This window comes from Desulfosoma sp., assembly GCA_037481875.1.
GTDB lineage: Bacteria > Desulfobacterota > Syntrophobacteria > Syntrophobacterales > DSM-9756 > Desulfosoma.
Genome location: JBBFKY010000002.1, coordinates 224,935 through 282,605, shown reverse-complemented (window position 1 = coordinate 282,605; position 57,671 = coordinate 224,935). Strand labels below are relative to the sequence as shown.

The 57,671-nt window shown below is 53.7% G+C and carries 43 protein-coding genes (2 of these 43 only partly in view); 14 read left to right on the top strand and 29 right to left on the bottom strand.

The features are described from left to right. On the bottom strand, positions 1 to 882 hold the 5' portion of the coding sequence (gene epmA, locus WHS46_04055) for an EF-P lysine aminoacylase EpmA (GenBank protein MEJ5347847.1). It extends 48 nt beyond the left edge of the window; the window shows 882 of its 930 coding nt (coding positions 1-882); its start codon is at positions 880 to 882; its stop codon lies off the left edge, out of view. Then, positions 882 to 1,460 carry an elongation factor P gene (gene efp / locus WHS46_04050; protein MEJ5347846.1) on the bottom strand — a complete coding sequence of 193 codons (579 nt, stop codon included), beginning with the start codon at positions 1,458 to 1,460 and terminating at the stop codon, positions 882 to 884. The genes epmA and efp overlap by 1 nt, the downstream gene beginning before the upstream one ends. A gap of 100 nt (positions 1,461 to 1,560) precedes the next feature. Here efp and WHS46_04045 point away from each other — a divergent pair, with 100 nt between their 5' ends. Then, the gene (locus WHS46_04045; protein ID MEJ5347845.1) at positions 1,561 to 2,367 is read left to right on the top strand and encodes an MBL fold metallo-hydrolase; all 807 of its coding nucleotides are present in this window, start codon (positions 1,561 to 1,563) and stop codon (positions 2,365 to 2,367) included. 183 nt (positions 2,368 to 2,550) lie between these two features. On the opposite strand, the gene cobO is transcribed toward WHS46_04045, so the two are convergent. The 5 genes from cobO to clpS form a co-directional block, all read right to left on the bottom strand. Continuing rightward, on the bottom strand, positions 2,551 to 3,075 hold the full coding sequence (cobO, locus tag WHS46_04040; GenBank protein MEJ5347844.1) for a cob(I)yrinic acid a,c-diamide adenosyltransferase: 525 nt from the start codon (positions 3,073 to 3,075) through the stop codon (positions 2,551 to 2,553). A 15-nt stretch (positions 3,076 to 3,090) separates the two neighbouring features. After that, positions 3,091 to 4,344: an aspartate kinase gene (locus WHS46_04035; protein MEJ5347843.1), complete on the bottom strand. Its 1,254-nt coding sequence runs from the start codon at positions 4,342 to 4,344 to the stop codon at positions 3,091 to 3,093. Positions 4,345 to 4,449: 105 nt separating this feature from the next. Next, on the bottom strand, positions 4,450 to 5,139 hold the full coding sequence (gene aat / locus WHS46_04030; protein ID MEJ5347842.1) for a leucyl/phenylalanyl-tRNA--protein transferase: 690 nt from the start codon (positions 5,137 to 5,139) through the stop codon (positions 4,450 to 4,452). A 40-nt stretch (positions 5,140 to 5,179) separates the two neighbouring features. Then, entirely contained in the window at positions 5,180 to 7,468 is a 2,289-nt protein-coding gene (gene clpA / locus WHS46_04025; GenBank protein ID MEJ5347841.1) for an ATP-dependent Clp protease ATP-binding subunit ClpA, read from the bottom strand. Between the two features lie 20 nt (positions 7,469 to 7,488). After that, positions 7,489 to 7,803, bottom strand: coding sequence for an ATP-dependent Clp protease adapter ClpS (clpS, locus tag WHS46_04020; protein MEJ5347840.1), 315 nt, complete (start codon positions 7,801 to 7,803; stop codon positions 7,489 to 7,491). Positions 7,804 to 7,945: 142 nt separating this feature from the next. Between clpS and aroC the strand changes: the two genes are divergently transcribed. Next, the gene (gene aroC, locus WHS46_04015; GenBank protein MEJ5347839.1) at positions 7,946 to 9,013 is read left to right on the top strand and encodes a chorismate synthase; all 1,068 of its coding nucleotides are present in this window, start codon (positions 7,946 to 7,948) and stop codon (positions 9,011 to 9,013) included. On the opposite strand, the gene WHS46_04010 is transcribed toward aroC, so the two are convergent. The 3 genes from WHS46_04010 to WHS46_04000 all read right to left on the bottom strand — a co-directional run bounded on the left by WHS46_04010 (position 8,967) and on the right by WHS46_04000 (position 16,799). After that, complete coding sequence (locus tag WHS46_04010) at positions 8,967 to 11,966, bottom strand: PAS domain S-box protein (GenBank protein MEJ5347838.1); 3,000 nt, start codon at positions 11,964 to 11,966, stop codon at positions 8,967 to 8,969. The genes aroC and WHS46_04010 overlap by 47 nt on opposite strands. Further along, entirely contained in the window at positions 11,963 to 13,093 is a 1,131-nt protein-coding gene (locus WHS46_04005) for an ABC transporter substrate-binding protein (protein MEJ5347837.1), read from the bottom strand. The genes WHS46_04010 and WHS46_04005 overlap by 4 nt, the downstream gene beginning before the upstream one ends. Before the next feature lie 328 nt (positions 13,094 to 13,421). Further along, entirely contained in the window at positions 13,422 to 16,799 is a 3,378-nt protein-coding gene (locus tag WHS46_04000; protein ID MEJ5347836.1) for a bacteriohemerythrin, read from the bottom strand. A gap of 249 nt (positions 16,800 to 17,048) precedes the next feature. Here WHS46_04000 and WHS46_03995 point away from each other — a divergent pair, with 249 nt between their 5' ends. The 5 genes from WHS46_03995 to WHS46_03975 all read left to right on the top strand — a co-directional run bounded on the left by WHS46_03995 (position 17,049) and on the right by WHS46_03975 (position 22,079). Then, on the top strand, positions 17,049 to 17,870 hold the full coding sequence (locus WHS46_03995; protein ID MEJ5347835.1) for a HEAT repeat domain-containing protein: 822 nt from the start codon (positions 17,049 to 17,051) through the stop codon (positions 17,868 to 17,870). A gap of 51 nt (positions 17,871 to 17,921) precedes the next feature. Next, complete coding sequence (locus tag WHS46_03990; protein ID MEJ5347834.1) at positions 17,922 to 18,242, top strand: hypothetical protein; 321 nt, start codon at positions 17,922 to 17,924, stop codon at positions 18,240 to 18,242. A 97-nt stretch (positions 18,243 to 18,339) separates the two neighbouring features. After that, positions 18,340 to 19,092: an ABC transporter substrate-binding protein gene (locus WHS46_03985; GenBank protein ID MEJ5347833.1), complete on the top strand. Its 753-nt coding sequence runs from the start codon at positions 18,340 to 18,342 to the stop codon at positions 19,090 to 19,092. A gap of 371 nt (positions 19,093 to 19,463) precedes the next feature. Next, entirely contained in the window at positions 19,464 to 20,855 is a 1,392-nt protein-coding gene (locus WHS46_03980) for an FAD-linked oxidase C-terminal domain-containing protein (GenBank protein ID MEJ5347832.1), read from the top strand. A 3-nt stretch (positions 20,856 to 20,858) separates the two neighbouring features. Continuing rightward, complete coding sequence (locus tag WHS46_03975) at positions 20,859 to 22,079, top strand: pyridoxal phosphate-dependent aminotransferase (protein ID MEJ5347831.1); 1,221 nt, start codon at positions 20,859 to 20,861, stop codon at positions 22,077 to 22,079. A gap of 62 nt (positions 22,080 to 22,141) precedes the next feature. On the opposite strand, the gene WHS46_03970 is transcribed toward WHS46_03975, so the two are convergent. Then, a complete protein-coding gene (locus tag WHS46_03970; protein ID MEJ5347830.1) occupies positions 22,142 to 22,414 on the bottom strand; it encodes an RNA-binding protein in 273 nt (90 codons plus the stop codon). A gap of 271 nt (positions 22,415 to 22,685) precedes the next feature. Beyond that, positions 22,686 to 23,369, bottom strand: coding sequence for a metal-dependent hydrolase (locus WHS46_03965; GenBank protein ID MEJ5347829.1), 684 nt, complete (start codon positions 23,367 to 23,369; stop codon positions 22,686 to 22,688). 176 nt (positions 23,370 to 23,545) lie between these two features. On the opposite strand from WHS46_03965, the gene WHS46_03960 reads away from it, so the two are divergent. Beyond that, a complete protein-coding gene (locus WHS46_03960) occupies positions 23,546 to 24,427 on the top strand; it encodes a hypothetical protein (protein MEJ5347828.1) in 882 nt (293 codons plus the stop codon). A gap of 1 nt (position 24,428) precedes the next feature. Here WHS46_03960 and WHS46_03955 read toward each other — a convergent pair whose 3' ends face one another. After that, a complete protein-coding gene (locus WHS46_03955) occupies positions 24,429 to 24,851 on the bottom strand; it encodes a Crp/Fnr family transcriptional regulator (GenBank protein ID MEJ5347827.1) in 423 nt (140 codons plus the stop codon). A 472-nt stretch (positions 24,852 to 25,323) separates the two neighbouring features. Between WHS46_03955 and sat the strand changes: the two genes are divergently transcribed. Together sat and WHS46_03945 are read left to right on the top strand one after the other, a co-directional pair. Further along, a complete protein-coding gene (sat, locus tag WHS46_03950) occupies positions 25,324 to 26,583 on the top strand; it encodes a sulfate adenylyltransferase (protein MEJ5347826.1) in 1,260 nt (419 codons plus the stop codon). Between the two features lie 14 nt (positions 26,584 to 26,597). After that, a complete protein-coding gene (locus WHS46_03945; GenBank protein ID MEJ5347825.1) occupies positions 26,598 to 26,897 on the top strand; it encodes a hypothetical protein in 300 nt (99 codons plus the stop codon). A gap of 183 nt (positions 26,898 to 27,080) precedes the next feature. Here the strand turns inward: WHS46_03945 and WHS46_03940 are convergent, their stop codons facing one another. The 3 genes from WHS46_03940 to WHS46_03930 all read right to left on the bottom strand — a co-directional run bounded on the left by WHS46_03940 (position 27,081) and on the right by WHS46_03930 (position 31,052). Next, positions 27,081 to 27,572 carry an Rrf2 family transcriptional regulator gene (locus tag WHS46_03940; GenBank protein ID MEJ5347824.1) on the bottom strand — a complete coding sequence of 164 codons (492 nt, stop codon included), beginning with the start codon at positions 27,570 to 27,572 and terminating at the stop codon, positions 27,081 to 27,083. Between the two features lie 191 nt (positions 27,573 to 27,763). Then, positions 27,764 to 29,164: a sigma-54 dependent transcriptional regulator gene (locus tag WHS46_03935; GenBank protein ID MEJ5347823.1), complete on the bottom strand. Its 1,401-nt coding sequence runs from the start codon at positions 29,162 to 29,164 to the stop codon at positions 27,764 to 27,766. 58 nt (positions 29,165 to 29,222) lie between these two features. Then, positions 29,223 to 31,052 carry an ATP-binding protein gene (locus WHS46_03930; GenBank protein ID MEJ5347822.1) on the bottom strand — a complete coding sequence of 610 codons (1,830 nt, stop codon included), beginning with the start codon at positions 31,050 to 31,052 and terminating at the stop codon, positions 29,223 to 29,225. Positions 31,053 to 31,613: 561 nt separating this feature from the next. Here WHS46_03930 and WHS46_03925 point away from each other — a divergent pair. After that, a complete protein-coding gene (locus WHS46_03925; protein MEJ5347821.1) occupies positions 31,614 to 35,081 on the top strand; it encodes an HDOD domain-containing protein in 3,468 nt (1,155 codons plus the stop codon). A gap of 189 nt (positions 35,082 to 35,270) precedes the next feature. Here the strand turns inward: WHS46_03925 and WHS46_03920 are convergent, their stop codons facing one another. After that, positions 35,271 to 36,881 carry an FAD-dependent oxidoreductase gene (locus WHS46_03920; protein MEJ5347820.1) on the bottom strand — a complete coding sequence of 537 codons (1,611 nt, stop codon included), beginning with the start codon at positions 36,879 to 36,881 and terminating at the stop codon, positions 35,271 to 35,273. Positions 36,882 to 37,605: 724 nt separating this feature from the next. Here WHS46_03920 and WHS46_03915 point away from each other — a divergent pair. Both WHS46_03915 and WHS46_03910 read left to right on the top strand, forming a co-directional pair. Next, positions 37,606 to 38,475 carry a DMT family transporter gene (locus WHS46_03915; GenBank protein ID MEJ5347819.1) on the top strand — a complete coding sequence of 290 codons (870 nt, stop codon included), beginning with the start codon at positions 37,606 to 37,608 and terminating at the stop codon, positions 38,473 to 38,475. A 245-nt stretch (positions 38,476 to 38,720) separates the two neighbouring features. Further along, positions 38,721 to 40,223 carry a response regulator gene (locus tag WHS46_03910; protein ID MEJ5347818.1) on the top strand — a complete coding sequence of 501 codons (1,503 nt, stop codon included), beginning with the start codon at positions 38,721 to 38,723 and terminating at the stop codon, positions 40,221 to 40,223. A gap of 11 nt (positions 40,224 to 40,234) precedes the next feature. Here WHS46_03910 and WHS46_03905 read toward each other — a convergent pair whose 3' ends face one another. From WHS46_03905 to WHS46_03860, 10 genes are all read right to left on the bottom strand, one after another. Next, positions 40,235 to 40,468 (bottom strand): hypothetical protein, encoded by a 234-nt coding sequence (locus WHS46_03905; protein ID MEJ5347817.1) that lies wholly within the window; start codon positions 40,466 to 40,468, stop codon positions 40,235 to 40,237. A 237-nt stretch (positions 40,469 to 40,705) separates the two neighbouring features. Then, positions 40,706 to 41,695, bottom strand: coding sequence for a class II fructose-bisphosphatase (gene glpX, locus WHS46_03900; protein ID MEJ5347816.1), 990 nt, complete (start codon positions 41,693 to 41,695; stop codon positions 40,706 to 40,708). 10 nt (positions 41,696 to 41,705) lie between these two features. Continuing rightward, a complete protein-coding gene (locus WHS46_03895) occupies positions 41,706 to 44,894 on the bottom strand; it encodes an FAD-dependent oxidoreductase (protein MEJ5347815.1) in 3,189 nt (1,062 codons plus the stop codon). Continuing rightward, complete coding sequence (locus WHS46_03890; GenBank protein ID MEJ5347814.1) at positions 44,887 to 45,384, bottom strand: 4Fe-4S dicluster domain-containing protein; 498 nt, start codon at positions 45,382 to 45,384, stop codon at positions 44,887 to 44,889. The genes WHS46_03895 and WHS46_03890 overlap by 8 nt, the downstream gene beginning before the upstream one ends. Positions 45,385 to 45,405: 21 nt before the next feature. Beyond that, positions 45,406 to 45,855 carry a 4Fe-4S dicluster domain-containing protein gene (locus tag WHS46_03885; GenBank protein MEJ5347813.1) on the bottom strand — a complete coding sequence of 150 codons (450 nt, stop codon included), beginning with the start codon at positions 45,853 to 45,855 and terminating at the stop codon, positions 45,406 to 45,408. Then, a complete protein-coding gene (locus WHS46_03880) occupies positions 45,836 to 47,263 on the bottom strand; it encodes a hypothetical protein (protein MEJ5347812.1) in 1,428 nt (475 codons plus the stop codon). The genes WHS46_03885 and WHS46_03880 overlap by 20 nt, the downstream gene beginning before the upstream one ends. 14 nt (positions 47,264 to 47,277) lie before the next feature. Continuing rightward, positions 47,278 to 48,552, bottom strand: a complete 1,275-nt coding sequence (locus WHS46_03875; protein MEJ5347811.1) for a hypothetical protein — start codon at positions 48,550 to 48,552, stop codon at positions 47,278 to 47,280. Continuing rightward, positions 48,549 to 50,315, bottom strand: coding sequence for a 4Fe-4S binding protein (locus WHS46_03870; GenBank protein ID MEJ5347810.1), 1,767 nt, complete (start codon positions 50,313 to 50,315; stop codon positions 48,549 to 48,551). Before WHS46_03870 ends, WHS46_03875 begins: the two co-directional genes overlap by 4 nt. A 124-nt stretch (positions 50,316 to 50,439) precedes the next feature. Continuing rightward, positions 50,440 to 52,578, bottom strand: a complete 2,139-nt coding sequence (locus WHS46_03865; protein ID MEJ5347809.1) for a hydrogenase iron-sulfur subunit — start codon at positions 52,576 to 52,578, stop codon at positions 50,440 to 50,442. Further along, on the bottom strand, positions 52,575 to 53,462 hold the full coding sequence (locus WHS46_03860) for a 4Fe-4S dicluster domain-containing protein (GenBank protein MEJ5347808.1): 888 nt from the start codon (positions 53,460 to 53,462) through the stop codon (positions 52,575 to 52,577). Before WHS46_03860 ends, WHS46_03865 begins: the two co-directional genes overlap by 4 nt. A 132-nt stretch (positions 53,463 to 53,594) precedes the next feature. Here WHS46_03860 and WHS46_03855 point away from each other — a divergent pair, with 132 nt between their 5' ends. After that, positions 53,595 to 56,525 (top strand): PEP/pyruvate-binding domain-containing protein, encoded by a 2,931-nt coding sequence (locus WHS46_03855; GenBank protein ID MEJ5347807.1) that lies wholly within the window; start codon positions 53,595 to 53,597, stop codon positions 56,523 to 56,525. Here the strand turns inward: WHS46_03855 and WHS46_03850 are convergent. Together WHS46_03850 and WHS46_03845 are read right to left on the bottom strand one after the other, a co-directional pair. After that, a complete protein-coding gene (locus WHS46_03850; GenBank protein MEJ5347806.1) occupies positions 56,448 to 57,443 on the bottom strand; it encodes a beta-ketoacyl-ACP synthase III in 996 nt (331 codons plus the stop codon). The genes WHS46_03855 and WHS46_03850 overlap by 78 nt on opposite strands. After that, positions 57,433 to 57,671: the final stretch of a lysophospholipid acyltransferase family protein gene (locus tag WHS46_03845; GenBank protein MEJ5347805.1), read on the bottom strand. It continues 535 nt past the right edge of the window; 239 of the gene's 774 nt are visible here — the last part of the coding sequence; its start codon lies beyond the right edge, outside the window; the stop codon is at positions 57,433 to 57,435. The genes WHS46_03850 and WHS46_03845 overlap by 11 nt, the downstream gene beginning before the upstream one ends.

The following is a 57,671-nucleotide window of genomic DNA, read 5'->3' as shown; positions in this document are numbered from 1 at the left end:
CGCATCGGTTAGAAGCATGACCAGTCGATCTACACCAAGAGCGATCCCCGCGGCCGTATCTAAAAAATCCAGGCTTTCCAAGAATTTTTTTGGCCAAGGATATACCTCACGGCCTTCGTCGGATCGACGAGCAAGCGTTTCTTGAAATCGTTTCTCCTGCTCATGGCGGTCCGTTAATTCCGAGAAACCGTTGGCCAGTTCCACGCCGGCCCAATAGAGTTCAAAACGTTCGGCAACCCACACATCCTGGTGTCTGGTGAGCCGTGCCAACGCTGCTTCCTCGGGTGGGTAATCATAAAGAAAAGCGGGTCGCGGAAAACCTAAACGAGGTTCAATATGATTGACGACATCTTCGGTGAATCGATCGGCATCGTAGTGCGTCCAGGGATCCCAGCCCGCCCATTTTTGAAAAGCAGTACGTACCGTCCAGCGATCCCACGGCTTAAGCACAGACAACTCATGCCCTTGGTAGAGAAAACGCGGATATTGTCCCACGTAGCGGCATACGTGGACCAGAAGATCTTCGCAGTCTTTCATGAGCGCTTCATAGTTTTCCCTTCGCCGGTACCATTCCAGAAGCGTGAATTCAGGATGGTGACGCTTTCCTCTTTCTCCCTTTCGAAAGACAGGGCAGATCTGAAAAATCTTATCGTAGCCGGCGGCGAGGATCCGCTTCATATAAAGTTCAGGGCTGGTTTGTAGATACCATGCTTCGGAACGCACCGCGTCGATATGGCATTCGGGAGCAGGGGCAGGAGTGCGCACGGGGGTTTGCACTTCCAGGAAACCGCGTTCCACAAAGAAGAGCCGTATCCCGTGAAGGATACGGCCCCGCATTTCCAAACGGCCGCGTTTAGCGGCAAGAGCCTCGAGGGACGTCATCAGCTGGAAGCCTTTACCCTTTCCACGTAGGTTCCTGTTCGTGTATCCAGCTTGAGTACATCGCCTTCTTCAATGAAAAGAGGCACCTGAATCTCGTAGCCCGTTTCCAGAGTCGCGGGCTTAGTAGCTCCCGAAGCCGTGTCTCCTTTAACGCCCGGATCCGACTTGATGACTTTCAATTCGACAAAATTAGGCAAAGAAATGCCTATGGGAGAACCTTTGAAAAAAAGCATGTCTACGTGAAGGTTTTCCGTAAGAAAATTCTTGGCATCTCCGACGGACTCTTCGGTAAGTTCCACCTGTTCATAGGTGCTCGTGTTCATGAAGTGGTACCGGTTGCCTTCTTTATAAAGGAACTCCATTTCCTGTTCGTCCAAGTCCGCGGCCATGAATTTATCACCCGAACGGTAGGTGCGATCGAATTGGGTGCCTGTAATCATGTTACGTAATCGGCACCGATACAGTGCCTGGCCTTTACCAGGCTTGGAAAATTCAAAATCCACGATGAGGTAAGGTTCTCCGTCGATTTCCAGTTTCAGACCCTTTCTCAGGTCGCTTGCCGTCAATGTGACACCCATGGTCTTCGTCCTCTCTGCCGTTTCTTTTCAGTTGACCTCAAAACATCGGCGCATCATACAGAGCACAAGAAAGGTTGGTCAAGAAGGGAGGTAAAGCTTCATGAAAAATGGCGCCGAAGAGTCGAAAATTTCGCTATGTTTTTTAGGTGTGGGTGAGGCGTGCGACGAAACCCAGCCTAACACCAGCCTTCTGGTTCGAGCTCGGCAGGCGGATACCATTTCCACGCCCGTTGAGATTCTTCTGGATTGTGGCTTTTCTGTGCCGCATCGCTATTTTGAGGTGAGTGCGAATCCCGAATCTTTGGATGTTCTGTGGGTTTCTCATTTTCATGGAGACCACTTTTTCGGGATTCCTTTATTACTGCTGCGTTTTTGGGAAATGAAAAGACTGAAGCCGCTCGTTGTGGTCTCTCAGCCCGGCGCGATGGATAGGATCTTGCAAGTCATGGACCTCGCATACCCTGGGTTTGTAAAGAAGCTCACTTATCCTCTGGAAGAAGTGGTCCTGGCAGAGGGAAACACGGTTCATGTGTGCGGCACCACGTGGCGCGCAGCCTCGACGGAACACGGGCAGAAAAATTTCAGTGTGCGTGTTGACGGTCCTGGGTGGTGTTTGTTCTACAGTGGGGACGGTCGTCCCACGACGGAAACGCAAATTCTGGCGAAAGGCTGTGATTTGGCGGTTCATGAAGCTTTTGTGCTCAACGGCGAAAATTCCGTAGCCGGCCACGGCACCATCAACGGGTGTTTGGAATGGGCACGAGCGGCGGGCGTTCGTCGGTTGGCTCTGGTGCACATTCAAAGGGATGTCCGCCGAAAACATTGGCGTGAGATTCAAGAAACGACCGCCGCCTGTGAGGACCTGGACGTGTTTGTTCCCACTTCAGGCGATACAATCCATTTGTAAGGGTGTATTCAAGGCGCGAAGAAAGCCTCTTTGCCGGACATGTACGAAGCCTTCGGGCGGACATGTCGATCTAGGAGCTTTCCCAAGAATTCTCAAGACCAAGGTTTTTTATGGCGTTTGAAAGTAGGGGCGAGGACCGGCCTCGCCCCCACAAGCGTGAGATCGTTTCTTTTGATTCGACAGCTAAAATTCGATGCCTTTTTGAGCTTTGATGCCTTGCTCGCGATAGTGGTGTTTGAGTGACACCATTTCTGTGACGCAATCGGCCATGGCACAGAGATCCCTCGGGGCGTTTCGGCCGGTGATCACCACATGACATCGAGGTGATCTTCGCCGCAGACCTTCAAGGACATCGGCGAGCGGAAGAAATCCGTGGGAAAGCACCACATTGAGTTCATCAAGAATAACAAGGTCATAATGGTCCGACATGATGGCCTGCAAGGCCTTTTCCCAACCTTGGCCAGCGAGGGCGCGGTCTTCGTCTGGAGAGGCCTTTCGCCAGGTGAAGCCTTTTCCTAGAGTCACCCATTCAACCGTTGGCAAAGCACGCGCTGCGGTCTGCTCTCCCGAGGGCCAGGCACCTTTGATGAACTGGAGGACCAGCACACGCATGTGATGGCCTGCAGCGCGCAATGCCAAGCCTAAGGCGGCCGTAGTTTTTCCCTTGCCGTCCCCGGTAAAGACCATCAGGAGGCCTCGGGTCGTCATGGGCTTTTCTTTCGGCTATTTTTCTTCACCGATCCTGATACCGTTACTGGGGTCCTTATGCAGCTCAAAGGCATCGTGCAGGACTCGTACGGCCAGTTCGGTATATTTTTCGTCGATCACGCATGAAATCTTAATTTCGGAGGTGCTGATCATGTGAATGTTGATGTTTTCCTTGGCCAATGCATTGAACATGACACTGGCCACGCCCGTATGGCTGCGCATTCCCACACCGATGATGGACACTTTGGCGATGTTGGGATTGCCGTGCACATAACCGGCACCAATTTCCTTGGACACTTTTTCTGCCAAGGCCAATGTTTTTTCATAATCGGCCTTGGGCACCGTAAAGGAAATGTTGGCGCGACCCGGCACTGCGCTGCTTCCTTGAATGATCATATCCACATTAATACCGGCTTCCGCAATGGGGTGAAACAATTTGAAAGCCATACCCGGCACGTCGGGCACATCGGTGACTGTAACACGTGCTTCTTTCTTGCTGTACGTGATCCCTGAGACCACGACCTTTTCCATGTCCGCATCCTCCTGGGTGACAAGCGTTCCCGGATCGTCTGTAAAAGATGAGCGCACCCAAATGGGCACGTTGTATTTCATGCCGAATTCCACAGAACGTATGTGCAAAACCTTGGCGCCCATACTGGCCATTTCCAGCATTTCTTCGTAGCTGATGCGTCGAAGCTTGCGGGCTTTGGCATACACGTTGGGGTCCGTGGTGTAAACACCTTCCACATCGGTATAGATTTCGCAAGCATCAGCTTTCAAGGCCGCTGCCAGAGCAACGGCTGTGGTGTCCGAGCCCCCGCGCCCCAGAGTGGTAATATTGCCCTCATCGTCATAGCCCTGAAATCCGGCCACCACGACAATCTTTCCTTCCCGAAGCTTTTCCACAACGGGCAGGGTTTCAATCCAGCTGATTCTGGCATGCCCATATTGGTGATCGGTGATGATCCCGGCCTGGTAACCCGTCATGGAAATGGCCTCAAAGCCCATGTCTTTGACGGCCATGCTGAACAGCGCAATGGTGACCTGTTCTCCAGTGGCCAAGAGCACATCCAATTCACGGGGATCCGGGTGGGGACTCATTTCGTGCGCCAGAGCAATGAGTCGATCCGTATCGCCGGCTCGGGCCGAAAGAACCACCACCAAATCGTCTCCAGATTTTTTTCGCTCAACCACCCGTTTCGCCACCGAACGAATACGTTCTACATCGGCGACGGATGTTCCGCCATATTTTTGCACGACCAAAGCCATTTCAGGGAATCCTCCTTTGTACGATCTACGCCCTCAAGGCCTATGGCTTTTAGCACAACTTGTTTGTGTTTCAAGGGAAATGTTCGTGCTGCAGCCGTCGAGAACTTAAGAGGGCGGATGCTGCAGCCACAGGGGAGGCGTCGGCAAGCGTGCAGCGGTTTGAAGTCGTTTCAGGAATTCCGAACGAGGAATTTCCCGGGCTCCCAGGCGTTTGAGATGCCCTGTGGTGACCTGGCAGTCAATGAAGGCGTCGTCCAAGGCCTTGAGGCGTTCCACAAGATGGACCAGAGCCACTTTGGACGCATCCGACACGAGGCTGAACATGGATTCGCCGAAAAAGACACGGCCCAGGGACACACCATAGAGGCCTCCCACAAGACGTCCGTCCTGCCAAGCTTCCACACTGTGAGCCGCTCCCAGCCGATGCAGGCGGTGGTAAGCCTCGATCATCTCCGGCACAAGCCAGGTCTCTTCGCCTTTACGTATGCGCACCAAAGCACATGCCTCGATGACGGCTCGAAAAGCCGTATCAAAGGTGATGCGAAACCGACCTTTTTTCAGCACGCGGCGAAGGCTGTGGGAAATTTTCAATTCTTGGGGAAAGAGCACAAGTCTTGGATCTGGAGACCACCACAGGATGGGGGTTCCTGGAGCGTACCAGGGGAAAATGCCCTGACGATAAGCTAAAAGAAGCCTTCGAGGGCTTAGGTCTCCTCCAACGGCTAAAAGACCGTCAGGATCCGCCAGTTCGGGCGGTGGAAACACCAGGTCTTCATTGAGGCTGAAGATCGTCATGACGCCTTGAAAAAACGTCTCAAACGACACCCGTGCTTTCTCAATCCTCGAAGACGAAAGCCATGGTCTCGGTCACCACCACATTCTCTTGCTCCCCCGCTTCGTCTCGACAAAGCACGGTCACTCGGCCGCCTTTCTGCAAGCGACCGAAAAGGATTTCTTCCGCCAGAGGGTCCTTAATTTCCTTTTGCACCACGCGAGCCAAGGGGCGGGCTCCGAAAGCCGGGTCGTAGCCCTTTTCGGCTAACCATCGCCGAGCCTTTGAAGACAATTGAACGACGATTTTCTTTTCGGCCACCTGCCGGTTCAATTCGTCCAAGAACTTGTCCACGATTTTTTCCATGATAGAAAGATCCAGCCCGGCAAAGGGAATGATTCCGTCCAAACGATTTCGAAACTCGGGGCTGAAAAGCTGTTCGACGGCCTTCATCCCCTTAGAGGCACGGTCATCCTTTTCCTTAGCCGTACCAAATCCTATAGAAGAACTGCTCATTTCTCGAGCCCCGGCGTTGGACGTCATAAGAAGCACCACGTTACGAAAGTCGGCTTTCTTTCCATTATTGTCCGTCAAGGTGGCGTAATCCATCACCTGCAAAAGAATACTGAAGAGGTCCGGATGAGCCTTTTCGATTTCGTCCATAAGCAGAACACAATACGGATGTTTTCGAATGGCGTCGGTAAGAAGCCCCCCTTGGTCAAAGCCGATGTAGCCTGGTGGAGCACCAATGAGGCGGGCGACGGCGTGTTTTTCCATGTATTCGCTCATGTCAAAGCGCAAAAATTGAATCCCCAAGATGGCCGCCAACTGCTTGGCCACTTCCGTCTTTCCCACACCCGTAGGGCCGATCAAAAGAAAGCAACCAATGGGACGATCGGGGACACGCAATCCTGCCCTAGATCTTTTGATGGCGGTGGTAAGGGCTCGAATCGCTTCGTCTTGGCCGAAAACTTTTCGTTTCAGCTCCTCTTCCAGATGTTTCAGCCGTGACTGATCGGAGGCGGACACCGAACGAGGCGGTATCTTGGCCATCTTGGCCACAACTTCTTCGATGTCTCTGACATGAACCACGCGCCGAGCTCGATGATCGGCCTTCAAGTGCAAGCTGGCTCCTGCTTCGTCCATGACATCGATGGCCTTGTCCGGAAGATACCTGTCGTTGATGTGTCGTGCTGAAAGTTCAGCCGCAGCTTTCAGAGCGGCAGCCGTATAACGCACTCCGTGATGTTTTTCATACGATTCTCGAAGCCCCAGAAGAATCTTGTAGGTCTCTTCGACACTAGGTTCATGGATTTCGATTTTCTGAAAACGCCGACTCAGGGCCCGATCTTTTTCGAAGTGGTTCTTGTATTCTTCGTATGTCGTGGAGCCGATACAACGAATGGTTCCCGAAGCCAACACGGGTTTCAGAATGTTGGAGGCGTCCATGGATCCACCGCTGGTGGCACCCGCCCCGACCACGGTGTGAATCTCGTCGATGAAAAGAATGGCCCCGGGTTTGTTTCTCAGTTCATTGATCACTGCTTTGAGCCTTGCCTCAAAATCACCTCGAAATTTGGTTCCCGCCAGCAAGGCCCCCATATCTAAGGCATAGATTTCAGCCTTTTGAAAGCTTTCCGGCACTTCCTTGCGATGAATTTTGAGTGCCAAACCTTCGGCGATGGCCGTCTTGCCGACACCCGGATCTCCAACAAAGATAGGATTGTTCTTGGTGCGTCGCCCGAGAATTTGAATGGTACGTAGGATTTCCGTTTCCCGCCCGATAAGGGGGTCGATGAGGCCTTGAGCCGCCTTTTCCGTCAGGTTGGTGGTAAATCGTTCCAAAGCCGAAGATTTTTCGGGCTTTTTTTGAGGTCGCGGAGCCAGTCCCGCTCCTGGTCTTTCCATGTGGTTTTCGCCGACCTTGGATATCTTGTGGGAGATGTATTCCAAAACATCAAGGCGTGTCACCCCGTGCGTTTTCAGGAAATAGACAGCGTGCGAACTTTCCTCATGGAACATCGCAGCGAGAATGTCCCCAACATCCACACGGCGTTTTTCCGCCCCCTGCGCATGTAATACCGCTCTTTGCAAGACCCTCTGGACCGCCAACGTCTGAATGGGATCCCTTTCCACCGACTGAGGCAAGCGTTCCAGACGGTGTTCAAAGAATTCCTCCAGCTGCTGCTTCAGACGATCCAAATCCGCACCGCAATGGTAAAGAATCTCGGCGCCTCCTGAGTCTTGCAGAATGGCGTAAAGAATATGTTCCAAAGTAAAAAACTCATGACGGCGCGTCTTCGCCTCGCGTACCGCCGCCGAAAAAGCCATTTCCAATTCCCGGCTGATCATGGCGGGAGCCTCTCCTTACTTCAGGCTTGTTCCATGGTGCACTTCAAAGGAAAACCGTTTTTGCGGGCCAAATGGTGCACCATTTCCACCTTGGTTTCCGCAATTTCTTCCGGATAAACACCACAGACGCCCACACCGTTTCGGTGCACATGCAACATGATCTCCGTGGCCTCGGCTGTGGTTTTATGAAAAACCTTTTCCAAAACTTCGACGACAAACTCCATGGTCGTATAATCGTCATTGTGCAGGAGAACCTTGAACATGGGGGGTTCGACCACTTCCTCTTCCAGTTGACTTTCTAGGCCTTCTCGGTATTCAGGATCGTGTTCGCTCATAGGCCTCGGCCCCTTTTCCAATTTCTCCTTCTTGAGAACGCATGATTCCATTATGCTTTGAGAGCCTGCTTTTGAAAAATAACGCCCTGAGCCGTGGAGTCAAGCGCGGCGTCAAAGGGCGAAGAATCGAGGAGGCATAGGTATGGCAGGGAACACCTTTGGTCGGCTTTTTCGCGTGATGACATGGGGAGAATCCCATGGTCCGGCATTGGGCGCGGTCATAGACGGGTGTCCTCCAGGTATCCCCATTTGTGAAGCCGACATTCAACAGGATCTGGAGCGTCGTCGGCCTGGCAAGAAGCTCACCACAGCCCGCAAGGAACCTGACGTAGTGCGTATCTTATCCGGCGTCTTTGAAGGTTTGACCACAGGCACGCCTATCAGCTTGATGATCGAAAACAGAGATGTTCGCAGCCGAGACTATGAAGCCCTAAAGGACCTGTACCGGCCAGGCCATGCCGATCGCACGTACGAACAAAAGTACGGCATTCGAGATTGGCGTGGAGGAGGGCGCAGCTCGGGACGGGAAACGGTGGCTCGTGTGGCCGCCGGAGCCGTAGCCAGGAAGTTTTTGGCCCAAGAAGGGATTCATGTTCGGGCCGGAACGGTGGCTTTAGGATCTGTCCGCTGTGACCCTACCGATTGGGACGAAGCCCTGAAGAATCCCGTTTTTTGCCCGAATCCTGAAGCTGCAAAGGCCATGGAAGAACATCTTCAAGCTGTTAAGGCTGCCGGGGATTCCGTCGGAGGCATAGTGCTGGTTCTGGCTTCGGGATGCCCGGCAGGCTTGGGAGAACCCGTCTTTGACAAACTAGATGCCCGTTTGGCGTCAGCCCTCATGTCCATTGGAGCGGTTAAAGGTGTGGAGATCGGAGCCGGATTTCAGGCGGCTTCCTTGTTGGGAAGCCATCACAATGACCCGATTACGGTCAATGGATATGCTTCCAACAATGCGGGCGGCGTCCTGGGAGGGCTATCCACAGGCATGGACCTGGTGGTGAAAGTGGCGGTGAAGCCCATTCCGTCTGTGGCAGTGCCTCAAAAAACCGTGACTCGAGATGGAACGGAAACCACCGTGCGCATCGTGGGGCGCCATGATGTGTCCGCCATTCCTCGCATCGTGCCTGTCTGCGAAGCCATGGTCCTCTTGACCTTGGCGGATTTCATGCTCCATCCGTACCCTTATCGGCGGCACCACGTTTCTCGGTAAGAAGCTTTTGCAAAGCATGCGTTAGGTCTCGCAGACGATATGGCTTCATGATGCATCCGCCGGCGCCGAACTTTTCTGGATGCCGAAAGATTTCATGGGCGGTATCCCCGCTGGCGACCAATACCGGAATGTGGGGGTGCTGAGCCTTCAGGATTTCCAGGCAACGTCGTCCCCCCATGCCGGGCATGCTGAGGTCCAGAATGAGAACGTCGACGGATCCGTTGTTTCGAGCCAGAAAATTCAAAGCTTCTTCGCCCGAATCAGCCGTGTCCACCTTGTACCCTTCGGCTTCCAACATGCCTTGAACGAGCTCCAAAAGCATGGGCTCATCATCCACAACAAGAAGCCTCGCACCCAATCCAACCGGTTCGTGGTCTTGAGGCACCGGTTCAACTTCAAGGGGCGGCTCTTGCAGCGCCCAGGGTTTCACAGGAAAGTCCACCGTAAAGGTGGTTCCTTGGCCGGGTCGGCTCTCACAGAAGACCCGTCCCTCATGGTTCGCCACGATACCATAGACGGTGGAAAGCCCTAACCCTGTGCCTTTTCCGGGCCCTTTGGTCGTGAAAAAGGGATCGAAGATACGGTCCCGAATGTCCTCAGGAATGCCCGCGCCTGTGTCCTCTACCTCCAATCGAAGCCAAACTTGGCCTTTTTCGTCTTTATGGGATCTTGTCCGCACGCGAATGGTTCCTGGGTTGTCTACCCCGATGGCATCTCGAGCATTGGCGATCAAGTTGATGATCACCTGTTCCACTTGCAAACGATCCGCGGCCAGTATAGGCAAATCCTCTTCCAGGTCTTTCTCGATTTCAATCATGCGAGGAATACTCTTTTGGAGAAGATCCAAGGTTTCTTGAACCACCACGTTCAAGGACATCGGCTCTGGAACGGGTTCGGTTTGTCGAGCAAAAGAAAGAAGACGTCGAATCAAATCGCGGGCCTTAAAAGAAGCCTCCTGCACTCGAGACAACCAACGGCTTCGAGGATCTTCGGGATCCGTTCGCCTCAAAGCCATTTCCAAGTAGCCGGACATGGCCTGCAAAAGATTGTTGAATTCATGAGCGATACCGCTGGCCAGCGTCCCGAGGGATTCCATTTTCTGGGTTTGGGCGAGCATTCTTTCAAGATTTCGGCTTCGCTCCAAGGCTTCGGTTTTTTCGGTGATATCCCGAGCCAAGACGCGAAAACCGATCTTGCGTCCCTCTTCATCTCGTCGCACTCCTGCGGAAATTTCCACCGTCTTGCGCCGGCCCTGCGTGTCATGGATGGTGAAGTCCTGAAGACCTAGAGAACTCCCCGAAGCGAAGATTTCTGAGAAAAAAGCACGCATTTTTTGGGCCGTTTGTTCATCTGTAAAATCCAGATAGGTTCGTTTTTGAAGCTCTTCCCAGGAGCATGCCAATATCTTCAATGTCGCAGGGTTACAAAAACTTACACGACCGTTCGGTTCCAGCTCCATATAGGCCTCATCCATGGTTTCCATGATTTGCCGGTATTTTCTTTCGCTTTCTTCCAGCCTTTTTTGAGCTTCGTATTCCACCGTGGCATCCCTCAAGACCATGACCACACCTTGAATCGTGCCTCGATCATCCCGAAATGGTGCCGCACTGTGCGTCACAACCACAAGAGATCCGTCGGCGCCAAAAAGCAAACCGTAACCGGGCAGATGATGGGGGGTGCCGCTTGCCAGAACAAGTTGATCCAGGCTTGGAACGGGCTTTTTTGTTTTGCTGTCCACAATAGTGAGGATCCGTTGCGCAGGTCTTCCCAAAGCTTGGGGACACCACCAGCCTGTGATGAGTTCCGCCTTCGCATTCATCCGCACAATCCGTCCCGACACGTCGGTGACGATCACTCCGTCTTCGATGGATTCCAGAATCCGATGGAGCACACTGCTTTGGGCTATCAAAGCTTTTTCACGTTCAAGCACGGCTTGGGAGCTACGTTGAAGTTCGTTTGCAAAAAGTTGCAATTCCATAAACGGGGAGGCTTCGGCGGCTTTGAGAATCCCATCGGGTTTCTTATGTCGCGCAAAGCCATCCCACTGATCTTTGAGGTGCATGATGGGCTGGACGATGATTCGGTCGATGTTTCTCTTGAACGCGATCAAGACACTAAAAACGGCCAAGAACAAAAAGAGAACGCCTCCAACGGCCCAAAGCAGAGGAGGCAACAGAGTCTCCACGACAGGCTTACCCACGACGAGGATCCAATTCCAGGGGGTCACCCGCCATGTGTAGGCGACCATGAGCCGATGGTCTAAAGCACCCACAAGGAATCCCGGTTGCCAGGTGGAAAGGGCTCGCTTCACGAGAGGTTCGTGGCTCAGATTTTCCTGGGAGCGCATCAGGCGAGGATCTGGATGATAAATCACGTTTCCGAACGGATCCAGCACAAGCACCACGTTTTCCGGAGCGCTTTCCAAAAAGTCTCGAATCAGACGCTCCAGATTTTCCAAGTTCAGTTCTCCTACGGCGACATAGCGATCGGCACGGACCAAAACCGAAAGGGTTAGGGTTTTCAACCTTGCACTGAAATAGGGAACAGACAGGGCGGGCCATTCCTGAAGGTCGGGAAAAAGCGATAAAGGAATATCCACCGAGGCGGGTAGGGACGGAAGCGCCGGCATGTCTTCTCGATTTTCCACCGTTCCCTGAAAAACAAAAACCCCGTGAAACTCAAGGGGTGAAGAGACAAGGAACGCCTGCTCGCCCTTGTTTGTCTCCTCTGCAGAAAAAGCCATGTTCCGTAAGGTGCGATGAGCGCCGGTAAGCAGCACGGCGATGTAGCGATCGACGGTTTTGACAAACAATTTCTGGGCTCTGGAAATTTCCTGCAGTTGCACCAAAGCGGCCATAGAAACGGCAAGCAATGACAAAAGTACCAGCGGGACAAAAAGGTGTTTGAGAAAATAAGTCTGCACCAAGTTGCGGAGTGGTGGTTTTGGATTCACGGCATGCCTCCGCTCATCCACTCCAACACGACGAACCGCCCGTTTCTCACGGCCACGATGTAAAAATCGCCCGAAGCATCTCCAAACGCGTCGATGTGAATCCTTCCTGACAGGCCGTCCAGGGTTCGAGGACGCGACAAGGTGTCCGGAAGTTGCTCTCGACGGCCCTTAGCTTCTTTTAAAGCTGTGGCAAGAAAGTTCACGGCATCGTAGGCTCGGACAGCAGCAAAAGAAGGATCTATGCCGAAACGTTTGCGATATCGCCAAGAAAACTCACGAAGGCGCTCGGTCGTGTCGATCGGAGGATTATCCGCAGCGATAAGAAGCCGCGTGGCAAGGGGTCCCACTTCAGCCAATAGGGCATCCGTTTGCGCCCACCCGGCACTGAGGATCAGGGTTGGAATTTCGGCTTCAGCAAGAGCGCGCACCATCAAGGCCGTATCCCGAGCGGAGCTGACAAAAAGCACGGCATCGGGCTTCACTTTGCTAAGTGTCTCCGTCAAGGTTTTCAGAAAAGAGGGTTCCAAGGAGTTGTAGGCGAGACGACAGGAAACGCTCCCCGCCATACCCTCGTACTCTTCCACAAAAGTTGTCTCCCATGGCCTTGTGTAGGCGTCGTTGACCAGGTCTCGTACCGTGCATACTGTTTGGATCTGCGGCTTTCCGGTTACCCAGCGGGCGAGGCTTCGAGCACAAGCATCTGTGGCCGGATACACACGGAAAAAAAGGTCCTTTTGACCCCTTAGAAGCGGTGTGGACGTAGTTGGGGAGATCAGAGGCACTCCGTTTTCACGCGTTACCGAGAGGGCGGCCATGGAAAGGGAACTGGTCATGTGACCGATGATGGCGACGACGCCTCGGGAGGCAAGATCTCGATCTGCTTGAACGGCTCCCTCAGGAAGGCCTGTATCGTCGACCACGATGAGTTCCAAGGGACGCCCGTGAATGCCTCCCGCGGCGTTCACGTCTTCAACGGCCATGCGAGCGCCATTGCGTCCGTGAATACCCAAGTCCGAGTACGGTCCTGTCAATGTTCCCGAAAAGCCCAGTCGAATGGGTTCACGGCCGCATCCTGCAGCACAGAGAAGCAGGAAGCCAACATAGAGAAAAACTTTAACTTTCTTCACTGTCAACCACCCGGTGCACGCACCATAAAGGACTTTGGGTTCATGGAGTGTGTGTCTTCAGAACGCGCCGTTTCCGCTGCGATCATGGTCGTAGCTTCTTGGACTTGTTCGAAAATGGGTGGCTTCAGGGTCCTCTTAGGTGTGATCCTCAAAGAACAACCATCTGGGCAGAGCCATGTGGCCTTCCCCGAACCAACGTTCCTGTAGGGGCGGAGCCACATCTCCGCCCCAAGATACCGCTACGGACGGTTTTTGATCCTCGTTCATCATGGTTCAATGGTTTCCAATGGCCGACCTGCCAGGGCCGTTTTCGTAACCCTATTCCTCATCAGAATATCGCCTCTTCATTTCCCTGCAAATAGGGGGCGTATTTTTTATCGGCACCCAGAATATGTTGTTTGAGCCACTTTTCGAGGAAATTCAATAGCTCCAGCGTGAGCCGTGTTTCACCGTTTTGAAATCTCTCGACCATCTGAGTTACTTTCTGAACGAGTTTTCGGTGGATTTCTCGGTGCTGATCCAGATCAGGATACCCGGCCCGTTCCATGGCTTTTTCTTCCGCTTCGAAGTGTTTTCCCGTGTAATCCACGAGCTCCGCAAGAACCTTTTCCAGCATGGATTGTCCCTGCCCCAACTGCATGGCCTCGTTGAGCCGATTCACCAGCTTAAAGAGTTTCTGGTGCTGTTGGTCGAGGTCAAAATCACCGACCGAGTATTCCGAAGACCATTCCATAAGGGGTTTAACGCGGCGTGTGTTCAAAGACACAACGCCGCCGTGTTGATTGCCTTGGGTTCTTTTGGACATTCGGGTTCGAAAAGCTACGGGATTGGAATGGGATGGGGTATTAGATGTTTCATTACCTTTTTCGGAAAGGAAGGTTTTCTTTATCGGCTTTTCCCTCAGAAAATCCTCTGGTTCCCGGCCGCTTTTGTGGGAACTTTGAGCCCGCATCGTATCGCTCATGATTCCCACCACTCGTGCCAACTGCTGGACATATTCGCGCACAACGGCAGCCTGGGCACTGAGTTCTTCACTGGCGGAGGCTGATTCTTCCGCGTTGGCCGCGTTGCGTTGCACCACTTTATCCATTTCCGCCACGGCACGATTGATTTGATCAATGCCTTCGGCCTGTTCCCCGCTGGCGGCGGCGATTTCAGCGACCAGTTCGCCAATCTTGGTCGCCGATTCGGTCACCTTGGAAAAACATTCTGAAACCAGACTCGCCGCTTGATGACCCGTTTGCACTTTGCGTACCGTTTCTTCAATGATTCCCGAGGTGCTGCGTGCCGCCTCGGCGGCCCTCATGGCAAGGCTTCGTACTTCATCGGCGACCACGGCAAAACCGGCTCCGGCTTCCCCGGCCCGAGCGGCTTCCACGGCGGCGTTCAAGGCCAACAGATTGGTCTGAAAGGCGATTTCATCAATGGTCTTGATGATTTTTTGGGTATCTGCACTGGCCGTTTCGATTTCGGCCATGGCTTTTTCTAAATTGACCATAGCCGTCTGCGCCTCTTCAAGGCTCGAAGCTGAACTCTTTACTAGGGTGTTAGCTTGAGCTGCATTGTCGGCGTTCTGGCGCGTCATGGAAGCCATTTCTTCCAGAGCTGACGACGTTTCTTCCAACGATGCCGCTTGTTCGGAAGATCCTTCCGCCAACTGCTGGCTGGATCCAGCTACCTGGGCGGAAGCATCGGCCACCTGGTCCGCTCCTTCGTTAAGGCCTTGAACAGCTTGCACGATAGGATTGGTGATACGTCGCCCGAAAAGAACAGAGACCCCGACGCCGAGAACAAGCATGACGGCCGCAATGCCTACGGCCCATTTCATGGTCTGGGACCTTCCGTCGGCGAGCTTTTCCGCCACTCGGCCGGCCATTTCCATCAGTTCATCTTGAGCCATGGTCGTGACTACCAGATAAGTCTTTGACCCCAGAGCCAGTGGCCTGTAAGCCATGAATTTGGCGACCCCTTCAAAGGTGTACTGACCGGTCCCGGCGGCTCCTCCGAGACCCGCTTTCACAAGAGCGGCCAGTTGCCCGTATTTGTCATCGGTGAGGCGAACGCTGTCAGCCAGAGAGTATTTGGGATGCGAGACGATAAAGCCTTGATAATCGATCACGGCTGGATAGCCAGTTTTCCCATGTTTTCGGGTTTTCAGAATGTTCCAGACAGCGCTCCAGTCGAGATTGACAACAACAACCCCTTCCTGCCGCCCTTCAAAGCGGACCGGCACGGCCACTCGAAGCTCAGGTTTTCCGGTGTTTCGAGCGATTTCCACTCCGGTGTTGTGAATCGTTTCGGCCTTGAGGGCTTGTTGAAACCAGTCGGTATCGGCTCTGGATTGAAAATCCTGCCGGAAAGATCCATCGACGATTTTGATACGTTCCATACCGGAAACATCCAGGTAACGCACCTGAGGGTAGAGTGCCTGGGTACCATCGGCGGTTTTCACGACACCAACCTGCCACAGGGCTTTAAGTTCAGAAGCGAATTGATTGAAAGCGTTTTCCGCGGAAGCTGCGGTAAACTCGTTCCAGAATCCCACACCGACGAGAATCCATTTCCATTCGGGGTAGTGCAGAAGAGAAACAAAGCCATCCCGACCGTCCGAGGATTTGAAACTGCTGAAAACTTCTTTCTTTTGAACCACTTCTTTGATGCGTTCATGCCAGGAGGGAATACCGATGGCTTCGGCGGCATCCTGACCTTCAAGGCTACGGTCCGAATGAAGTACGATCCGCCCTTCCTCATCAGCAATGAAGACAAAACCCGTTGTGCCCAATTTGGCTTCGGCCACTTGGTCGCGAATGGTTCCAATACTCTTTTCGGGTACACCCACGTAAAGCATGCCGATAACTTCGTCAAACGGGTTCCTTAACGGTTTGTAAATGGTTTGGTACCAGTCATCGACCGCAAAAGCCCGACCCGTAAAAGGTGTTCCCAGGGTGACCGTAGTGACGACCGCATTTGGGGTGCCGTCCGGGTTGACGGCAGGAATAAAGGTTCCGACGGCGCGTTTTCCTTCTTTGGTTTTCACGGAAGTGGCCACACGTAGCATATCACCGTCATCGTTCATTTTTTGAAAAATGGTGCAGGTACTTCCCGTAAGCTCCGTGAGTTCATCCACCACATAAGCTCGAGTATCGAATTCTTTGACAGGGTAGATCAATTGGGATCCCAGACGGAGAAGAGGAAGTTCCACGTTTTTGGTTTCTTTGGTGAACTGGTTGACGGCATTCCAGCGATACGGTGTGTCAGAAAGATCCGGTTTGCCGTATCGCTGAACGAGCGTTTCAGCTAGCTTGATGTCGTTTTGAAGCTGCTTTGAAACCATTTGGCGTTGAGCATCAAAGAAGGCCTGGATTGTGCCGAGTTGCCCTTTAGCCTGGGCTTCCACGGCGGCACGCACTTCGGCCTGTGTGCCGCGACTGATGGCAAGAAAATTGGCCAGAATTGGTGATGCCGCTAATCGTTTTGCATCGTCTTCCACCCTGGATACGATGTCGCTGACGACCGTGTAATCTCCTTCGAGCAGGGCCGTGAGCAATTGGGCTGCATCTTCTTGGAGAACCGTTGTGACGTACTGGGAGATGTCCGCGGATTGTTTGCCGGACAGGGCCATGTTGACCAGGGTGTTGGCCACAAGAGGCACGGCGACAAGGCTAACCGCAAAGGCGATAAGTTTCATTTTCAGATTGAAACGCATACTTTCCACTCCTTTCCAGCTTTTGACCAAGGTTACTCCCAGCCTTTTCGTGATGCCTTCCACAAAGAGTCATGTTGAAGGTCGGCAGGGCTTAAGAAAAACTTAAAAGAAAAATGACAGGCCAAGGCTCAGATTTTTCGACACCGTAAGCCGATGTTGTGGTAGGTAAGGGTCGCAAAAAGGCTGAAAGGTATGCCGACCAAAATTTAAAAGCTTATCACCCATTATCATGACAGGAGAATGACGCTCATGGATTTGGAAGCCCTCTATGAACTGGCGCCCTGGGAATGGCCCGAAGGAACGAAGGAAACACTGGTGGGCGTGCTGCAAAACAGAAAAGCAGCCATCCGGGATCGGGAAATGGCCGCCGAACTTCTTTCGGATGTCTCCCTCATGGACGATGCTTTGGCGAGACTCTTACTAAAAATCGCGGCCGATCCCGATGAAGATGCATCCCTTCGAGGCACGGCCGCCGTGGCTTTGGGAGCGTCCTTGGAATACGTCGATATGGAAGGTTTTGAGGATCCCGAAGAAAGCCCGCTCTCTGAAGAGCTTTTCGATGAAATTCAAGAGAAATTTCATGATCTTTACCGGGATCCTCGTACACCTGACGAGGTGCGACGCTCGGTGCTGGAAGCTTCGGTGAGAGCCCCCTTGGAATGGCATCGAGAAGCCGTCGCCAGCGCCTATAAGTCGCCTCAAAAGGACTGGAAACTTTCCGCCGTGTTTGCCATGCGCTGGTTGGAAGGCTTTGATAAGGAAATTTTGGAATCCCTTCAATCCGAAGATCCTGACATTCTTTACCAAGCCGTGTGCGCTGCAGGAGCTTGGGGTGTCTCAGGAGCAGCTCCCGTGTTGCAAAAAATTTTGGAATCAGATGAAATCGACGAAGATCTCTTTTTCGCTACCCTAGAAGCCGTCGGCACCGTCATGCCTGAGAGAGCCACGGAACTTCTCGGCGATCTGCTCAATAGTGACGATCCTGAAATTGTCGATGCCGTGGAAGAGGCTCTGTCCACGGCCCGAGGAATGTTGATGGCACGACAGGACAAAGGAAACGGTGTGGAATAGGGGAGGCGAAGACACGTTCGTTACGGAATTGATGCAAATCGAGGACGGTTCATGGCTCGAAAGAAAAGGATTCGATGGACGTGGGACCCTGTCAAAGGACTTTTGGCATGGGAATATGTGCGCAACGGCATGGTGTTGGCTTCCAGCAACGGCATGCGACCCGTAGGTGAGTCTCTGGCCGATTTAGTGGATTGGGCGAGTGACCTGGACGATGAGGGGCAGGAAGCTGAAGCCCATAGGGTCATGGAGGAGTGGGTTGCCATGGCCTGGAGCCTACGGCATGAAGTGAACCCAACGGTGCGGCAGGCCATTGAAGAAGCGTGCCAGGAATGGTGGAACGCCGAAGCGGAAGAGAACGAGGACTCGGCATAAAGCGGGCATCTTCCGCTTGCGAAAGGGGTGAATGAAAGGTATAGGCTACGGGTTTGCAAAAGGCGTGTGGAAAATTTGGACAAAAGGAGGAGAAAACATGCGACGAGGATTTTGGTGGGGTGTTTTGGCGGCTTTGATTCTTATGGTGGGCGCTGTAAACGGGGGGCAGGCGGCCGATAAGGTTTACATCAACGGAATCGATGCCAACTTTCCACCGTTCGCCTACATCGATAAAGACGGAAAGCCCGCCGGATTCGATGTGGAAGCTCTGGACTGGATCGCTCAAAACATGGGCTTCAAGGTCGAGCACAAAGCCATCGATTGGGACGCCATTATTCCCAGTCTCACGGCACGCAAGATCGATGTCATTGCATCGGGACTGAGCGTTACCGAAGAACGGAAGAAACAGATTGCTTTTACGATTCCCTACTGGCAAATCAAACAGGTACTCGTCGTCAAGAAAGATGCCAATCTTACTGTGGACCACGTTTTGAACAGCGGCCAGAAAGTGGGGGTTCAGCGGGGAACTTCCGAAGCCAAATGGATGAAGGAAAACCTGATCGATAAGGGTAAGCGATTTGAACTGGTTTACTACGATTCTGGACCATTGGCGGCCGAAGATGTGCTAAACGGCAGAATCATTGCGGCAGCCATGGATGACGCCCCGGCCCATGAAGTGGTTCGTGAAAAACCCTTAAAGATTTTAGGCAGCTTCGGTATGCCGGACGAGACCTTTGCCTACGGTGTGCGTAAGGAAGATACGGAATTTCTCAAGATGCTTAACGAGGGTCTGGAAAAGCTGATGAAATCACCCAAGTGGCAGGAACTGAAAGAAAAGTACCAGCTCTAAGGTCTTGTTCGAGAACGAATTTTTCCACGGAAGTGGAGGCGCCACGGCCGGCTGATGAGAGGGCCGAAGGTCTTCGCTTTCGGGATCGGGCACAATGGGGGCAAGGCGACCCCTCACCCTCAATCGAAGTGGCAAAAGACTTTGGTATTGCGAGTTCTAGGACAGTCTTTCACCATCCCTTGAAGCCGTTTTCGGAACCTTCAAGCCGTAGGGGCATGCCCCTGCGGCTTTTTACCTGAAACCCCGAAGTGCTTTTCCAACAACTTGGATTGGATGCGCCGACGTTTTCGGTGGCTTAGACCCCGTGAGAAAAGGCTAAGACAGGACCTATGCAAAATGTGTCGTTTCAAAACGGATCTCGTTCATATCGCGTGACAACCAAGGCCATGGCCGCGCTGCGTCAGGCTCTAGGGGACGACATTGTTTCGGTCCATCCGGAAAAACTGGCGGCATGCGCCGAAGATGCTTCGCACACGCGAGGGGTTCCGGAAGCGGTAGTCACAGCCCGCAACGAACACCAGGTTGTGCGCCTCATGGAACTGGCCAATCGGTATCGCTTTCCGGTGACACCACGAGGTATGGGAACTGGCTTGGCCGGCGGTGCCAGCCCCATTGAAGGCGGTGTGGTGCTGGACCTTTCCGGCATGAATCGCATCCTGTGCATCGATACGAAAAACCTCGTGGCTGTGGTTGAACCCGGTGTGATAACGGCTGATCTCAAACGTGCCGCCAAGGCTTGTGGTCTCTATTATCCTCCAGACCCCGCAAGCATTGACACCTGCAGCATCGGCGGAAACGCCGCCACCAACGCCGGCGGGCCTTCCTGTGTCAAGTACGGGGTCACTCGGGATTATGTGCTTGGACTGGACGTGGTTCTCCCTACGGGTTCTCTGATCCACACGGGATGCCAAACGCGCAAAGGGGTCGTGGGCTATGATCTGACGCGACTTATCGTGGGAAGTGAAGGCACTCTCGGAATTATCACGAAACTCATACTGAAACTGATACCCCATCCTCCCGCAGTCACCACCCTGGTGGCCCTTTTTTCTGACATGACCCAGGCCATGAATGCAGTCTCCGGTATCCTGACCGCGGGTTTGGTTCCGTCGGCCTTGGAATTTTTGGACCGACGCTGTTTGGAGCTGGTCGGGGATTTACTCCCGTTTCAGGAAGTCCAGGGTGCGGGATCTTTCCTTCTTGTGGAAGCCGACGGACATCCTCAAATGATCGCTCAGGAAATCGAACGCATGGGTGAAGTGTGCTTGGAACATGGAGCCCGTGACGTGCTGTTGGCTCCCGATGCCGCTAAAAGGGAAAAAATGTGGGCGGTGCGTCGGGAAGTATCTCTGAGAATCGAGCACAGCGCCGCTGTCTACATTCCCGAAGATGTGGTTGTCCCCTTGGGTCAAATCGCCGACTTCATCAGCGGCATTCCTGAAATAGAAAAGCGCTTTGACTTGAAGATTTATTGTTTCGGGCATGCAGGGGATGGAAATATTCATTTGAACATCACAGCCTGTGAAGGGTTTCTTCCGCAACGGGTGGAAGAGGGCGTTCGTGCTTTGCTCGTGGAAGTCGTGCGAAGGGGCGGGACGATTTCGGGGGAGCACGGCGTCGGGGTAGCCAAACAACATTACCTTACCCTGGAACAAGACGCCGAAATCATTCGATTACAGATGGCACTCAAAAAGCTTTTTGATCCGAACCTTGTGCTGAATCCGGGAAAGATCTTTCCTTGGAAGCAGGAATCACGGAGGGTCTAAACGGTGGCTTTGGAACGATCGGCTTTGGAAGCTGCAGGCAAGCGGTATCGGGAAGAGGGGATCAGTGATAGGGTTCGGGGTATCGCGGTTTCCGCCATCAAGGAAATGCCGCTTCTGGCCCAAAAGGTTCCTGACTGTATCTCTCTAGGTCAAGGGATTCCATCGTTTCCCACTCCTGGTCACATCGTGGAGGCGGTGTGTCGGCATCTCAGGGAGGCTTCCTGGTCAGGAAAATACACTCTAGGGCCGGGACTTCTCACGCTTCGCAGAGCCTTTGCGGATAGGCTCGTTGGAGAAAGGGGCCTTTGGGTTGATCCTGAAACAGAGATCTGTATCACGGTCGGGGCCATGGAAGGGCTGTGCGCCGCGATGCTCACATTGGTTGATCCCGGCGATGAGGTGCTCTTGCCCTCACCCAACTATGCTTCCCACATCGAACAAGTCCTTCTAGCCCAAGGACGCCCGGTCTTTTTTCCACTCAAACTCGAAAACTGGCAACTGGACCTGGACGGGCTTCGTGACGCCATTTCCCCTCGCACCAAGGCGCTCGTGCTGTGCCATCCTCATAATCCCACCGGTGCCGTCTTTCCCGAAGAAGACCTACGAATGGTGGCCCAGTGGGCTCTGGAACAAGGGTTTTTCATTATTTGCGATGAAACTTATGACTTCCTCACCTATGACGGACGTCCCTATTTCAGTCTGCTGTCGATCCCGGAACTTCGGCGTCAGGTGATCGGTATTTTCAGCTTTTCCAAAAAATACGCCATGACCGGATGGAGGGTCGGGGCCGTTGTGGCCTCTGAAGACATTTTGGATCATATGATGAAGGTCCATGACGCTACCGTCATTTGCGCTCCAACGCCATCTCAGGTGGCGGCTTTAGCAGCATTGGAAGGACCTCAGGAATGCGTGAGGCAGTTTCGAGACACCCTGCAAGCCAGACGAGACCAGGTTTGTGCTCACCTGGACCGCATGGCTCCGCATCTTTCCTACATCAAACCCCAAGGCGCCTACTATGTCATGGTCAAGTTTCCGTCGCAGGCGGGTGATTCCATGACCGTGGCCCTTCGACTCCTTCAAGAAGCCCGCGTAATCACCATACCCGGCAGCGCCTTTGGTCCGGGAGGTGAAGGGCACGTGCGGCTTTCCTTTGGGGGTACGGAAGAAGAGTTGGATAAGGGCATGAGGCGCTTCACACAATGGTTTGAAAAACAGTTGGGCTGAACAGACGAAAACGCCTCGGCCCATGGTGCCGAGGCGTTTTGAGCTGGGGGGAAACCTTCAGCCTAGTATCGTGGGCCCCGAGAGGGGCGGCTGGGTCGCGGCTTGGCCTGATTGACCTTCAGGGTGCGGCCTTTCAGGTCTGCACCGTTAAGGGCCTTGATGGCCTTGTCCGCGTCGGCGTTCTGTGGCATTTCCACGAAGCCGAAGCCTTTGGACTGTCCGGTTTGACGATCGACGATGATGTTGACACTGCTCACTTCGCCGTACTTGGCAAAAGCGTTACGCAGATCGTCTTCCGTGACACTGTAGGCGAGGTTTCCAACGTAAAGATTCATAGAGTATCCTTTGCGCGTGGTTTCATGGCATGAAAGGGTCGGCCGTTTCCAACCACGAGAACGAAAGGCCAACCCATCACCGAACCGTCGGTGAAGCTTCGTCGCATCCCGAATAACCGGCGTCGGCCCATGAAAAACAAGGAGAACCATGCGTGGCGAGCTCGATCAGACGGCACGTGCCAAAAACGGTTCCCTGACGACCTCGGCGGGCCAGGATGTCCCGAGCACCTTCGCACAGAGCCCGTCGCCTGTCAAACAGATTACGCGCCTGTTACAAAACCAGACTTTCCCCTGGTTTCAAAAACACCACATGGGTGGAGGTCTCCTTTTCCACGCGTTCTTTCCATGCCCCTGGATCCTGATGAATCATGTCAAAAGTGTCGTAGTGAATGGGAAGCACTTTGGACGGTTTGATGAGCTTCACCGCCCTCAGGGCATCGTCGGGTCCCATGGTGAAATTGTCTCCGATGGGTAAGATGGCTAAGTCGATACCTTCCTCGCCGATAAGAACCATATCGTAAAAAAGCCCTGTATCGCCGGCATGATAGATTTTGAAATCGTCTACGGTGAAAAGGAATCCGCACGGATTTCCCCCGTACGATCCATCGGGTAACGCCGACCCATGGTGCGCGGTGGTCAATTTCACCCGTCCCCAGGGATGATTTGAGCCTCCGCCAATATGGTGAGGGTGTAGCTTGGTCAGTCCCTGAGCAGCGAGCCAGTTGGAAATTTCAAAGTTGGAAACCACTGTGGCGCCGGTACGCTTGGCAATAGCCACCGTATCCCCCAAATGATCCCCATGCCCATGGGAAACAAAGATATAGTCGGCGGGAATTTCCTCGGCTTTGATCGTCGCCAAAGGATTTCCCGTCAAAAAGGGGTCCACCAGAAGATGGGTCCCTTTGGATTGAATCAAAATGCAGGCATGGCCGTACCACGTCACTGTCACGCTCATAGGGCCCTCCCATGTTGAAAGCTTCAGAAAACGGTTTAACTTCTGTCATGTGAGATCCGACTTTCTTCACGGAATCGGAAAACTCCTTCAGCCCATGATTGACACAAACTCGCTGGGATGACAAGATTCTTGCGGTTCAAGAGACAATTCCCGAAAGGACGTTGGAGCGTGGGTCTATGATTTCGAAAAGACAGATCGTCGTCCAAGCCTTGGGGCTGGTTCTTTTTATTTATGCCTTGGCAAACGCGATCGGAACCGGAAATCTGTTGTGCGATTCCTTTGGGTGTCAGGCTCTCCAAAAGAACGCTTTGTGGTGGGCCGGGGTCCTCTATGCAGCCATACTTCTTGCTGCTTACCGCTATGCTAAAATCCTTTTGGGCGGTCTCGTCATTATGGGGATGGCGGTCGAAAGCGTGCTTGTCCTCACCCAGGTGCTGCTAAACCTCTACTGCCCTGCCTGTTTGGGCTATACCGCCTTGTTTTTGCTCTGGGTTTTTCTCTCCGGCCCGGAGATTGTCCCCATGGCCAGGAAAGCTTCGTGGGCCTTGGCCGCAACCACCCTGGGCGTGGCTCTCATTATCGTGCCTCTGACACAAGCCGTCTGTGCCTGCTCCGAATCCCCCTTTTCGACTATAACCGGGGATGACCGAACCCTTTACCTCTTTTTCGAACCCACTTGCACCCACTGCCATGACGTTTTGGCTTTGCTCGAGAAAATGACCGACAAGGACCGCGTACGTTTGTGTCCCGAAGCCTGGAGTTTGGCTTCGGTGTGGCAATTGGCGAAGGACCATTGCCAAACCTGCACCCGGTGGTCCCAGCGGACTCGATGTCTTTTGGCCACCTTGACGGTGGTGCGGGCCAACAACGCTTACTGCATGGCCAGAGGGCTTCCTTATGTTCCCCTCATCGTCCATCAGGGGCGCATTGTGACCGGTGCCGAAGTGCCTGGCTACCTTTTAAGCGTCCTTCAGGACCCTCAGAAGGGTCTTAACCCTGAGGATCTTTTGCTTCCTCTGGAGGCCGGCGGAAGCTGCACGGTCAATAGCTGTGACTGAATCAGCGCCCAAAGCGCTCATAACTCGCTTTCAATCGAGACGCCATGACGCGCGCGAGACGACGAAGCGCCAGCAAGCCATCCTTAGGATTTTCTTCGAAAATCTGAAGGAGCTTCGCACCGTCCAACTTGATCACCGTGGTCGGCATGGTCGTTTCGCACGTAGCCGTGTAGGTGCGCGGTTCCACAAGAGCCGACCAGCCGAAGACAGCTCCGGACTCCCCGATGGGAAAGGTGATAGGTGAAGCTCCCCCCGTGGTCAAAGCTACCTGCCCCTCCTTTAAAACGTAAAGATACACGGCAGGTTCGCCAGCCCTAAAAAAAACATGCCCTTCCTGAGCCTGCTCCTCCTGTGCCATGGCCTGAATCCGGTCTAAAACCTCAGCGCTGATACCATCAAAGATTTCCGCCTTCTTCAGAATCATGGTCTTCCTCCCTTGGTGCTCTCTTTTCCCATCACCGAATTCCAGCCGCTTTTTCCGAACACGGAAAAAACCCTTTTTGGCCGTTGACCATTTGAGAAAAAAAGAACTAAAATAAAACACATTGGGAATCGGGAGGTGTGGGGGTACCTCCTGGGCTTTTCCCGTGGAAACTATCTATGCCTGGCTTCGCGTTCTTTGTCGAGTGCCTGGTGCATCTCATGGTGCCCTCATACTGAAAACATGAGCGACGGGATGGCTGTTTCGGCTCCGAGGTTCATCGAAAGAGGCTCAACGGCCGGTCTTCCTTGAAGGAGCCCAGAGAGAGGCTCACGGCGTCGGCTTAGTTTTAAGGGCGCCGAAAAAACCTTTCGGGAAGGGGGGTGATTGTAGGCTGTTCGACCTTTGGGTTGAGGGACCTGCCTGCTTCATGCAAGGCACAATGGACGGGACGGCGAGACAGGAGAGGTGGATCATGGCTGAAATCGGGCATGGCGGCAAGGAAATTGTGGAACGGATTCTGGACCCCAAGGAGGCTCCCGCAAGGGTGAAGGGGTTGAAACAGGTGCCGGTCCGGAGTCAGATTGCCAATGAAGTGATCGGAATCGCCTACGGGTTTTTCTGTCCTCTGACCGGTTTCATGGGCAAGGAAGACCTGGATTCCGTGGTCAAGAGAATGCGTCTCAAGGATGGAACCATCTGGAGCATTCCCATTCTCTTTGACATGTCCGACCAGGAGCTGTCGGACTACGGCATCAAGGCGGGAGACTCCATCTGCTTGACCTACCATGACAACCCCATGGCTATTTTTGAAATCTCCGAAATTTACTCCTACGACAAGGAGGCCATGTGCCAATCCATTTTCGGGACGGCCGAAAGCAAACATCCCGGATGCGCTCGAACCTACGCCTACAAGGACAAGTTTCTGGGCGGCGACATCACCTTGGTGACGCCACCCAAAATCAATCCTCCGTTCGATCCCTACTTCATTCCGCCCCTGGAAATGCGCAAGCGTTTTCGAGAAAAGGGATGGCAGCGGATTGTAGCCCACCAGACCCGCAACGTGCCGCACACAGGTCATGAATGGCTTATGAAGGGCGCCTGGTTCCAGACCTATGCGGAACTGCCCATTGAAAAGCCTCTGGTCGGGGTCCTTGTCAATGCCATTATCGGTGAAAAGCGCAAGGGGGACTACATTGACGAGGCCATTATCTTAACCCAAGACGAACTGCGCAAATCGGGCTATTTTGGGGACCATAATCATATGACATCCTTAACTTTTTGGGATATGCGATACGCTGGCCCCAAAGAAGCCGTCTTTCATGCGGCGCTGCGGACGAACCTCGGTCTGACCCATCATATGTACGGTCGGGACCATGCGGGGGTCGGCACCTACTATGGGCCTTATGACGCGCACCACCTGTTGGCGACGGTTCAAGACGAGCTGAACATCACCCCGGTTTATTCCATGAACTGGCTCTATTGTCCACATTGCGGCGAGATCACCAGCGAAGGTTTGTGCAATCACAAGAACGAATGGCAAAAGTTCAGCGGTACTCTGATTCGAAGCATCGTCGAAGACGGCGTCAAACCGCCTCGACTCATTTTCCGTCCGGAAGTCTTTGATCTCGTCATGGAATGCGCCGAAAAGTACGGGTTCGGCTCTCCGTTTGTCACCGACGAATACTTGGCAAAAAGAACGCCCGTTTTCACCATTCCGCCGCTGGCGGGCTGACAGGAGGTGAGGTCATGGCCGAGGAAAAATATCCCATCAACATTTGGGTCAACGAAGAGCGCTATGAAAAGCTTAAAGAGGCAGGGCTGGCCCACATGTGTGAAGAAATGCTCGCCGGCATGAAAGTCATTCGCGTTTATGCCAATGCAGCTCAACGGGACAAGATTCTCAAGGTCTTTCCTACAGCCAAGTTTGATTCGGCTACCACTAAAAGCATCGAGCTTTTGCCCAGACAGGTGAAGGACAAGATCTTTGACATTGTGGTGGAGAAAAAATCCGTGGATGTTCTGGATGAGTTCCTAAGCGCCTACTAAAAGCTTTGAACGGCATGGGGATTCCGGCCGATCATATCTTCGGCCCCATGCCTGTCAAACGAAAAGGGCGGACAAGCCATCTGTCCGCCCCTAACCGCCGAAACCCTGTAGGGGCGGATCCATGTGTCCGCCCCAAATTCGGGCAACATCCCACCGATCCCACCCCGGCAATTCTCCCAAGGCTCAGAAGGAGCCGTGAAAGGAAGACGGACAATAAAAGACCTCCCTTTCCTCCTTTTCCGGTGCGTCTTCGCGCTCCAACAAGCTTTCTTCCAACCGAAGAAGATCCCCTAAGGTCCATTGTCGAAGTTTTTCAAAAAGAGTCTGGGATAATTCCTGCCAGGCCAAGCGAGGAGCGCATTGGACAGAACGCGGACACCTATGAGGTTTGGACACACAAGGTGCAAGGTCAAATCCCCCTTCAAGAAGCCCTACGATCCAGTCAAGAGTGATCTCCTCGGGATACTTGGCTAACCTATGGCCCCCTTTGCGTCCACGCACGGTTTCAATAATTCCGGCCTTTTTAAGAATCAAAGCGATTTGTTCCAAATACTTGACGGAAATGTTCTGTTCTTTGGCGACATCCGAAATCTGCATTGGATTTGGCCCCGAATGGCGCGCCAGAGACATGAGAAGGCGGATTCCATACCGGCTGCGCGTCGAAAGGCTGACCATGGGTGCGCTCTCCTTTTACCTTGAGGTTGCAAACTCACCGCTCGATCCCAAAACAAGTGGGATTCACGGAGCGTTCTTCAATGGTATTACGCATACCGTATGTAAGGCGAAAAAATCAAGAGGTGTTTCACTTATAGGAACGCTCAAGGACAATAGTAAGCTGATAATGTGCCTGGAAAAAGTGTTGAAATCTAAGTGGAGGAGAATTCCTCGGCGTACTTTTTCAACTTGAGTTTTAAGGTGCGACGCGTGATTCCGAGCCGCCGAGCCGCTTCGCTCTTGTTCCCGCCCGTTTCTTCTAGAACCTGTTCAATCAGACGCCTTTCCATTTCCGCCAGCGTCATGGATGGAGCTGGGTCTTCGTCTTCATGGTCTCCTTGTCGTTGGGGCGTCAAAGGGACGGAGGCTGCTGTTCTTTGAAGGTGCAGGGGAAGTTCCGCCTCAGTGAGATACTCGCCTCGCAGCAAAATGACGGCTCGTTCCATAACGTTTTCCAGTTCACGCACATTTCCCGGCCAATCGTATCTAACGAGAAGGTCCATGGCGCGAGGTGTTATTCCTCGTACCGCTCTTTTGTTTTTGGAGGCAAAGGTTTTGATGAAATGTTCCACGAGAAGGGGGATATCTTCCTTGCGCTCACGAAGCGGTGGGACTTCCACCGCGACCACGTTGAGTCGGTAATAGAGATCCTCGCGAAAGGTGCCTTCTTGGGTCATGCGTTGTAAGTCCCTGTTGGTGGCTGCCAGAATGCGCACATCCACGGCAATGGTTTGGTCACTTCCCACCCTTTGAATATGGCCATCCTGAAGGACCCTAAGAAGCTTGGCCTGCATGGGCAGGGACAATTCCCCTACCTCGTCAAGAAAAATGGAGCCTCCATCGGCTTGCGCAAACCGCCCTCGACGGGGCTTGTCCGCTCCGGTAAAGGCTCCTTTGTCATGGCCGAAGAGTTCAGACTCCATAAGGTTTTCAGGAATGGCGGCGCAGTTGACTTCCACCAAAGGCCCGTGACTCCGCGGGCTGTTGGCGTGGATGGCTCGAGCCACCAGACCTTTTCCTGTGCCGCTTTCCCCGGTGATAAGCACGGTGGCTTCACTAGGGGCCACCAAAGCCAGCAGTTCCACAAGACGTTGCATGGCGGTGCTTTTTCCGATGATTTCCGGCAGACGCAATTTGGCCAGTTGCTCTCGTAGCTCCTCGTTTTCAGTGCGTAACTGCATGTGTTCTAAAGCTCGATTCAGGGTAAGGCGCAGAGCGTCAAAATCCAGGGGCTTGGTGAGATAATCGTAGGCGCCTGCCTTGAGGGCTTCCACAGCCGAGGGGACCGACGAAAAAGCGGTGAGCACGATCACCGGCAAAGCCGGGTTATAGTGATGGATACGTCGTGTGGCCTCGATACCGTCCATGTCGGGCATGCGCACATCCATGATCACGGCATCCAGAGGCTGCTCCTGCACTCTTTGAACGGCGGAAAGTCCTCCATCCGCCTCATGCACTCGATATCCCCAATCCTCAAGAAGTGTGGTGAGCATCAGCCGATGGGCCGGATCGTCATCCACGATGAGAATATGGGCGGGACTTTTGCCTTTCATGGCTCTCTTTCGTTTTCCTTTCCATGTGAGGGTGTTCGGTGCCGACATTCCAATTTCTTCAACCAACCGGTTGGTTTTCCCCTTCCTTCATAATTTTTGGGCTTGCCGCAAGGGAAGGTTTCGAAACCTTCTGAGGAAGGCGAATCACAAATCGGGTTCCTTGTTCCGTGGAAGGGTCCACCACAATTTCGCCGCCGTGGGCGTCTATGATCTTATGAACGATGGCCAAACCCAATCCCACACCTGTAGGTTTCGTGGTGAAATAGGGATCAAAGATATGCCCTACGACCTCCGCAGGAATTCCCGGTCCCGTATCCTCCACCTCCACTCGAAGAAACTCCTGATCCATGAAGGCGCGGACGGTGAGTTTTCCGCCTCGATCCATGGCTTGGACGGCATTGAGGTAGAGGTTTAGCAAAACTTGAGAAAAGCGGTCGGCGTCCACAACGACCATCAAATCGGGTGGGGATAGATCCACAGCCAGTTCCACCCCTGCATGAGCGGCATCTCTTTCCACGAGCTTTAGAGTGTGTTCAATGATGTCTTGAAGACAGACAGGATTAAGGTCCAATTCAGCAGGGCGGGCAAATTCCAGCAGTTCCGAAATGACTCGATTCAGCCGGTCCACTTCATGGGTCATGGTTCGCGCCACTTCCTGGGCTGAGGCATCATTGGACGCCTTGCGAGCAAGAATCGCCGCAAACCCTTTAATGGAGCTCAAGGGGTTACGAATTTCGTGGGCTACTCCCGAGGCAAGTTTCCCTAAGGCTGCCAAACGTTCATGCCGGCGAAGTTTTTCTTCCAGGTTTCGTACGGTGGTCATGTCTGAAAGCAAGAAGACAAAGCCCGCAGGACTTTTTTCGCTTTCCTGGATCGCCGTGGCGTGGACAAGCAGAGCTTTTCGCGACTTTCGCCCCGTTTCGCAAAGGATATTGTCTTCAACGGGGTCTTCCCCCCGTTCCAGGCGGCTCCTCAGGTTTTCCAATCCTGGAAAATCCTTTAAGCTGCCGCCTGGCTTCACAAGAGGACCCAGCAGGGATGCGGCGGCCGGATTGATTTGGCGGATGATACCGTGCGAATCCGTGGCGACAAGACCCACGGGCATGCGAGAAAAGATGGCCTGGGTCATGACTTCCATGGTTCTTAGGGATCGACGAGCCAGCCGATAGCCGTGAGCCCAAAAGAGGGCGACCAAGCCGGTGGCGCCCAGAGCAAACAGGGAGGCTAGAAGAACCACGTGATGAAAGATGTCCTGGCGGACGGCTTCTTTCAAAGGCGTGGCATCCAAGCCTACCACGAGCCGCAAGGGTCCGGCTTGAGCGAAGGGATCCTGTCCTTGACCCATCTGACCTCGAGCCTTTCCATGACCTTGTCTTGCTCCTTCTCCTGTACAGGGTCCTCGCGGACTCGTGGCACAGCGCGCCCAGGGTTGATAAGCGCGAACCACTTCAAAGACCTTTTTCCCTTGAAAATCGGTATAGGCATGCCCGGAAAGCGCCGCTTGATGTGTCGGAGGAATTTCCTGCCCTGTTTCTTCAGCATGGCTCGAAGCCATGACGCGTCCTGATTGATCCACAAGGCGAAGGTAAAGGACGGATGGTTCTTGTGCCATTTGTTCCATGAGCATCTGCACGTGGTGCCGTCCCCATCCCATGCGGCCCATCATGCCGGTTCGAGTTCCGGCTTCAAGGGATTCCATGAGCGTATGAGCTTGAGCGGAAAGGGCAGCTTCCATGAAGCGCCGTTCCCGATCCGCATTTCTAAAAGCCACCACGCTGAGGATAACGGCTAAAAGACCTACCGCCCCAAGAATCAGCCACGGCGAAAACCACGGACCATCCACGGCAGGGCCAGGTTTCAGAGGAAAGAGTGAAGGACGTTTCGCCATAAGACTGCATCTCGCCAAAAGTCAAAGCTTGCAAAGGCATCGACCGCCGACATATCAGCCCTTGTCGTTAGAAAGCATCATATCAAAAACCGCGCCAGAAAAAGAGGTTTTATCCAGCGCATTTTTCCCCCTGAAGGCGTATCATAGGTTTGAGTGGAGGAACCCGGCCCCTTCGCCAAGAGGTCCTGGGTGCTTTTCTAAGCAACGTGCCTCCGTTGAATACTTAATTCCCAGCGAATACCGAATAAACACTCCTGTAAAGCAAAAAGTTCTGAGGCACCCTTAAGGACCGCAAAGAACCGATCCACGAGAAAGCATGGGGGCCGCTGGTGCTGTGTCCTGGCGTTCCAACGGCTTCCTCCAGTTCATGGATCATTTGGATCCAGGAATGCCACGCATGGATTCAAATTATCCAGTCTCTGGGCGTGGGGATCGAGAAGGATCGGCCAGGTCCGCACGGCTTTGATTTTTTCCTTGAGTTCTTGGAATGTCTTGCCGAATAAAAGACTGAGGAGTTGGTGGACTTTCCCCAGATGATGACTCTTGCCCAAGGTAACCCAAATGACCGAGAAGGGAAGAAGCACGAAACCTGTCAACGGATCTTTTCGTGACGAAGTACGCAAGGTGATTCGAACCCTGGAAGCCCTTCCCTCAGCCCCCGCTGTGGCTTCCAACATCCTCAATGCCCTGACCCAAGCCCGGCCTGACATGGAGCGCGTGGTCAAGCTTCTGGAAACGGACCAGGGACTGGCCATGAAGCTTCTTCGCCTTGTCAATTCCAGTTATTACGGCCTTTCAAAAAAGGTGGCCACTTTGCAAAGGGCCGTGGCCTTGCTCGGCGTGGAACAGCTTCGGTGCGTGCTGCTGAGCGTGACGGTTTCCGAATCCCTTATCAAGGAGTTGCGACGAAAAGCACGCAAGGATCAACAGGCTCTCTGGGAGCATTCGCTGGCTTGTGCCGTGTGTTGTGAGTTGTTTGCGGAAAAAGTTCTGCCAAAAAGAGCGTCGGAAGCCTTTGTCCTGGGACTTTTGCACGATGTGGGTAAGCTCCTTTTTGTGGAATGCGCCGCCGAAACTTATCAAGAAGTGGAAAAGGCGGCTCGTGAGCGGGGTGTCACCATGGCTGAGGCGGAACAGGATCTTTTAGGTGTCGATCATGCCACGGTGGCACGCTGGCTTGCGGAAAAGTGGGAACTTCCTCCCATCCTTACTTTTCCTTTATGGTGGCATCATCACAGCCCGGACGTCCTGTCCATGATGGATATTCCGGATCCTGAGATTCGAGATCTGAGCCTCTTGATCAATCTGTCGGACCATGTGGTGCACGAGCTCATGGCGGATGCGGTGGCTGTGGAACTCTTTCGAAACCCTGACCCGACGCTTCTGTCCCACTTCGGATTGAACCTTACGGACTGCCATGAAGTTAAAAGCCGCATCGCCAAGCGCTATAGTGCTCGAACCGCTCTGCTGGATTTTGAACAGGATGAAATCTCTTTTTATTTCCGTGCCTTACAGCGGGCCAATCAGCATCTGAGTCGAATGGCTTCCCAGGGTTTACGGCTGGAAAGCGCAGGTCGACGTGAAAGGGAACCAGAGGCTTTAGAAGACTTGGAGACGGTGCTTCCCGTTCTTGGGAACATCCCCACCATGGTGGAAGAGGCCGCGGGGCGAGTGGCCGAGGTTTTGGGTGTGGATCAAGGGGTGGTCTACGTCTGGGACGATTCAAGCCCCACGCTTCACGGGTGCTGGTGGAAAGCCGAGGATGCGCCCCGTTCTTTTACCTTGTCCAAGGAGGGAGGGAACGGCCGGGAAACGCTTAATAGTATGCCCTTTGAGATGCGTCAGCTCCTCGGTGGTTTTCGCAAACGCTACAGCTTCACGGCTGGTGGCGCCCTTATGGATCGCCGTGTGCAGTATCACCCTCCCTTTATCGCCGTGCCGATTGTTGTAGACGACACCGTCGTAGGAGAAGCCATTCTTCACGAAGAGTCTCTTCATTATGAGGAACCGGATGCGGCACGTCCTCTAAGTGTCTACGAAAAGCTGGGTCGCGTGCTGTCATCAGCGGTGCGCCAGATTCGGCTGGTGGAAAAGTCTCGGGACCTCAATGACAAGCTCTCCGCGGCCCTGGCTCAAGCCGGTCGTACCATGAAGGAGCTTCGAGAGGCCCAAGCGAGGTATCGAGATGAAAAAGAGCGTCTTGCCGTGACGCTCAAGAGCATAGCCGAGGCGGTCATTGCGACGGATACGGAGGGCCGCGTGGTTCTTTTCAACGAAGGAGCTTCCAAGCTGACAGGCTGGAACGAGGAGGAAGTCCTTGGAAAGTCGGCCGCAGACGTGCTGCGTCTGGTGCGCACCCCGACTGATGAACCTCTGCCAAATCCCGTTGGCTTGGTTGTGGCGAAAGGCGGCCCTGTGGAATACTCCAACGAGCTGGCTTTAAAGACTCGAGAAGGGTCGGTCAAGCCTGTGGCCATGTGTGCCGCCCCCATCATTGATGAAGAAGGTCGAACCTTGGGCGTGATCTTTGCCATTCGTGACTTGACCTATCAAAAGAAGATGGAAACGGAGGTGCTTCGAGCTCGTAAACTGGACTCCATTCGTATTCTGGCTGGAGGTATTGCCCATGATTTTAACAACATTATGATGGGCATCTTAGGAAACCTTAACCTGGCCCGCATGTACCTGAACGATCCCGAAAAGCTTGAGTCTCGGCTTTCGGAAGCGGAAAAGGGTGTTCATCGTGCCAAAGAACTGACCCAGCAATTGTTGAGACTAGGTAAGGGCGGAGCGCCGATCAAAAAGACGACGGCCATATCGGATCTTCTTCGAGAGGGGGCAGATTTTGTGCTTTCAGGGTCCAACGTAAGGGTTCATTTTGATCTTCCTAAAGATTTACGCCCTGTGGATGTGGATGTGGCCCAAATGCATCAGGTGATCAGCAATCTGCTTATCAACGCCAAGCAAGCCATGCCCAATGGAGGAACGGTGTGGATTTCGGCGGAGAATTGCGAAGTGAATGAGGAGACGGGTTTACCTTTACCTAGTGGCTCCTATGTGCATATCGCCTTTCGTGATGAAGGAGTTGGGATAAAAGCGGAATACCTGGATCGCATTTTCGATCCTTACTTTACCACTAAAGACCGCACCGCCGAAAAAGGGACAGGGCTCGGCCTTGCCATTGTCTATTCGGTGATGAAACGTCATGGAGGGTGCGTGACGGTGGAGTCCCAGGAAGGAAAAGGAACGGTTTTTCACCTGTACCTTCCTGCAGCGGATGCGGTGCCGCCCTCGGTTTCTGCAGAAGCCGAGGCGATCCAGACGGGTCGAGGCCGCATTTTGGTCATGGACGACGAGGAATCTGTGCGAAACATTGTTCGAGAAATGTTGACGCATCTTGGCTACGAGGCGGACATGGCCAAGGATGGTCGGGAAGCCATAGAAAAATACGAAGCGGCCCTTATGCAGGAGAGACCCTTTGCGGCCGCTATTTTGGATTTGACCGTTCGAGGGGGAATGGGTGCCAAAGAAACGATGGAACGAATTCTCGCCCTGGACCCTTCGGCTAAGGTCATTGTTTCCAGCGGCTACGTTCAGGACGAGGTCGTGGACCGGTTTGCAGAATTCGGCTTCGCCGCGTTGATCACCAAACCGTTTACCATTCGCAAGCTCTCGGAAACCCTTCAAAGGGTGGTGCCCATGAAGGAAAGGCGCCGCTTTCAGAGAAAGAGAGTGAAACGCCCTGTGATGGTGGAAACGGAGGGTACCACTTTTCTGGCCAGCACCATGAACCTGAGTGAGGAAGGCATGCTCGTCGACTGTCATGTGCCCTTGAACCCGGAGGCGACGATCTCCCTAAACCTCAAAGCGGATCATGAAACCCAGCGGCGCTTCGTGGGACGCGTGGTGTGGTCCCGAGTCAATGCCACCAACGGTCACGGAGGCTCCTATCTGGTGGGCGTGCACTTCGAAAACACCTCTGAAGAAGACAAAGAATTCGTGCGCCACCTCATAGAACAGGAATCCTAAAAGCTTCATCGAAAGTCGAAACAGAAAGCTGTTTATTTGAAAATGCGGGTTTGGGCCCGCTTTTTGTGCGGTGGACGCCCTCGCGGGGATGAGGAAAGGCTCTATTTGAGTAACTTGCAAAGGGCTCCTAAGGCATGCCTGAACACCCTTCCCTGTGAAGGGCTGTTGAAAACTCAAGACATACACCAATCATCCCGTTTGTTTGTGCCGGGTCCAATAGGGATTGGAGAGATCTTCAAAGATGGTTAAGGCGGCTGCCGCCCCGGCTGCCGTCGCTGTCACAATTTGCCGGTAACCTCCTTCCACATCTCCTGCGGTGTAGATCCCGGCAATGATTGTGCGGTGTGACCCATCATGCTGCACAAACCCGTCGGGGGTGAGTGGAAGCCCGAGTTTTTGGGCCAGAGTGGTTTCCGCCACGTATCCTATGGCCACAAAGACCGCATCCGTTTCACGAGAAAAAGTCTCTCCGGTTTTATTATTCTTGAGAATAACGGATTTGACCAAGCGATCGCCCACGATCTCTTGCACTTCCGTGTTCCACAGCACCGGGATTTCGGACGTCTCGAGGGACTTCACCAAATGTTCTTGGGCTCGGAGGGCATCGCGACGGTGCACCAGAGTGACTTTCACCCCGATGTGATTCAGGTGCAAAGCTTCTGTGACAGCACTATTGCCGCCTCCGATCACCAAAGCCTTTTTGCCTCGGTACAAAGGACCATCGCAAGTGCTACAATAACTTACCCCTCGACCAGCCAGCCGTTCCTCTCCAGGGACTCCTAACCGCCGATAAGAGGCTCCTGTCGCCAGAAGCACTGCCCGAGCCCTAAATCGCCGCCGCGTGGTCAAAACTTCTATCTCCTCGTTAGGATGAACCTCCACGACCTCTTCATTGGGGAAGATCTTCACATATTCCAGAGCATGGGAGACCATGATATCCACGAGCGTTTTTCCGGGCACACGGCTTAATCCCGGATAGTTTTCGACCATGGGTGTGCTGGCCACTTGGCCTCCTAAATTCCCTCGCTCCACAACCACGGCTCGAAGTCCGCTTCGGACGGCATAAATGCCCGCTGTCAATCCGGCGGGACCTCCGCCCACAATGACAAGATCCGTTTGCACTTCTTCCGCATCGATGTCCGGAATGAAAATGGTCTGAGGTACCAGTTTCACTAAAGAAGCCATAAAAAGTTCTTCGGGCTGAGCTCCTTGAGCCGTGAGGGTTTCGTTGGCTATGACCTGGGGCACGCTGAAAGCTTCGTAAGCTCTCGCCAAATCAGGGTTGAATTCGATATCGACAATTTCCACGGAAACCTTTTCAGGCAACGCTACGGCGGCCTTGACCGCATTGATCGCCTGTTGGGGGCAATACGGGCAAGTGGCGCTGACAAATACCTTAATGTGGCGTTTTTCTGCCAGCTTGGAAAGGACTTTTTTCGACTGATCGCTCAAGCCATCGGAACGCGTTCCCATGTGGATGATGGTTTCCACCAGGGTACGACCTTCTTCGCCTAAAGGCAGTCCCAGATAGCGCACGTGATAGCGATCCGGGCAAAAAAGGAGTACGGGCGTGCGATCCACCTGAAAGGTTGCGGCTTCGGGGTCACCAAGGTCCTTGTGGAACATATGAACCTTACTGGACAAGTCCTTGAACATGGAAACAAAAGTTTTGACCGCTTCATCCATCTCCGCATGTCTCTTGTCCGAGAATACGAGAATGGTGACGTCGTAGGGTAGCTTGTCAAAGAGGTCCCTCAGATACCGAGCGACATCCTTAGGCAAGATTTCTTTACGGGCCATATCATCTCCCTCCCCTCCAAAGGACAAACCTTTCAAGTTCACAGGTCGTGAAGGCAATGATCATGTCAAAAGACCTCAAGCCGATGCCGCAGGGGAATCACAATCACCAGAGGGCATCAACGGTTCGTTCCGACCGCCGAAACTTGATCGAAGATAAAGTTCACTTAACAACAGAACACCTCTTATATGTTCTGAAACTTGAGATAGGACGAGCTACGGCTTTGCTTCTAAAAAACGGATCAATTCTGTAACGATCATTTACCCTATAGTCAGCTTTTCCTGTAGCAATAATGGCTAAACGGATCAAGGAATGTTTTCTTTTGACTCGCAAAGAAGTTGAATGCACAGTGGGAAAGGATTCAGTCGGAGAACTCAAAATGAGCCGCACCAGGCCGCACTGTTTCGAGGTAGGGGCGAGGCGCCACCTGGTCCGTACGTCTGAAAGCGCTTGTTTTCCCGAGAGCGTGTTCTTTTCAGCCCACCATGATCGGTGCGGGGGCATGTGCTTCAGGGAAAAGACACAGTTTTAGGCTTGGAGAGGGCGAGGCGCCGCCTCGCCCCTATACAGCGGCATGAAGTGCCCATGATGGCGGGGATGGTGAGAGGGCTAGAGTGTCACGACCTTTTGGTTTTGGTGTTCGGACTTTCTGAAGGTTCATGAGACTTGGACTGAAACGCGCCGTTGAGCAACGCGGGCTTTCTTTGCGAGGGGTTCTAAGCCTCTGTGGGTAAAATCTACCTTAAGTTGACTATTACGGCTTTTTTTTGGGGGGGGACCTTCATTGCCGGCAGATGGATCGCCCAGGAGGTGCCGCCCTTTTCGGCGGCTTTTCTTCGCTTTCTCTGGGCCTCTATATTTCTTTTTGGTTTTCTTAGGACCCGTGGCACTTTGGTCTCTGTGCCCCGAAAACACTGGCCGGTCTTCCTGGTTTTGGGGCTCACGGGCATTTTTGCCTACAATGCCTTTTTCTTTTCAGGGCTTAAGCTGATCCCCGCAAGCCGCGCTTCGTTGATCATTGCTTGTAATCCGGCCATGATTGCGCTTTTTTCGGCCGTTTTGTTTAAAGAGCGGCTGGGGCCGGTTCGAGCCGGAGGGGTCGCTCTTTCGGTGCTTGGAGCCTTCACGGTCATTTCCAGGGGCGATCCTGTGGCTGTATGGAATGTTGGCATTGGTCTAGGGGATCTCTTGATTCTAGGATGCGTAGCGAGCTGGGTTGCTTATTCGCTGGTGGGCAAAACGGTCATGAAGGGGGTTTCTCCGGAAATCGCCGTGGCCTATTCCTGCCTGATGGGAACCGTGCTTTTGGCGATTCCGGCAGGGGCTGAACGGGTTTGGTCGCACCTTTTCACCTACAGTCTTTCCTCCTGGATCGGCTTGTTTTACCTGGGTTTTTTCGGATCCTTTTTGGGATTCCGTTGGTACTACGAAGGCATTCAAGCCATTGGAGCGGCCAGAGCGGGGGTTTTCATTAACCTGGTGCCATTGAGTGCGGTCTTGATGGCCGTGCTTTTTCTCGGGGAACGCCTTGAAGCCTCCCTGCTTTTGGGTGCCTCGATGATCTGTCTGGGCGTCACCCTTACCAACCGTTCATGAGGAACTCGCGACGGCGCGTTCCTCAACCTGCTTTCGGTAGGCTTTCTAGGGGACAATCCTGGAACGAACTTTCCTCAGAAAGCCCGCGATCCTGAAGGCATTCCAAACCTTTGAAAAAATGTTGCTACCCCCTTTCTTTTGCGATTCGCTTGGTCAAAAATGAAAAGAAGATCTTTAGCACGACCGTCTCCTTTTCCTGTCGTGGTTGCCGTTTGCCCAAAAAGGCTGATGGATAGGAGGCACCGATGCACGACGATGTTTCTTTTTCAGAAAAACACATTCTGGTCGTGGACGATGATCCCCATGTTCTCGAGATCATGGGCGAAGTTCTTCGCAGTGAAGGCTGCTGTCCTGTGCTGGCCTCAAATCCCCTAGAAGCTTTGAGCCGGCTCGCATCTCAATATTGTTCTATGGCCTTTCTCGACATAGAGCTTCCCGGCATGAGCGGTCTTGATCTCACCGCACGTCTTAAAGCTCAGGACCCTCACATGGACGTGGTCATCATGACAGGCTACGGAACCCTGGAAAATGCTGTTCAGGCCATCAAGATGGGAGTTGTGGATTTTATTCGAAAGCCTTTCAGTATCGAAGATGTCATCATGTGTATTCGAAGACATCGGGAAAGAGAGGCTTTCCGGGAACGGATTCACCGCGCTGAGCAGCGCTACGCAAACCTCGTCCAGCATGCGCCCATGATGATCTTTTCCCTGAGAAAGGATTTTGGCCTCGGCTTTATCAATCGAGCCTGTCGCACGGTTTTGGGGTTTGATCCGGCCGAAGTGGTGGATCGAGAAGGATGGTTGCTGGAACGGGTCGTGGAGGAAGATAGAGCTCGATTGACAGAACATGTCCAAGGAGTTTTTGATGGCCAGAAAGAGTCCGGTTTTTTGGAATGCCGACTGAGACACCGTGAGGGTCATGTGCTTCATTGCCTTCTAAAAACCTTTGTCCCTGAGAACACCCCTAAGGTCGAACGGGCTAAGCAATTGGAAGGCATAGCGGTGGACATCACAGATCGAGTGCTTTTGGAAAAAGCTCTCGTTCAAAAAGAAAAACTTAAAACTTTAGGGGCCGTGGCGGCAGAAGTGGCCCATGAGATTCGAAACCCTTTGGTGGCCATCGGCGGCTTTGCGCGCCGTTTACTAGTGCGTTATCCTGAAGCTTCTGAAGCGGCCATTATTTTGGATGAATGCCGAAGGCTGGAAAGGATCTTGGACCGCATTCGAAACTACCTGTCACCGGTAGAGACCTCTCTTGGCAAACATTCCCTGGAAGAGATCCTTCTTCGCTGTAAGGAACTCATGGGCCTGGAACTGGAAAGAAGGGGCATGCGGTGTCGACTGGACTTGGAACCTGGATTGGAACCCTTACCCGTGGATGCCAACGCTCTTCTCCAGGTTTTTATCAACCTGGTGCGAAACGCCATTCAAGCCATGCAGAAAGGTGACGAACTCACGGTTCGGGCCTACGGCAGTGCCCAGCATGTGCTCATTCGTTTCCAGAACCCATGCCGCAAGTCTCTTCCCGCCCATCCAGACGCTCTATTTCTTCCCTTTGACGAGGGCGGGCAAACCATCGGTTTGCCTCTCTGTTACCGCTTGATTCGCTCCATGGGAGGAGTCCTCAATTTTTCCTGGGAAGAACCTTACGCCGTCTTTACCATTTCTTTACCAAGGTTTCAGGAGCATGAATTCGAAGAGCATCAAGAAAAGGCTTCCAGCGCAGCCGAAGCGGCGAAACTTCCTTAAAAGCTCGTGTGTTAATACTCCCAAAGGACTTCCCAGCCGATTTTCATCATCGCGGAAACCAAGCAGTAAGCTACATCGATAATCTTGATTCGTCGACTCTGATCCACCGAGTGCGTGTTGAGATCGCCGAAGCGCTTGTGAACCGGTTTTCCTTCGCAATCGTTGGCCTCCAGTCCGCCCAAAATGGGCGGGACGAAGAGGCTTCCAGGAAAACAAAGGGCCTCGGACGTAAGGGCACGGCGCACCGTGCCCTTACGGATTTGCCTGGAGTGGCTCGTTCTCAATTCTCGGACAAGTTCGTATGCTAACGTGAGTCTTCAAGATAGAAAGCTCGACCGCTGAGGTCATTCCGGTTTTTTTCTCAAACGGGTCTCAGACATTCTCCAGATGAATTCAACGGCTTGTTATGAATAATCCCTATTGTCACTCCGCTTCTAAGCTTCCCTCGTGGTAAAGCGCCTTTGCAAGACTAGACGGCTGGGTCAGTCGTAAGAGATGGCGCTGATCTGCATGAGTTGTTCGAAGGAGTGGAGCGCTTCGATACGGCGGACCGTTCCTGTTTTGCCGCGCATCACCAGGGAGTAGGTGACAGCTCCTCGACCCGTGAAACGGACTCCGGGAAGAAAATCCCCTCCACTGATTCCTGTGGCGGCAAAAAACACATCATCACTTCGAATGAGATCATGGGTGCTGAGCACCCGCTGCAAATCATAGCCGGCTTTCAACAAGGCTTCTTTTTCAGCAGCAGACTGGGGATCCAGACGGCCCAGCATTTCGCCGCCCACAACCTTGATGGCGGCAGCGGCCAGCACACCTTCCGGAGTTCCTCCGGTGCCCATCATGACATCCACGGAACTGTCCGGCAGTACGGCCATAAGGGCTCCCGCCACATCCCCGTCGGTGTGAAGCTGGATGCGAGCTCCGGCTTTTCGAATATGCGCGATGAGTTCCCTGTGGCGCGGTTTGTCTAGGACAAAGACCGTAAGGTCGTCCACATCTTTTCCTAAAGCCCTGGCAATGTTTTTCAGATTGTCTTCGGGTGAAGCATCCAGGTCGATGGCGTCACGAGCCGGAGCGGGCACGGCCAGTTTATTCATGTAAAAGGCAGGACCTGGGTTGTACATGGAACCCCGGGGGGCCATGGCCACGACCGATATGGCGTTGGGACGTCCTTGGGCCAAAAGGCGTGTGCCTTCAACGGGATCTACGGCCACGTCCACCTTCGGACCTCGGCCCGTCCCTAATTTCTCGCCGTTGTAGAGCATCGGCGCCTTGTCTTTTTCCCCTTCCCCGATGACCACAATGCCGTCGATATCCACCGCATTGAAGCTTAACCTCATGGCGTCTACCGCCGCTTTGTCACCGGCCTTGCCATCTCCGCGGCCGAGCCATCGAGCCGCCGCCAAGGCGGCGGCCTCTGTGACGCGAACCAAGTCAAGTCCCAAGTTCCTTTCAGGTGCTTCCGTCTGCATCGTCGGCTCCTTATCCACGCGTCTCTTTTTGGACAGTCTTGTCGATCCCTTCCATCAGCGGCATGCCCTTTAACAAACCATGGTTTTCCGCACCTGCAAGATCGATGGCTTCGGCGGGACATTCAGCAACACATAAACCGCATCCGCGGCATGCTCCCGGATCCACCCGCACCCCCCCCACAGCCGGCACCTGCACAGCCTGGGCGGGGCACACTGCAGCGCAACTCAGACATCGGGAACAACGGCCTGAGTCGATCGTCGCAATGAAGGCAGGACGTCGCACCACGCCTTCCCGATAAACGGCCAGCATCTTGGCAGCAGCCGCATCGCCTTGGACCAAGGCCTCCGCAAGGGTTTTCGGGGCATGACACTGGCCCGCGATAAAGATGCCTTCCACGGAAGTTTCCACCGGGGCCAGTTTCACGTGTCGTTCCATGAAAAACCCCTCGGCGGTCAGGGGCACTCGAAGAATGGAGGCTATGTGCTGATTTTCAAAAGCCGGCACCGTGGCTGTGCTTAGAACCAGAAGGTCTGCTCGTTCGTGAAAGGATCTTCCGCTGTCGGGATCGTTCCAATGAAGGTCCACCGTGGAACGGCGGCCGAATCGTGTCGGTACCACATGCGGCGGCTGTTTTTCGTCATAACGCAGGAACCGAATACCCTCGCGACGGGCCTTTTGGTAAATGAGTTCTGCAAGGCCGTAGGTACGCATATCTCGATGAAGCACGGTGATGGTGAGATGTGGAAACCGGGCGCGAAGTTCCAAAGCATGGGACACGGCCTGCTGGCAGCAGGATCGACTGCAATAGGGGCGCTCATCGTTGCGAGATCCCACGCACTGGATCATGACCACTCGACGAGCGTTGCGCAGATCCAGGCTCCCTTGCCCTAAAGCTTCGGCCAGTTCCTCTTGTGTGATCACCTGCGGCACCGTGCCGTATGAAAAGAGATTTCCCGGCTTCCAGACCTGAGCTCCCACGGCGATGAGAATGGTTCCAAAGATTTCGAGCACACGTTCTTCAACGACTTCGGTTCCCGGCACCTTGCGATGCAGTTCCACTTGAAACCGTCCCAGGCTTCCTCGGCATTCCACAAGGCTTGTATTCATCAAGACGCGAATTCGAGACTGTGTTCGAATGCGGCTCAAAAAATGTCGGTACAATCGATCCACATTGACATGGGGTTTTTCAAAAGAAGCCTGAGAAAGACGGCCGCCGAACGTGTTTCCCGATTCCACTACCAGAACATGGATTCCGTTGTCCGCCAGGCGCAGCGCAGCCGTCAGTGCCGCGGCGCTGCTTCCCAGAACCAGGGCTGAAGGAGCCACGGGGATTTCTATAACCCGTGCCGGCTGCGCCGCCCGCACCTGGGCTACGGCCGCTGCAAGGAGAACCTTGGCTTTGTGCAGGGCCTTTTCAGGCTCGTCCTTGTGCACCCAGGAACCTTGTTCTCGAATGTTCACCATGCGCACATAACCTGGAGGAAGTCCGGCTTTTGCCAAAACGTCTTGAAACACGGGAAGATGACTTCGAGGAGAACAGGCGGCCACCACGACTCGATTCAGTTTCTTCTCTTGAAGGATCCTGGCCATGCGTGCGGTCGCGTCGGTGGAACAGGAAAAGAGGTTCTCGGCCACGTGAGCCACACAAGGAAGCTGTTTCGCCCATTGAGCAAGCTGTTTTGTGTCGATAACGCCGGCGATGTTCGTTCCGCATCGACACACAAAAACACCGACACGAACAGAGGTGTTCACGTCCGCATAAGTGTTTGTTTCAGGAAATGCGCCGAGATATCTGGACGCTTCAGTCAAGTCCTGGGAAGGAGATGGCGATGAGGATAAAAAGCTCTGACAAGGGCGCCCGGCGGTAATCATGCCCGATGACAAACGGGCGCTGGCCGCCACGGCCGCCGCGTAGGCTTCCTGGACCGTGGAGGGAATACTCTTAGGGCCCATGAAGGTGCCACACGCATAGACACCGTCCAAGGACGTGTGCACCGTGTGGTGTTCTTTGATGCGAACAAAGTTGTGGGGATCCATGTGGAGTCCCAAAGCCTTGGCGATCCCAACGGCTTCTCGTGAAGGCCGCATGCCCATGGCCAAAACGACGAGATCAGCTTCCGCATGCCAGACAAGGCCGCCGTGCGAAGCCCATACCTCGACCCCGGTATCTTTGGTTTTCGGTAAAATACGGGCCACTTTGCCGTGGACAAGACGCACCTTTTCCAAGGCCTGAACCCTTCGAAAAAAGGGTTCGCAGTCCCTTCCATGGGCCCTGACGTCCATGGCACAGAGGGTAATGCGTTCCACATGAGGAAAAGAAGCGGCCACGTAGATCTGCTTTAAAGCGGCGGCGCAACAATAATGTGAACAATAGGGCACACCATAGGAAGGATCCCTGGATCCAACACACTGAGCAAAAACGATATGCCGTGGCGGATGTGGAAGCCCTGATGGGTGAAGGACACCTCGAGTGGGTCCGGTGGCGCTCAGGTATCTTTCCAGTTCCAGGTTGGTCAAAACATGAGGGCTGTCAAGCCAATACGGTTCTTGAAGGTCTTCGCGGTCCAAAAGATCAAAACCCGAAGCGAGGATGAGAGCGCCCGCGTCAATTTCCATGGCCTCAGGTTGGTCTTGAAAATGAATGGCTCCTGTGGGACACACATCGGCGCATCGTGAACAGGTTTCCCCCTGAAAATGCAAGCATGTTGCCGTATCGATGGCCGGGACTGCGGGATAGGCCTGCGGGTAAAGGATTCGAATGGCTTTGGTCATGCCAAGGTTCAGATTGTAAGGGTCCGGTCTTTCCACAGGACAGGCTCGCTGGCAGCTGCCGCAGCCGATACATTTCGAAGCGTCCACGTAGGTGGGTTCACGGGTTACCGAACACACGAAAGACCCGGCACATCCTTCCACTCGATCCAATCGTGCTCGGACCAGCACCCGAATCTTCGGGTGACGGCCGACGGCGAGCAGACGTGGGGACAGAATGCACAAGGAACAGTCAAGGGTCGGGTACGTCTTGTCCAGCTGCGCCATATGCCCGCCCAAGGCCAGATCTCTTTCCAAAAGGACCACGTCATGGCCTAAATCGGCAGCCTGCAATGCGGCATGAAGCCCGGCCACGCCCCCTCCCACAACCACGATGGTCTGGTAAGGTGCCTTCCCCGAGCGTTCGTGTCGCCACGACGTGCTACCCATGCCGTTCCCTCAGAACGTTTTGAATCAAGGTGTCCATGTCTTCCGTGTCCTGCTCTGACAGGTTCAACACCCTTTGAATGGCGGCACAACGCAAAGCCGCCAGATGAGATTCCAACGCCGAAAGGCGTTCCACCTTTGAAGCGCTCATGAAACCTTCCTGCACGGAAAGATGCGCCAATGTGGCGTTGATATCCGCAAATCGCACTCCCTGCGGACAATAAAAAGAACAGCGATGGCATCGAAGGCACAGCCATATCTTGGAAGAACTCAGGACAAGCGTGCGCAGACCCAATAGAATCCATTGAATGATTTGTGCGGGACTGAACCCTTCGTCCACGGCACTGACCGGGCAGCAGCCCGTGCATGTACCGCACTGATAACACAGGGACAAGGTCTCGCCGCCTGGAGCCGCCATAATCTCTTCGGCAAAACCAGAATCGCCGGTCAAGAGTTCCGCCTTCCCCATTTTCTTTTTCTCAATCGCTTCCATGAGGCTCATATCTCCTGGCCTCTACACCAAAACAATGGCCTGAGTGGGGCAATGATCCTGGCATTTGCTGCATTTGTCCGCAGCTTGCAGCAGTCGAGTGCACAAGGTCTCGTCAGCCAAAACGACCCGCCCGTTGATGATTCGAAGCACCACTTTGGCGCCGGCGTAAGGGCCTTTGCCCTGTCGGCTTTCGGAGTCATTGGCAGCATTGTATTCGCACACAATCAGGCAGATACCGCAGCCCGAACACTTGTCACGGTCGATGAGATGCCCTGTTTTGGCTCGAGCCGCCAGTTGTGCCAGCAGTTCGGCCAAAGCTTCTCTTTGGACCGTGTAGGCATCTTCCTGTAGTGTTGGACATTCCTGTGGAGTCAGATCACCCGAGAGAAGAAAATCGGCAAAATCGGTGCAGGTCATACCGCACATTTGGCAGTCCGTTTTTGGAAGCAGCTCAAGAATTCGTTGCTTCATGAGCGGAATCTTCCTTGCGGGTTTCGGCGTTAGTCTTGCACAATATCCTGGAGCCAAGATAGGGAGCCAAACGGCTCAGGGTCTGCGGCCGCAGGCTCAATCCTTCGAAAAGGGGACCCAACAAGGCCTTGTCCACATCCGGCCTCACAAGTGGGCGCCGGCTCTCGGGTTTCGACCGAAGCAGTCGATCACCACGGGACGCGTCGTAAACCAATCTTCCTTTTACGTAAAGCCGCTCGCATCGACTGAAGGTTTGAGCCCAACCGACTGGTGAATCCTTCGACGGTTCTCGATACAAGGCCACATCCGCTTGGGCTCCGGGACACAGGTGCCCCTTGTTCGACAGTCCCAAAGCCTTGGCCGCATGAAGTCTTGTGGCCAGTAACCATTCTCGAAGGTTCCATACATTCAAGACGGCATGCACGAGAGCTTGCCAGTCTTTCACAAGTGCCAGGTTGGCATGGCGACAAGAAAAAGCCCACCCTTTTTCAGCGGCGTGAGCCATAAGTTCCAAAGTTTCGTTCTGGTTTCGGAAGTCATGCTTAGGCAGAGGTTCAGCTTTGAGAAGGCGATAGGGGCCTACATCCCAGACGTAGCCTTCGGTAGCCGAAGATGGAGGAACCCAGGTAAGCTGAATACTTTCTTCAGGCCATGTCAGCCCGAGATCGGCGCTCAAGCTAGAGTAAAGAATTTGAGAAGCGTTCAACGATGCGTCATTTTCCCTAGGCTCCAAGAGTTCGGTGATCCTCTGCAGATGCATCCCGGACGGCAAAGCCTGCATATCCTCATCGGAAAAACCCGTGGCAGGCACCATGAGGGGTCCCGGTAGATGAGCACAAGCTTCGCATAGAAAAGGAAGAAGATCTTCGGCTGATTTTTCTCGGTGTTTGTAAACTTCGTTTCGAAACCGTAGCCTCGGTTCTGAAAGATAAAATCCGTATAATCCCAAGACTCGGCAAAGATGTTCGAGCACTTTGCCTGCGGTTTCCACATCCTGGGTTTCGATCCATGGGATGAGTTCGTAGAGCGAAAGACAGAGACCAATGGAAGCCTGAAGGCTCGTCACTCGATTCCACGCCTGGTGTACCAACCCTGCATGCTCCAAAGTCGTCCAGCTTTCATGGACATGACCGAAGCCTCTCTGGGCATAACGAAGCGCGATGGTTTCTGCATCGGGGAAAAGCCCTGCAGCTCTTAGATGCCAGACGCCGGGAAAAGTCACGTGCGCCGCGCAATCCACAGCGGCGGCTGTCACCACAAAGCCGGAAGCGTCCACGATTTCATCCACCTGGGACACTTCGTTCGGGGAGAGAATGGTCTCCCCGCGCACGACAATATCCTGAATCCGGCCTTCACAGCCCAAGGCCACATCGTAGACCGTGCCGGATTGAATGAGCAATGTTTTCAAACTCTTCGGTCCTCTTAAGAAAACGGCTCGAACAATTCCTCTACCACGGTTTCATCCGAAATCAGACCATGGTCCCTTAGCTTTTCCGCAAAAAGGGACACACCATCCAGACGCACCGCCCAACCCGAAGCCTCCAGACCCTGAAGCCCCACAGCGATGACCACATCCGCTTCCGCCGTGGTCATGGTTTCGTAAGCAGAAAACGCTAAAACGGGAATATGCAGGTTCCGTACGGCCTGTTTTTGCTCGTCCGTTAAAAACCAGAAACAGTCTCCCGAGACGGCCAAAAGCACGTCCCCGGGCTGCGGTATCCATCCGTACACATCTCCCTGAAGATGCCATAACGGATTGGACAATCCACCATAGCTTAAGAACATGTGTAAGAATCCGGCAGTGTTGAAATCGGAAGGTAAAGGCAAAAGAAACGTAGGGGCCGTCGCGCCAAGATCCTTCACCCAGGAAACCAGAGCCCGTAGCACCGCCGAACCGTGCTCGTGAAACAGGGGACCTCTTCCAAAGAAAAAGACGCGATACCGACTTTTTCCCAAATCCTTGAGAAGCCTCTTGAACTCTTTGGCCGGAAGTTCCTTCGAAAAAGTCGAGGCTCGGCCGAGACTCGCTTCGTGCAATGCTTGTACACAGTCTTCTTCGGCTTGCTGGGGAATCTTTATGAGGTTCGTGACTGTGGCCATTTCCGTTGTCTGAATATCGACGGTCCAGGCGCTGCGATCTTCAGCGCCTCTTTCCGTAAATCTTCCTCGGGGAAACAGGGCGTAACGGGAAAGAAGTCGCGGGGTACTTCGTAGTGGATTGGCTCCCCAAAAGAGCACAAAATCGGCGTGATTGCGGACGCATTCCAAGGTTGTAGAAGCTGGACACTGCTGACGGTAAAGATCGACGGCAGCTTGCAGAAGGTGACCGTCCGACGGAATCCAGACGGTCGACCTACGCCTAAGCCCTAACAAGAGCCCTTCCAAGGCTTCCATGGACATTTGGCCCAAACCGTAGACCACCACCCGCTGGGCATGAAACAGATACTCTCGACATTCCGCCACGGCCTCGTGGGCCTGCAACACCTGACGACGTTGACGGTTCAGCCTTCGATAAGATCCGCAGCGGGCTCGAGGTATGGAAGCACTGAACTTTTTCCATTCGAGGAACCGAGCAGCTCCCCAGGCACAAGCATTCCCCACCTCCACGACACGGTCGTTTTCAAGAACGGCGTCGATGTCGTCGCACAGGCAGCTGCAGCCACAGCACACAAGGGAAGAGAGGGTTCTTGCCGTCATAGCGTTTCGCTCTTTACCGAGGAGCTTGATACCTGACGCAACCACTTGGCGGCATGAGCCGCAGCCGCGGACGCTTCGGTCACTGTTTGGGTAATGTCCCTTGGACCATGGCATCCTCCGACCAAAAAGATGCCGGGAACCGTGCTGTGGGTTTGGCCTCCCCAATAAAAGGCTTCTTGATAAAAACCGTAATTGTCCCTTTGAGGTGCCGAACGAACAACCCATCTGGAATCCGCATTGGGCGCTTGAACCCCGACGGCCAGGATCACCAGATCCGCTTCTAAGGTTTGGGTTCCAGGTGCCCAGGAGGATCGATAATGCACCGTGAGGGGACCCTGATCACGAAGTCGATCCACCCGATCCGGTAGCGCCTTTATGAATCGCACACCCCGTTCTCGAGCCCGCATGAGAAGGCCTTCAAAGCTTTTGCCTGTCGTTCTTAGGTCATTGAAAAAAACGGTTACTTGAGCCTGCGGTTCATGTTCTAGAACAAGCATGGCTTCTTTGATACTTGCCGTGCAGCATGTCACGGAACAATAAGGCAAAAACCGGCGGTTTCTGGATCCTGCACATTGAATGAAAGCAACGGATTTCGGCTTTGACCCGGACGGTGTGATCAAAGCGCCTTGGGTGGGTCCCGTAGCACACACCAGCCGCTCAAATTCCAAATTAGTGAGTACCTCCGGAAAACGTCCATAACCGTAGGAACCGAGATGGGTAGCGTGAAAAAGGCGTGCGCCTTCGGCGAGAATGATGGCCGCCGTATGCAGGCGGCTGACGCGAGGTTTTTCATCCAAGCGAATGGCTTTTCTTTCGCAAGCTTTTTCGCATAAGCCGCATTCGATGCAGTAGTCCTTTTGAATGGCGGAACGTAAAGGAACCGCTTGCTCAAAAACAATGCCTATGGCTTTACGAGGTCGAAGACCGGCATTCCAGGCGCTGGGCACAATGACAGGGCAGACTTCGGCACAGGCTCCGCATCCGGAGCACAGGTTCATGTCCACATAACGCGGGCGATGCTCAATTTCCGCAAGAAAATGGCCTGGACGCCCGCTGATTCTTTTCACTCGGGAGGAAGCCCAAACGGTGATATTGGGGTGGGATGCCGTGTCGACGAGGCGAGGTCCAAGAATGCAGATGGAACAATCCAAGGTGGGAAATGTCTTATCCAGCCGGGCCATGTTTCCACCCAGGGAATCTTCCGCTTCCACCAAAGTGACCGGAATGTTCATGTTGGCAAGATCCAGGGCGGCTTGGCAGCCGCCTACCCCCCCGCCGATAACCAAGACCCGGCGTGGAACCTTGGCGCCGAGAGGGCGCAGCGAAGCCCACGGTCCACCTCGAACGAAAGGTGTCGAGCATAAGGGCGATGAGCCATGTTCCAATGTGCGCAGACGGGCTTTAAGAATTCCGTAGAGGGCTGTGGCGTCCGGAATTTCCTTGAGATCGATCAAGGTCCAAGGAAGATGGGCTGCCGGGCCCAGGGTTTGCTGCAAAAGTTCACCTATGAGAGAAAAGGAGCAGGCTCCGATGAGGATCTGTTTTCCTTGGGCGCTAAGGGGCTTCAAAACTTCATAGGGAAACCTTGTGGCATCGCATAAAGTGTCCACGACACGAACGACGAGGCCATCGGAGCGCAAGCGCTGCGCCGCTTCTTCCAGGTTCAGATGGGCATGCCTTTCCGGACACCGACACAGGAAGATGGGTACCGAGAACTTCCGGTTTTGTGGTTGTGCGGGTGTGGAAATGAGGGAATCACTCATGTCAACAATTGGGCCGTGTTTTCGGGCGGACCCATCGGTCCGCCCCTACGGGTTTTTATGCATGGGCCAACCCATCGGCCGCCCCCACAGGTTTTTGTTCGTGGGCGAACACGGGGGCTCGCCCCTACGGGTTCATGGTCATGGGCCGAGTATGGGACTCGGCATCCGTTGGGGAGACTGTGCCCGCTGTTATCTCCTCGGCCAAGCGCCTTATCAACTGCTGAAACTGAGGGCCTTCGGTGGCCGAAATCCACTGACACACGAATCGGTTCGGATCGTAACCTTTTTTGGCAAGAACCTTTCGAATCCGCGGAATCCGGCCTTCAAATCGCAGATTTCCTGAAATGTAATGGCAATCTCCCGGCGGATGACATCCAGCTACCAGGACACGACCAGCCCCTTTTTTAAAAGCCTGTAAGACCAGCGAAACACTGACACGTCCTGAACAGGGTACGCGCACAATCCGAACATTGGCAGGGTACGAAAGGCGTGAGACGCCGGCGGCATCAGCCCCTGCGTAAGCACACCAGTGGCAGCAAAAAGCTAGTATCTTTTCCCTTGCGTTTTCGGCAAGAGCCTCGCGAATCACGGCTTTGAGCGCTTCCGTGGGATACCCGAGGTGGTCTGCCGCCTGAGAGGGACACGCTCCGGCACACACGCCGCACCCTTTACAAGCAGCCGCTTCCACGAAAGCCTTTTGGTCTCCGTGCTCGTCCTTTCGCATTTCCACGGCTTGGTAAGGGCATTCCGAGGCGCAGACGCCGCATCCCACGCATCTTTCTGCATCAATGACGGCGATCATGCCGTCCAGCCGCAAAACATCCTTGCATAAAAGCTGGTACGCTTTGGCGGCGGCCCCTAACGAAGCTGCCACAGTCTCTCGAACATCCTTAGGACCTTGACATGAACCTGCGAGGAACACCCCTTCCACAGCCGATTCCAAAGGATGCAATTTGGGGTGTGATTCCAGCAAAAATCCATCCTGGCTCGCCGCCAAGCGAAGGACCCTGCGCAGAGATTCGGCATCGGCTCGAGGTCGAAGTCCCACGGCACAGATTAATCGATCCACAGAAACCCGGAAAGCCGATTGAAGAAACTCATCTTGCCATTCAACCAGAAGTCTTTCAGATCCGTCCGGTTCCACCCTAATCAGGGAACCTCGATGAAACAAAACCCCGCTCCGTCGCGCTGAACCGTACAGCTCCTCTTCTTGGCTCTTGTCATAAAGTCGAATATCGCGATGAAAAACGTGCACATTGATGCCGAAAGCTCGCAGAGCCAGAGCCTGTTTAAGGGTCACGGCACAACAGATGCGGGAACAGTGTGGATACTCGTCTTCTAAACGCGATCCCACGCACTGCAAAAAAGCGACGGAACTTACCCCTTGAAGAGCAGCCGGCAGGGCCTCTTGCCCAGGGGATGAAAACATTTCTTCCAGTTGCACGGAAGTCATCACCTGAGGCAGGCAGACAAACGGATAGCGGGAGACTTCCGGTTCATAGGGTTCGTATCCTGTGGCGACCACAATGGCGCCCACTTCTTCGGTTCGAATTTCTTGCCGTGAGGTGTCTCTCAAGGCCACGTTGAAGCGGCCCACATAGCCGCTGACACTTTCAAGGATGTGGCCTTTCAAGACATGGATTTGAGGATGCAGCACCGCTCGAGTGACAAGGGGACGCAGAAAGCATGACAAGGGATCCGTTTTCGGGGGTCCAATGCGCCATCGGATGGCTTGGCCGCCCAGAGTAGCCTCTTTTTCCACCAAGATGACCGGAACACCGCAGTCCGCCAATTCCAAAGCGGCACTCAACCCTCCCACACCACCTCCAATGACCAGCGCACGGCTCGTCACTGGAACCAGCCGGTCTGAAAGCGGTTTCAGGCGGGAAAGTCGAGCCAAACCCATGAGGATAAGGTCCAGGGCTTTGTCCAAGGCTTCCGGGCCCCGGTGAACCCAAGAACAATGTTCCCGTATGTTGGCCATTTCCAGGAGATAGGGGTTCAAACCAGCATGGGTGATGGTTCGTCGAAAAGTGACTTCATGAAGCCTTGGGGAACAGGCCGCCACAAGAACCCGTTCCAAGCCGTAAGTTTCAATATCCGCCTGAATTTCCCTTTGGCCGGGTTCGGAACAACAAAAAACGTTGGTTTTGACGACCGACACATCCCGGGAACGGCACACCCGATCCCGCAAAGCCTCGACGTCAAGGACTCCGGCGATATTTTGCCCGCAATGGCAAATATAGACACCGATTTTACTCATGGACGTTCGCACCGGCCGACGGAAGACGAGGGTGAAGCTTTCAGCATGGAGCCTTCTCGGTTCAAGGCGCCCGTGAGGGCGTCCCGAATACGGATCCACAAGGGACATGCGGTTTCATCGGAAACAAGGACTCCTTCGCGCACAACCTGAATGGCGTCTCGATCACAAATGTTGGCGCAGGCCCCGCACAGAGCGCATGTGTCGTGAACTAATGTGACGCGTCCTTCGCGACGCTGGATGACCTTGACCGGACAAATATCAAGGCAGAGAGCGCAATCGTCGGGGCAAAGATCTGCGTTGAGGATCACAGTCCCTTGAAAAAGAGGGCTGATCTCAATGGATCCGTGAGGGCAGGTTTTCAAACACTGTTCACACCGCAGGCACAAGGTGGACTCAGGCGATGTCCCTTCAAGTGTTTCTCGATAAACGCCTCGAGGGCACGTCTGGACACAACGAAAGCAGTACTTGGGGCATGAGGCTTCTCGGTTTTCCACAAGGCGGCGCTGCTGTCGGCACCAGTGCTCCTCTTGTTTTTCCAAAAGTTCACATCGGTGCGGACAACGGCTTACTTGCACATGAAGCTTTTCCGGTATGGATGGCAACCCGCCGGAAAGGCGCAGCAGATCTTTGGCTCGATCTTGGTAATGAAGAGATACGGCCGAGACAGGGCACACATAAGCACAGACTTCACACAAAAGACACCGGTTATGATCCAAATAGATCTGGAGGCCGTCCTCGTCCGCTTCTATCCGCAATGCCTCGCGAGGGCACGCCAACGAACATAGATCACATCGAATACAGCGGTCCCTGTCGATTTCCAAAGACAGCGTCACGTGATAAAAGCGCAAAGCATACTGAATACGATGTGAGTCCTCGCGTTTCATGCTCTCGTGTCGAAGTTCCGCCGCGGGTAATCGAAAAAATTCACATTCCTTTCTTTTGTAGCACAGCTGTGGCATCAAATGAAGAGCCATAAAGCCTCTAGACGCAGAATGTACGGCGGTAAGGAGTCCTATATGTCCTACGAAACCATGGGGGTGTCCTTTGAAAAGGCGGACCCTTCTCAGATTGACAAACTGGGGGCCAAAGGGGCCAAGCTGGTGGAAGATTTTCAAAACCTTCGATCGGATTTTCCTGGAATGGAAAAGAGGATTTCCGTTCCTGACGGATTCATTCTGACCACCGATGCTTGGCGTGCCTTTTACGAAAACGGAGGATCTCTGCCGGAAGGGTTGTTTGCTGTGGTCACGATGGAACTCGCCGATTTGGAACGGAGAGTAGGGCGTCGCTATGGTGATACCAGCGGAAGGATGCCTTTGATTGTGGCTGTACGCGGAGGGGCTCCCGTTTCTTTGCCCGGGGCTATCAGCACGATTCTCAATGTGGGCCTGAATGACGAAATCGTGACCGCTCTGATCGAAGCGGGTGAAGATGAAGCCTTTCTTTTAGGCACTTATCTGGAAGCCATTCGCATGTATGGCGAGGTGGTCCTGGGGATTCCGTACGAACGTTTTTTTGAGGTTTTGCAAAGGTTTCATGTGGGTGATGAAGGGTCGGTGCCTGTCGACGAGCTGTTTCCTTTGATCGATGCTTACAAGAAGGTTCTGCTGCAGGCACCCTCTCAGGGACCGGCGGCCCGAATGGAATCGGATCCTCTCAGGCAGCTGCGGACGGCCATCGAAAGTGTGTTCCATTCTTGGATGGCCGAAACGGCCGTTGAAGCTCGACTAAGCCGAAGTCCCAAAGTCCCTGACGACATGGGCACGGCGGTGATTGTCCAGAGTATGGTCTTCGGAAACCGTGATGAACATAGCTGTTTAGGGGGTGTTCTTTTCACGCGGAATCCCAGAACTGGAGCGGCTACACCGGTGATTGAATGGGCCCCGAAGGTCCAATGTGACAAAATCGTTTCGGGAAAGCTTCGCAAAGAGCTTCTGCACACTCAAGATTTGGCCGAACGTTTTCCGGATATTTACCAGCTGCTCATGACCGTTCGAGACCGGCTGGAGACCCGTGCCAAAAGGCCTCTTGATGTGGAATTCACCGTGGAAAATTTAAAGCTCTATATTCTCCAGCGGCGGCCTTTGCGCATGACTTTTTCCGCTACGGCTCGTGCCATGTGGGATCTGGTGGATGAGGGGAAAACCACCATCCAGATGGCTTCGCTGATCATCAATACGGCTTTGGAACAGCCGGAAAAGATGCTTCGAGAAGGCTTCAAGAACTACCGCGTTTTGGCCGTGGGTGAACCTATTACGGACACGGCCGATTACGGCATTCTCGCTTTCGGAACTGAAGAAGCCTTGGAACTGGCACGCCAGGGCCGGAATGTGATCATGCTTCGTAAAAGGCCCTATGGAGAAACCGATCTTGCCGTCAATCACCCCAATGTGCGAGGCATCATTCGAAGTGACGGAAACGTGACCGGCCATGAAGCAGTCTCCGCTGTCGCTTACAGCAAGCCCTACCTGATCAACGTAACGGATGTGGAAGGCCGTTCTCTGCTGGTAGTGGACGAAGACCGCATTGAACTTAATCCCGAATGTACCTTGGCGGCCTACCTAGGTCGTAACGTGTTTGTGGACGGAGAACGAGGCATTGTCGGGCATACGGAATCTCAAGATTTTTTGGTGGATAGAAAAATCCGCAAGAAGCTTTACGTGGATTGGGAATACCTGAGGGATCAGTTCCATCGAGCGGGTTATCATGAACTGGATTACGAGACGTTGTTGGACATTCATTACCAGATGGAGCTGGAACTGGCCCATTATCAACGGCTGGAAACGCGCCTTAAGGAGGGCGATCGAAGCGTTTCGGAAAAAGAGCTCATGCACGCCTTTGCCACCTACCTGATCTACATTCCCGAAAAGGATCGGGAACGCACTCTGGCTCTGAAAGATGTCCGAATCGACCAGTTCGACCTAGGCCCACCTTTGGTCTATCACGGCCATCGTCTGGGCGAAGAGGTCTTAAAAATCCTTAGAGCCCTGATGTTGTGCACCACGTGGCGGACACACTGGATTCATGAAATCATGGTGGCCAAAGCGAAGGAACGTGGGGAAAACGAAGGGGATGTGATCCGGGACATTTTCATTAAAAATAGAACCATGAGCGTCGTGAAGGACTTTGAAGCCGAAGGATTTCATCTCATGCGTGTTCCCCATTATTACTATCTCATTTTTGCCAGTAACTTCGAATACGATCAGGATCTGGACAGTGTTCACGTGAATCCGGGTCTCATGAAATATGCGGAGAAAGAAGTGCTGGCACGCAATTTCCTTTCCTATCTGCAGCAAATCAATCCTCGACTCAGGGAAAAGCTTCGCATCATTCAGGGGGAACCACCCTTGGGGCAAGGCCATGCGCGCATTGTGAGCATCGGTTTGGCGATTCCTGAGGAAGATTTTGATGTGGTCTGCCGGTATCTTCGAACCTTTTTGGACCAAACCAAACATGGTTGTCCCTTGACGTTTCAAAGCACCGTGGCGGAAGGCGAATTCGTTGACCTGTATCATGTGGACGCGGTTTTTGCTCCATATCCCGAACTTCGTATCATGAAGGAAAAGCCAGGCGGCAATCCCGATGCCCAATCGGGGTATGTGCTCGCCTTTGGCCGTTGTTCCTTCGGGGAATTTGACGGGGTGGTCTATGGTCGGGACGAATACGAAAGGCTTTGTCGACACGTTCAGGAATTTCAAACTTTTCTAAGAAGTTACGGCCTTGAAGAAGCCGTTCGGCCTTGGCAGTTCGAAGTGGATCCCTATCGGCGTCATTCCGTTATTGCCGCCGTGGGGATTCGCATCGAACCTGAAAAGGTACGACAGGTCATCTCGAAGCTTAAGGAATTCTTAGGCCTCGAGAAACATCTTCTACCATCGCACCAAAGCGGTTCCCCAAGTGAAACCGGATCCAAAAGCTGCCAAGAGCACCAAATCTCCCGGTTCTAACAAGCCGTTACGATAGGTTTCATCCAACAGAAGAGGAATACTGGCGGCGGTCGTATTCCCATACCGCTGCATGTTGTGCAGGAATTTTTCCTCTGGAAACCCTAATTTCTGAGCCACCATTTGGTTAATGCGCATGTTGGCTTGATGGGGTATCACAAATTTAACGTCTTCGCCTTTGAGGCCGTTCACTTCCAGGGTGTGCTGAATCACTTCGCATAGACGCGAGACGGCGTGCTTAAAAACCGTCTTGCCATCCATTTGAGGCCAAATGTCCGTGCCGGCGATGGTTGACTCGGTCATGTAGGGTTTTTTGGAAATGTCCCAGATGTCCAGATACAAGGCTCGAGCAAATCGGCCGTCCGCATGAAGTTCCGTGTACAGGACTCCGCGGTCCGAAGAAGGAGAAGGCGACAGAACCACGGCGGCGGCACCGTCCCCGAACAATACGGCTACATCGCGGCCCCGATCCGAAAAATCCAACGCGCTGCTATGAACTTCGGAGCCAACCACCAAGATGTTTTTGTATGTTCCGGCACGAATCATGGCGTCGGCGACCGTGAGCGCATAAAGAAAACCGGTGCATTGATTGCGCACATCCAGGCAGCCGATGGGGCCCGTGCCCAGTTTAGGCTGCAGGTAGCAGGCGGAGCCCGGAAAATGGTGATCCGGACTGAGGGTGGCCAAAATCAGAAAATCGATGTCCGCCGGCGTCAATTTGGCATCGTCAAGGGCTTTGCGACTGGCTTCCAAAGCCAAGTCGGAACACTTGACCCCTTCTTCGGCGTAGCGTCGTTCTCGAATGCCCGTTCGCGTCTGAATCCATTCGTCACTGGTGGTCATGAGCTGAGCCAGATCATCATTGGTGACCACCTTCGGCGGCACATAGCTTCCAATGCCGGCAATGGCGCTACGAATCATGGGGCCTCCTTTCCTCGCTAGATGGTCGCATGGGTTCTTTTCGACGATACCACTCAGCCCAGCCGCCTCCTCGAGGCAACGCCGCAAAAGCATCGACGCGCACGACGGTCTCTTGGGCAAGCTGTGTTAGAGTGTTGAGACGCATTTCCAGAAGCTGTCGGTACCATTCTAAATCTTCTTCATGAATAGAGGCCGGCACACGAATGGGATCCCCCGCAGCGAGAACAA

What these genes read in the sequence shown, in the direction of transcription:
- WHS46_03940 (MEJ5347824.1), bottom strand. Translation starts at nt 27,572, where the DNA reads ATGGTCAGCCTTTCGACGCGCAGCCGGTATGGAATCCGCCTTCTCATG.
- WHS46_03930 (MEJ5347822.1), bottom strand. Translation starts at nt 31,052, where the DNA reads ATGGCGAAACGTCCTTCACTCTTTCCTCTGAAACCTGGCCCTGCCGTG.
- WHS46_03920 (MEJ5347820.1), bottom strand. Translation starts at nt 36,881, where the DNA reads ATGGCCCGTAAAGAAATCTTGCCTAAGGATGTCGCTCGGTATCTGAGG.
- WHS46_03995 (MEJ5347835.1), top strand. Translation starts at nt 17,049, where the DNA reads ATGGATTTGGAAGCCCTCTATGAACTGGCGCCCTGGGAATGGCCCGAA.
- clpS (MEJ5347840.1), bottom strand. Translation starts at nt 7,803, where the DNA reads ATGAGCGAACACGATCCTGAATACCGAGAAGGCCTAGAAAGTCAACTG.
- WHS46_03875 (MEJ5347811.1), bottom strand. Translation starts at nt 48,552, where the DNA reads ATGACGGCAAGAACCCTCTCTTCCCTTGTGTGCTGTGGCTGCAGCTGC.
- WHS46_03885 (MEJ5347813.1), bottom strand. Translation starts at nt 45,855, where the DNA reads ATGAAGCAACGAATTCTTGAGCTGCTTCCAAAAACGGACTGCCAAATG.
- WHS46_03960 (MEJ5347828.1), top strand. Translation starts at nt 23,546, where the DNA reads ATGATTTCGAAAAGACAGATCGTCGTCCAAGCCTTGGGGCTGGTTCTT.
- efp (MEJ5347846.1), bottom strand. Translation starts at nt 1,460, where the DNA reads ATGGGTGTCACATTGACGGCAAGCGACCTGAGAAAGGGTCTGAAACTG.
- WHS46_03860 (MEJ5347808.1), bottom strand. Translation starts at nt 53,462, where the DNA reads ATGAAACGCGAGGACTCACATCGTATTCAGTATGCTTTGCGCTTTTAT.
- sat (MEJ5347826.1), top strand. Translation starts at nt 25,324, where the DNA reads ATGGCTGAAATCGGGCATGGCGGCAAGGAAATTGTGGAACGGATTCTG.
- WHS46_03925 (MEJ5347821.1), top strand. Translation starts at nt 31,614, where the DNA reads ATGACCGAGAAGGGAAGAAGCACGAAACCTGTCAACGGATCTTTTCGT.
- WHS46_03965 (MEJ5347829.1), bottom strand. Translation starts at nt 23,369, where the DNA reads ATGAGCGTGACAGTGACGTGGTACGGCCATGCCTGCATTTTGATTCAA.
- WHS46_04035 (MEJ5347843.1), bottom strand. Translation starts at nt 4,344, where the DNA reads ATGGCTTTGGTCGTGCAAAAATATGGCGGAACATCCGTCGCCGATGTA.
- cobO (MEJ5347844.1), bottom strand. Translation starts at nt 3,075, where the DNA reads ATGACGACCCGAGGCCTCCTGATGGTCTTTACCGGGGACGGCAAGGGA.
- WHS46_03855 (MEJ5347807.1), top strand. Translation starts at nt 53,595, where the DNA reads ATGTCCTACGAAACCATGGGGGTGTCCTTTGAAAAGGCGGACCCTTCT.
- WHS46_04045 (MEJ5347845.1), top strand. Translation starts at nt 1,561, where the DNA reads ATGAAAAATGGCGCCGAAGAGTCGAAAATTTCGCTATGTTTTTTAGGT.
- WHS46_03970 (MEJ5347830.1), bottom strand. Translation starts at nt 22,414, where the DNA reads ATGAATCTTTACGTTGGAAACCTCGCCTACAGTGTCACGGAAGACGAT.
- WHS46_03870 (MEJ5347810.1), bottom strand. Translation starts at nt 50,315, where the DNA reads ATGAGTGATTCCCTCATTTCCACACCCGCACAACCACAAAACCGGAAG.
- WHS46_03955 (MEJ5347827.1), bottom strand. Translation starts at nt 24,851, where the DNA reads ATGATTCTGAAGAAGGCGGAAATCTTTGATGGTATCAGCGCTGAGGTT.
- WHS46_03910 (MEJ5347818.1), top strand. Translation starts at nt 38,721, where the DNA reads ATGCACGACGATGTTTCTTTTTCAGAAAAACACATTCTGGTCGTGGAC.
- WHS46_04000 (MEJ5347836.1), bottom strand. Translation starts at nt 16,799, where the DNA reads ATGCGTTTCAATCTGAAAATGAAACTTATCGCCTTTGCGGTTAGCCTT.
- WHS46_03850 (MEJ5347806.1), bottom strand. Translation starts at nt 57,443, where the DNA reads ATGATTCGTAGCGCCATTGCCGGCATTGGAAGCTATGTGCCGCCGAAG.
- WHS46_03890 (MEJ5347814.1), bottom strand. Translation starts at nt 45,384, where the DNA reads ATGGAAGCGATTGAGAAAAAGAAAATGGGGAAGGCGGAACTCTTGACC.
- WHS46_03945 (MEJ5347825.1), top strand. Translation starts at nt 26,598, where the DNA reads ATGGCCGAGGAAAAATATCCCATCAACATTTGGGTCAACGAAGAGCGC.
- WHS46_03895 (MEJ5347815.1), bottom strand. Translation starts at nt 44,894, where the DNA reads ATGGGTAGCACGTCGTGGCGACACGAACGCTCGGGGAAGGCACCTTAC.
- WHS46_03935 (MEJ5347823.1), bottom strand. Translation starts at nt 29,164, where the DNA reads ATGAAAGGCAAAAGTCCCGCCCATATTCTCATCGTGGATGACGATCCG.
- WHS46_03990 (MEJ5347834.1), top strand. Translation starts at nt 17,922, where the DNA reads ATGGCTCGAAAGAAAAGGATTCGATGGACGTGGGACCCTGTCAAAGGA.
- aroC (MEJ5347839.1), top strand. Translation starts at nt 7,946, where the DNA reads ATGGCAGGGAACACCTTTGGTCGGCTTTTTCGCGTGATGACATGGGGA.
- clpA (MEJ5347841.1), bottom strand. Translation starts at nt 7,468, where the DNA reads ATGATCAGCCGGGAATTGGAAATGGCTTTTTCGGCGGCGGTACGCGAG.
- aat (MEJ5347842.1), bottom strand. Translation starts at nt 5,139, where the DNA reads ATGACGATCTTCAGCCTCAATGAAGACCTGGTGTTTCCACCGCCCGAA.
- glpX (MEJ5347816.1), bottom strand. Translation starts at nt 41,695, where the DNA reads ATGCAGACGGAAGCACCTGAAAGGAACTTGGGACTTGACTTGGTTCGC.
- WHS46_03985 (MEJ5347833.1), top strand. Translation starts at nt 18,340, where the DNA reads ATGCGACGAGGATTTTGGTGGGGTGTTTTGGCGGCTTTGATTCTTATG.
- WHS46_03865 (MEJ5347809.1), bottom strand. Translation starts at nt 52,578, where the DNA reads ATGAGTAAAATCGGTGTCTATATTTGCCATTGCGGGCAAAATATCGCC.